Annotated in this window: 43 protein-coding genes, 4 tRNA genes, 3 rRNA genes and 1 riboswitch (2 of these 51 cut by a window edge); of the genes, 19 read left to right on the top strand and 31 right to left on the bottom strand. The window is 55.9% G+C overall.

Annotated elements, in window-relative coordinates; translation table 11 throughout:
* Both mqo and ACX8ZY_RS01055 read left to right on the top strand, forming a co-directional pair.
* Window positions 1–430, top strand: partial view of a malate dehydrogenase (quinone) gene (gene mqo, locus ACX8ZY_RS01060; protein WP_031593772.1) — the end only. Its footprint begins 1,187 nt before the window's first position; the window shows 430 of its 1,617 coding nt (coding positions 1,188–1,617); the start codon falls outside the window, past its left edge; the stop codon is at window positions 428–430.
* Window positions 431–555: 125 nt separating this feature from the next.
* Window positions 556–2,940 carry a phosphoketolase family protein gene (locus ACX8ZY_RS01055; protein ID WP_320503849.1) on the top strand — a complete coding sequence of 795 codons (2,385 nt, stop codon included), beginning with the start codon at window positions 556–558 and terminating at the stop codon, window positions 2,938–2,940.
* On the opposite strand, the gene ACX8ZY_RS01050 is transcribed toward ACX8ZY_RS01055, so the two are convergent.
* Complete coding sequence (locus ACX8ZY_RS01050; protein ID WP_031593770.1) at window positions 2,937–3,524, bottom strand: LysE family translocator; 588 nt, start codon at window positions 3,522–3,524, stop codon at window positions 2,937–2,939. The genes ACX8ZY_RS01055 and ACX8ZY_RS01050 overlap by 4 nt on opposite strands.
* A gap of 134 nt (window positions 3,525–3,658) precedes the next feature.
* On the opposite strand from ACX8ZY_RS01050, the gene ACX8ZY_RS01045 reads away from it, so the two are divergent.
* Window positions 3,659–5,146, top strand: coding sequence for an aminotransferase-like domain-containing protein (locus ACX8ZY_RS01045; protein WP_320503850.1), 1,488 nt, complete (start codon window positions 3,659–3,661; stop codon window positions 5,144–5,146).
* Here the strand turns inward: ACX8ZY_RS01045 and ACX8ZY_RS01040 are convergent.
* Entirely contained in the window at window positions 5,113–5,736 is a 624-nt protein-coding gene (locus ACX8ZY_RS01040; RefSeq protein WP_010253536.1) for a glutathione S-transferase family protein, read from the bottom strand. The two genes, ACX8ZY_RS01045 and ACX8ZY_RS01040, sit on opposite strands and share 34 nt — an antisense overlap.
* A gap of 107 nt (window positions 5,737–5,843) precedes the next feature.
* Here ACX8ZY_RS01040 and ACX8ZY_RS01035 point away from each other — a divergent pair, with 107 nt between their 5' ends.
* Window positions 5,844–6,692 (top strand): PhzF family phenazine biosynthesis protein, encoded by an 849-nt coding sequence (locus ACX8ZY_RS01035; RefSeq protein ID WP_010253539.1) that lies wholly within the window; start codon window positions 5,844–5,846, stop codon window positions 6,690–6,692.
* 44 nt (window positions 6,693–6,736) lie between these two features.
* Here the strand turns inward: ACX8ZY_RS01035 and ACX8ZY_RS01030 are convergent, their stop codons facing one another.
* Window positions 6,737–7,495: an SDR family NAD(P)-dependent oxidoreductase gene (locus ACX8ZY_RS01030; protein ID WP_010671464.1), complete on the bottom strand. Its 759-nt coding sequence runs from the start codon at window positions 7,493–7,495 to the stop codon at window positions 6,737–6,739.
* Window positions 7,496–7,610: 115 nt separating this feature from the next.
* Between ACX8ZY_RS01030 and ACX8ZY_RS01025 the strand changes: the two genes are divergently transcribed.
* The 3 genes from ACX8ZY_RS01025 (at window position 7,611) to ACX8ZY_RS01015 (ending at window position 11,179) form a co-directional block, all read left to right on the top strand.
* The gene (locus ACX8ZY_RS01025; RefSeq protein ID WP_010253546.1) at window positions 7,611–8,510 is read left to right on the top strand and encodes a LysR family transcriptional regulator; all 900 of its coding nucleotides are present in this window, start codon (window positions 7,611–7,613) and stop codon (window positions 8,508–8,510) included.
* Between the two features lie 45 nt (window positions 8,511–8,555).
* Window positions 8,556–9,575, top strand: coding sequence for an inner membrane protein YhjD (yhjD, locus tag ACX8ZY_RS01020; protein WP_010671463.1), 1,020 nt, complete (start codon window positions 8,556–8,558; stop codon window positions 9,573–9,575).
* 272 nt (window positions 9,576–9,847) lie between these two features.
* A complete protein-coding gene (locus ACX8ZY_RS01015) occupies window positions 9,848–11,179 on the top strand; it encodes an MFS transporter (protein WP_010671462.1) in 1,332 nt (443 codons plus the stop codon).
* 517 nt (window positions 11,180–11,696) lie between these two features.
* Here the strand turns inward: ACX8ZY_RS01015 and ilvC are convergent.
* Window positions 11,697–13,172 (bottom strand): ketol-acid reductoisomerase, encoded by a 1,476-nt coding sequence (ilvC, locus tag ACX8ZY_RS01010; protein ID WP_010253551.1) that lies wholly within the window; start codon window positions 13,170–13,172, stop codon window positions 11,697–11,699.
* A gap of 162 nt (window positions 13,173–13,334) precedes the next feature.
* On the opposite strand from ilvC, the gene ilvY reads away from it, so the two are divergent.
* Window positions 13,335–14,216 carry an HTH-type transcriptional activator IlvY gene (gene ilvY / locus ACX8ZY_RS01005; protein ID WP_010671461.1) on the top strand — a complete coding sequence of 294 codons (882 nt, stop codon included), beginning with the start codon at window positions 13,335–13,337 and terminating at the stop codon, window positions 14,214–14,216.
* Here ilvY and ilvA read toward each other — a convergent pair whose 3' ends face one another.
* From ilvA to ilvL, 6 genes are all read right to left on the bottom strand, one after another.
* Window positions 14,217–15,764: a threonine ammonia-lyase, biosynthetic gene (ilvA, locus tag ACX8ZY_RS01000; RefSeq protein ID WP_010253553.1), complete on the bottom strand. Its 1,548-nt coding sequence runs from the start codon at window positions 15,762–15,764 to the stop codon at window positions 14,217–14,219.
* A 2-nt stretch (window positions 15,765–15,766) separates the two neighbouring features.
* Window positions 15,767–17,617: a dihydroxy-acid dehydratase gene (gene ilvD / locus ACX8ZY_RS00995; protein WP_010253556.1), complete on the bottom strand. Its 1,851-nt coding sequence runs from the start codon at window positions 17,615–17,617 to the stop codon at window positions 15,767–15,769.
* Window positions 17,618–17,679: 62 nt separating this feature from the next.
* A complete protein-coding gene (locus tag ACX8ZY_RS00990; protein ID WP_010253558.1) occupies window positions 17,680–18,609 on the bottom strand; it encodes a branched-chain amino acid transaminase in 930 nt (309 codons plus the stop codon).
* Between the two features lie 18 nt (window positions 18,610–18,627).
* Complete coding sequence (gene ilvM, locus ACX8ZY_RS00985; protein ID WP_008926359.1) at window positions 18,628–18,885, bottom strand: acetolactate synthase 2 small subunit; 258 nt, start codon at window positions 18,883–18,885, stop codon at window positions 18,628–18,630.
* Window positions 18,882–20,528 carry an acetolactate synthase 2 catalytic subunit gene (gene ilvG, locus ACX8ZY_RS00980; protein ID WP_158131295.1) on the bottom strand — a complete coding sequence of 549 codons (1,647 nt, stop codon included), beginning with the start codon at window positions 20,526–20,528 and terminating at the stop codon, window positions 18,882–18,884. The genes ilvM and ilvG overlap by 4 nt, the downstream gene beginning before the upstream one ends.
* 150 nt (window positions 20,529–20,678) lie before the next feature.
* A complete protein-coding gene (gene ilvL / locus ACX8ZY_RS00975) occupies window positions 20,679–20,777 on the bottom strand; it encodes an ilv operon leader peptide (RefSeq protein ID WP_072101316.1) in 99 nt (32 codons plus the stop codon).
* Between the two features lie 330 nt (window positions 20,778–21,107).
* On the opposite strand from ilvL, the gene ACX8ZY_RS00970 reads away from it, so the two are divergent.
* Window positions 21,108–22,628 carry a YifB family Mg chelatase-like AAA ATPase gene (locus tag ACX8ZY_RS00970; protein WP_033785741.1) on the top strand — a complete coding sequence of 507 codons (1,521 nt, stop codon included), beginning with the start codon at window positions 21,108–21,110 and terminating at the stop codon, window positions 22,626–22,628.
* A gap of 25 nt (window positions 22,629–22,653) precedes the next feature.
* Here the strand turns inward: ACX8ZY_RS00970 and ACX8ZY_RS00965 are convergent, their stop codons facing one another.
* Window positions 22,654–22,992, bottom strand: a complete 339-nt coding sequence (locus tag ACX8ZY_RS00965) for a MaoP family protein (RefSeq protein ID WP_010253568.1) — start codon at window positions 22,990–22,992, stop codon at window positions 22,654–22,656.
* A 120-nt stretch (window positions 22,993–23,112) separates the two neighbouring features.
* On the opposite strand from ACX8ZY_RS00965, the gene hdfR reads away from it, so the two are divergent.
* On the top strand, window positions 23,113–23,946 hold the full coding sequence (gene hdfR / locus ACX8ZY_RS00960) for an HTH-type transcriptional regulator HdfR (protein ID WP_010253571.1): 834 nt from the start codon (window positions 23,113–23,115) through the stop codon (window positions 23,944–23,946).
* 118 nt (window positions 23,947–24,064) lie between these two features.
* Here the strand turns inward: hdfR and ACX8ZY_RS00955 are convergent.
* The 9 genes from ACX8ZY_RS00955 to btuB all read right to left on the bottom strand — a co-directional run bounded on the left by ACX8ZY_RS00955 (window position 24,065) and on the right by btuB (window position 32,734).
* Window positions 24,065–24,140: transfer RNA gene (locus ACX8ZY_RS00955), tRNA-Trp, on the bottom strand.
* 7 nt (window positions 24,141–24,147) lie between these two features.
* Window positions 24,148–24,224: transfer RNA gene (locus ACX8ZY_RS00950), tRNA-Asp, on the bottom strand.
* Window positions 24,225–24,311: 87 nt separating this feature from the next.
* Window positions 24,312–24,427 (bottom strand): 5S ribosomal RNA (rrf, locus tag ACX8ZY_RS00945).
* A 211-nt stretch (window positions 24,428–24,638) separates the two neighbouring features.
* Window positions 24,639–27,546, bottom strand: a 23S ribosomal RNA gene (locus ACX8ZY_RS00940).
* A gap of 210 nt (window positions 27,547–27,756) precedes the next feature.
* Window positions 27,757–27,832 (bottom strand) — tRNA-Ala (locus ACX8ZY_RS00935).
* 142 nt (window positions 27,833–27,974) lie between these two features.
* Window positions 27,975–28,051: transfer RNA gene (locus ACX8ZY_RS00930), tRNA-Ile, on the bottom strand.
* A gap of 74 nt (window positions 28,052–28,125) precedes the next feature.
* Window positions 28,126–29,665: ribosomal RNA gene (locus ACX8ZY_RS00925) — 16S ribosomal RNA — on the bottom strand.
* Together the 16S, 23S and 5S rRNA genes with 4 tRNA genes alongside form the textbook arrangement of a ribosomal RNA operon.
* A 395-nt stretch (window positions 29,666–30,060) precedes the next feature.
* A complete protein-coding gene (gene murI / locus ACX8ZY_RS00920; protein WP_045139516.1) occupies window positions 30,061–30,912 on the bottom strand; it encodes a glutamate racemase in 852 nt (283 codons plus the stop codon).
* Complete coding sequence (gene btuB / locus ACX8ZY_RS00915; protein ID WP_158131294.1) at window positions 30,857–32,734, bottom strand: TonB-dependent vitamin B12 receptor BtuB; 1,878 nt, start codon at window positions 32,732–32,734, stop codon at window positions 30,857–30,859. Before btuB ends, murI begins: the two co-directional genes overlap by 56 nt.
* A gap of 69 nt (window positions 32,735–32,803) precedes the next feature.
* Window positions 32,804–32,986, bottom strand: a riboswitch (cobalamin riboswitch).
* Window positions 32,987–33,096: 110 nt separating this feature from the next.
* On the opposite strand from btuB, the gene trmA reads away from it, so the two are divergent.
* Window positions 33,097–34,200, top strand: a complete 1,104-nt coding sequence (trmA, locus tag ACX8ZY_RS00910) for a tRNA (uridine(54)-C5)-methyltransferase TrmA (protein ID WP_158131293.1) — start codon at window positions 33,097–33,099, stop codon at window positions 34,198–34,200.
* A gap of 39 nt (window positions 34,201–34,239) precedes the next feature.
* Here the strand turns inward: trmA and ACX8ZY_RS00905 are convergent, their stop codons facing one another.
* Complete coding sequence (locus tag ACX8ZY_RS00905; protein WP_010258126.1) at window positions 34,240–34,593, bottom strand: YijD family membrane protein; 354 nt, start codon at window positions 34,591–34,593, stop codon at window positions 34,240–34,242.
* 14 nt (window positions 34,594–34,607) lie between these two features.
* Window positions 34,608–35,255, bottom strand: coding sequence for an HTH-type transcriptional repressor FabR (fabR, locus tag ACX8ZY_RS00900; RefSeq protein ID WP_010258128.1), 648 nt, complete (start codon window positions 35,253–35,255; stop codon window positions 34,608–34,610).
* Between the two features lie 192 nt (window positions 35,256–35,447).
* On the opposite strand from fabR, the gene sthA reads away from it, so the two are divergent.
* Window positions 35,448–36,848: a Si-specific NAD(P)(+) transhydrogenase gene (gene sthA / locus ACX8ZY_RS00895; RefSeq protein WP_010258130.1), complete on the top strand. Its 1,401-nt coding sequence runs from the start codon at window positions 35,448–35,450 to the stop codon at window positions 36,846–36,848.
* Here sthA and oxyR read toward each other — a convergent pair.
* Entirely contained in the window at window positions 36,831–37,748 is a 918-nt protein-coding gene (gene oxyR, locus ACX8ZY_RS00890; RefSeq protein ID WP_010258132.1) for a DNA-binding transcriptional regulator OxyR, read from the bottom strand. The two genes, sthA and oxyR, sit on opposite strands and share 18 nt — an antisense overlap.
* Before the next feature lie 124 nt (window positions 37,749–37,872).
* Between oxyR and ACX8ZY_RS00885 the strand changes: the two genes are divergently transcribed.
* On the top strand, window positions 37,873–38,607 hold the full coding sequence (locus ACX8ZY_RS00885; RefSeq protein WP_010672060.1) for a glutathione peroxidase: 735 nt from the start codon (window positions 37,873–37,875) through the stop codon (window positions 38,605–38,607).
* 118 nt (window positions 38,608–38,725) lie between these two features.
* Here ACX8ZY_RS00885 and argH read toward each other — a convergent pair whose 3' ends face one another.
* From argH to argC, 4 genes are all read right to left on the bottom strand, one after another.
* Window positions 38,726–40,099 (bottom strand): argininosuccinate lyase, encoded by a 1,374-nt coding sequence (gene argH / locus ACX8ZY_RS00880; RefSeq protein WP_010672061.1) that lies wholly within the window; start codon window positions 40,097–40,099, stop codon window positions 38,726–38,728.
* 90 nt (window positions 40,100–40,189) lie between these two features.
* Entirely contained in the window at window positions 40,190–41,407 is a 1,218-nt protein-coding gene (locus ACX8ZY_RS00875) for an argininosuccinate synthase (RefSeq protein WP_022624925.1), read from the bottom strand.
* Window positions 41,408–41,431: 24 nt separating this feature from the next.
* Window positions 41,432–42,208: an acetylglutamate kinase gene (gene argB / locus ACX8ZY_RS00870; protein ID WP_122889931.1), complete on the bottom strand. Its 777-nt coding sequence runs from the start codon at window positions 42,206–42,208 to the stop codon at window positions 41,432–41,434.
* A gap of 14 nt (window positions 42,209–42,222) precedes the next feature.
* Window positions 42,223–43,227: an N-acetyl-gamma-glutamyl-phosphate reductase gene (argC, locus tag ACX8ZY_RS00865; protein ID WP_010672063.1), complete on the bottom strand. Its 1,005-nt coding sequence runs from the start codon at window positions 43,225–43,227 to the stop codon at window positions 42,223–42,225.
* A gap of 167 nt (window positions 43,228–43,394) precedes the next feature.
* Between argC and argE the strand changes: the two genes are divergently transcribed.
* The gene (gene argE, locus ACX8ZY_RS00860) at window positions 43,395–44,543 is read left to right on the top strand and encodes an acetylornithine deacetylase (RefSeq protein ID WP_158131291.1); all 1,149 of its coding nucleotides are present in this window, start codon (window positions 43,395–43,397) and stop codon (window positions 44,541–44,543) included.
* A gap of 353 nt (window positions 44,544–44,896) precedes the next feature.
* Entirely contained in the window at window positions 44,897–47,548 is a 2,652-nt protein-coding gene (ppc, locus tag ACX8ZY_RS00855; RefSeq protein WP_022624923.1) for a phosphoenolpyruvate carboxylase, read from the top strand.
* 67 nt (window positions 47,549–47,615) lie between these two features.
* On the opposite strand, the gene metF is transcribed toward ppc, so the two are convergent.
* The 3 genes from metF to metB all read right to left on the bottom strand — a co-directional run bounded on the left by metF (window position 47,616) and on the right by metB (window position 52,316).
* Window positions 47,616–48,515 carry a methylenetetrahydrofolate reductase gene (metF, locus tag ACX8ZY_RS00850; protein ID WP_010258148.1) on the bottom strand — a complete coding sequence of 300 codons (900 nt, stop codon included), beginning with the start codon at window positions 48,513–48,515 and terminating at the stop codon, window positions 47,616–47,618.
* A gap of 202 nt (window positions 48,516–48,717) precedes the next feature.
* Window positions 48,718–51,153, bottom strand: a complete 2,436-nt coding sequence (locus ACX8ZY_RS00845) for a bifunctional aspartate kinase/homoserine dehydrogenase II (protein WP_010672066.1) — start codon at window positions 51,151–51,153, stop codon at window positions 48,718–48,720.
* Between the two features lie 2 nt (window positions 51,154–51,155).
* Window positions 51,156–52,316, bottom strand: coding sequence for a cystathionine gamma-synthase (gene metB / locus ACX8ZY_RS00840; protein WP_022624922.1), 1,161 nt, complete (start codon window positions 52,314–52,316; stop codon window positions 51,156–51,158).
* Window positions 52,317–52,589: 273 nt separating this feature from the next.
* On the opposite strand from metB, the gene metJ reads away from it, so the two are divergent.
* The gene (gene metJ / locus ACX8ZY_RS00835; RefSeq protein ID WP_009088019.1) at window positions 52,590–52,907 is read left to right on the top strand and encodes a met regulon transcriptional regulator MetJ; all 318 of its coding nucleotides are present in this window, start codon (window positions 52,590–52,592) and stop codon (window positions 52,905–52,907) included.
* Window positions 52,908–52,986: 79 nt separating this feature from the next.
* Here metJ and rpmE read toward each other — a convergent pair whose 3' ends face one another.
* Window positions 52,987–53,202: a 50S ribosomal protein L31 gene (rpmE, locus tag ACX8ZY_RS00830; protein WP_003851227.1), complete on the bottom strand. Its 216-nt coding sequence runs from the start codon at window positions 53,200–53,202 to the stop codon at window positions 52,987–52,989.
* A 225-nt stretch (window positions 53,203–53,427) separates the two neighbouring features.
* Here rpmE and priA point away from each other — a divergent pair, with 225 nt between their 5' ends.
* From priA to ftsN, 3 genes are all read left to right on the top strand, one after another.
* On the top strand, window positions 53,428–55,623 hold the full coding sequence (gene priA / locus ACX8ZY_RS00825) for a primosomal protein N' (RefSeq protein ID WP_010258167.1): 2,196 nt from the start codon (window positions 53,428–53,430) through the stop codon (window positions 55,621–55,623).
* A 164-nt stretch (window positions 55,624–55,787) separates the two neighbouring features.
* Window positions 55,788–56,825, top strand: a complete 1,038-nt coding sequence (gene cytR, locus ACX8ZY_RS00820) for a DNA-binding transcriptional regulator CytR (RefSeq protein ID WP_187506081.1) — start codon at window positions 55,788–55,790, stop codon at window positions 56,823–56,825.
* A 152-nt stretch (window positions 56,826–56,977) separates the two neighbouring features.
* Window positions 56,978–57,671 carry the 5' portion of a cell division protein FtsN gene (gene ftsN / locus ACX8ZY_RS00815; protein WP_425021213.1) on the top strand. Its footprint extends 308 nt past the window's final position, so the window shows 694 of its 1,002 coding nt (coding positions 1–694); the start codon lies at window positions 56,978–56,980; its stop codon lies beyond the right edge, outside the window.

Raw genomic sequence — 57,671 nt, 5'->3', positions numbered from 1 at the left:
CGCCCTGCGTGCCTATGTGCCGCAGGCGAAGCAGGAGGACTGGCGCTTAGTGACTGCCGGTCAGCGTGTGCAGATCATCAAGAAAGATGAGAAAGAGGGCGCCGTGTTACGTCTGGGCACCGAAGTGGTCGCCTCACAGGATGGCTCGATTTCAGCACTGCTGGGTGCATCGCCTGGCGCCTCTACGGCGGCACCGATCATGCTGGAGCTGCTGCACAAGGTCTGTCCTGAGCAGATGGCTTCGCCGGAATGGCAGAACAAAATCCGTGCGGTGATCCCATCCTGGGGACGTAAGCTGAACGGCGACGTAGCGCTGACAGAGAAAGTGTTAGCCGAAACCAGCCGGATTCTGCAGCTCGACTATTCGCCGGTTACCCCGATGGCGGCAAACGATGAAGGACGGGAAACCGCGTTCGTCGTCGGCAAATAATTCAGCGCCATTGATAAAAAGCTCCGCACTGCGGGGCCTTTTTTATTGGCCGGTTACCTGGTCGATCCGGGCATTCTCTATTAGGGTTAAGGCATCTTTTAGCTGCACGATCAGGAGGAAACTGCATGTCTTACTCCCCTGCTTCACCGGAATTCACGCTGCTCGACCGCTACTGGCGGGCCGCGAACTACCTCTCCGTCGGACAAATTTACCTGATGGATAACCCGCTGTTGCGTGAGCCACTCAGGCCTGAACACATTAAACCGCGTCTGCTGGGTCACTGGGGCACTACGCCAGGCCTGAATTTTATCTATGCCCACCTCAACCGCGTTATCCGGAAGCAAAACCTGGATATGATCTACATCTGCGGACCAGGACATGGCGGCCCCGGCATGGTGGCGAATACCTGGCTTGAGGGCAGCTACAGCGAGATTTATCCGCACATCACGCAGGATGCGGCGGGCATGCAGCGTCTGTTCAAACAGTTCTCCTTTCCGGGGGGCATTCCCAGTCACGCGGCACCGGAAACGCCTGGCTCGATTAATGAAGGCGGTGAACTGGGCTATTCGCTCTCCCATGCGTTTGGCGCGGCCTTCGATAATCCCGAACTGGTTGTACCCTGCGTGATTGGCGACGGCGAAGCGGAGACCGGTCCACTGGCCTCCAGCTGGCACGGCATCAAATTCCTGAATCCTGAACGTGACGGCGCGGTCCTGCCGATTCTGCATCTCAATGGCTACAAAATCGCCAACCCGACGCTGCTGGGTCGCAGCAGCGATGAAGATTTGCACCAGTTGTTCAGTGGCTACGGCTATGAGCCGCTGTTCGTCTGCGGGCATGAGCCTGAAAAAATGCATCCGCTGATGGCGGAGGCGCTGGATAGTGCCTTCAGTAAAATCGCCGCTTATCAGCGCGAGGCGCGCCAGGGCAAAGCCACCACCGGGGTGCCGCGCTGGCCGATGATTATTCTTCGCAGTCCCAAAGGCTGGACCGGCCCCAAAACGGTCGACGGCAAGAAAGTGGAAGATTTCTGGCGGGCGCATCAGGTGCCGGTCGCGGCCTGTCGTGAAGATGAAGGACATCGCCAGATCCTTGAGACGTGGATGCGGAGTTATCAGCCAGACGACCTGTTTGATGAACAGGGTCGCTTAAAGCCGGAACTGCAGGCGCTGGCACCGGAAGGTGATAAACGCATGGGGTCTTCGCCTTATGCCAATGGCGGCCTGTTGCGCCGTGAGCTGGATGCGCCTGAACTCGCGGAGTTTGCCTGCGATGTCAGCGAGCCAGGCGCACAGATGGCGCAGGCCACTGAGCATCTGGGCCGCTATCTCAGCGTGCTGTTCCAGCGCAACCGCGATAATTTCCGCCTGTTTGGCCCGGATGAAACCGCCTCTAACCGCCTGACGCCGGTCTTCGACGTGACCAGCCGTACCTGGCTGGAACGTACTGAGCCTTACGATGAGCAGCTGGCGCGTGATGGCCGGGTGATAGAAATTCTCAGTGAGCATCAGTGTCAGGGCTGGCTTGAGGGCTATCTGCTGACCGGCCGCCACGGGCTGTTTAACTGTTATGAAGCTTTTATCCACATCGTCGATTCGATGTTTAACCAGCACGCTAAGTGGCTGAAAGTCTCGCGTAAACTGGGCTGGCGTAAGCCGATCTCGTCGCTGAACTATCTGCTCTCTTCGCACGTCTGGCGACAGGATCACAATGGCTATAGCCATCAGGATCCGGGCTTTATCGATCACGTTGCCAATAAAAAAGCGGACATTGTGCGCATCTATCTGCCGCCCGATGCCAATACGCTGCTGTGGGTTGGCGATCACTGCCTGCGCACCTGGGACCGCATCAATGTGATTGTGGCGGGCAAGCAGCCTGCGCCGCAGTGGCTGGATATGGCGAGTGCGGTAACCCATTGTGAAGCGGGCATGGGCGAGTGGCGCTGGGCGGGCACCACGCCAGAGCATGCGGAGCCGGATGTGGTGATGGCCTGTGCCGGTGATGTGCCCACCATGGAGACGATGGCGGCGGTGGATTTGCTGCGCGGTATGCTGCCCGAACTGCGTATCCGCGTGGTGAACGTGGTCGATCTGCTGGCGCTGCAGCCGCAGGATCAGCATCCGCATGGTAAGTCTGATGCGGAATTCGACGCGCTGTTTACCCAGGATAAACCGGTGATTTTCGCCTTCCACGGTTATCCAACGCTGATACATCGCCTGACCTATTCGCGAACCAACCACCGCAACTTCCATGTTCGCGGCTTCAATGAAGAGGGAACCACCACCACGCCATTTGATATGACGGTGCTGAACGAGCTTGACCGCTATCATCTGGCGCAGGAGGCGATTCTGCGCGTGCCGGGCCTGGCCGATGCGCACCCTGAGCTGCTGGACGATCTGCAGGAGCGCATCGCTGAACATCATCGCTATGTGCGAGAACACGGTGAAGATGTGCCGGAGGTGCAGAACTGGAAATGGCCGTCGGCCACAGCACCTGGTGCACCCGATTAAGCAGCCAGCAAGGCGTCGGTCAGCATCCAGATGGTAGTCGCCACCAGCGACAGCGCCATCAGGCTGTTGAATAACTGACGCTTCCAGGCAATCTGCAGATGGCTGCGCAGGCGATCGCCCAGCGCAGCCCAGATCAGAATGCAGGGCAGGTTCAGCAGCATAAAGCCGATCATCACCGTCAGCACGCCGCTGCTGGCGCTGTACAACAGCGCCACATTGGTCGCCATCAGCCAGGCTTTGGGATTGATCGCCTGGAAACAGGCACCGCCCAGCAGCGTCATGGGCTGCGGCTTGCTGCGCACTTCAGGCGCAGCCGCACGGAAAATCTTCCACGAGAGCCACAACAGATAGGCACAGCCTGCCAGCGTCAGCGGCAGGCGAATCGCCGCCATCCAGTGCAGTAAGACCTCCAGTGCGACGCCGGCGATCACCGTTTGCAGCGCACAACCTACCAGTATGCCAAACACCATCGGCAGCGTGCGGCGCATGCCGAAATTGACGCCTGAGGTCGCCAGCAGCAGATTGTTCGGGCCTGGCGTAATCGACATGACGGTAACGTAACTGAAGAAAGAGGGATCGAGCATGGTGACTCTCCTGAAAACAGACAGAGTTCTATGCTACGGCGGGAAAAGGGATGGTAACAGTGACACAAAATCACTATTGTTATGGTTACAGTTCCCGTTAACAGCAATTGTACCCATCCAATCCGGAGGCTACTGTGTCCCTTGCTCCCACTTCCGATCAGCCGCTCTATCAGCAGCTGGCAGACAGCTTCGCTGAGGCTATCCATCAGGGCACGCTGAAACCTGGCAAACGCCTGCCGGCGATCCGCCGCGTCGCCCAGTCACATCAGGTCAGCGTCAATACGGTACTGAATGCCTGGCAGTTACTGGAAGATCGCGGGCTGATTGAGGCGCGTCCCCAGTCGGGCTATTACGTGCGCGGCGTGTTGCCCGCCGTGACCCGCCATGGTCAGCATAAAACCCGGGTACGCGACCCCAGCAGCAGCAAGCTCGACCTGATCGATAAGGTATTTGCGGCGCAGAACCATCCCGACTACATCAATATTTCCCTGGCCTGCCCCCAGGATAGCGAGCTGTTTCCTGCGGCGCGTATTGCCCGGATTACTGCCTCACTGCTGCGCCGTAATCCGAACATGATTGGGCGCTATGCGCTTCCGCCCGGTAGTGAGCGCTTACGGGAGGAGATTGCGCGACGGGCGCTGCACGCCGGACAGACGCTCACCGCCGATGAGATCACCCTGACCCACGGCTGCATGGAGGCGCTTCAGCTGGCGCTGCGGGCGGTCACGCAGCCCGGCGACTGCGTCGGACTGGAGTCGCCGACCTACTTTTTCCTCTTCCCGCTGCTGGCTTCACTGGGCCTTAAGGCGCTGGAAATCCCCACCGACCCGCAGCATGGGCTGTCGCTGGATGCGCTGGAGATGCTGCTTCAGGAGCAGCGAATTAAGGCGCTGATTGCGATGCCGAGCGCGCAGAACCCGCTGGGCTGCGGCATGTCGCTGGAGAACAAGAAGCGGCTGGCGAAGTTAGTGAATACTTACCACGTTCCGCTGATAGAAGATGGGCTGTATGACGAGTTACAGTTCGACTGGCCGCTCTCGCCCGCGGTAAAAGCCTTTGATCGCGACGGCTGGGTGATCTACTGCACCAGCTTCACCAAAACCGTGGCGCCCGATTTCCGTATTGGCTGGACCGCCGCTGGCCGTTTTCATGATGCGATTGCCCGACTGAAAGCGGTGTCGTCGATGGCAGAATCCGCCCTGCTCTCTGAAACGCTGGCGGAGTTTCTTGCTTCCGGCGGTTATGACCACCATCTGCGCACGCTGCGCCGTCGCTACGCGGCCAATCTGGATGAGGCGCGGGGACTGATCGCCCGCTACTTCCCGGAGGGCACCCGCGCGACGCTGCCGCGCGGTGGCTTCGTCTTCTGGGTCGAGTTACCGGGCGGCGTAAATACCACCGAGATGTTTGATCGGCTGCTGCAGGAGCAGATTTGCGTCACGCCCGGCGCGCTCTATTCACTGAGCGAGCGCTACAACCATGCACTGCGCCTCTCCTGCTGCTATCCGTTTGATGCGCGCTATAGCTGGGCGATCAGACGCGCGGGCGAAATCGCCTGTGAACTGGCGGGAATCGCGTGCGGCGAGGCTCAGGGTGTGCCGTTGCGGCCCCAGACGGTATAGCCGTGGCGTTCAGTCAGGCGTTCGTAATAGGTGCGTACCGCCGGATAATCAGGGTGTTCGAGCGGCGTTTCAAACCAGCGGTTCACCGCCAGACCAATCGGAATGTCTGCCAGCGTGAAATTACGTCCGGCAACGTAACGACCGGTTTTTTCCAGCTGCTGATTGAGAATGCTCATGGTGTGTGCCCAGCCTTTGCTGGCCGCGGCCAGCAGACGTGGATCCTGATGAGCCGGTGAATTTCGCACCAGCGACATAAATGCGTAGCGCCATGAGGTGTTGAGTTCAGTGGACTGCCAGTCCATCCACTGATCGACAGGCGCACGCGTTTGAGGATGATGAGGATAGAGCCACTCGCCGCCATAGGCATTCGCCAGATAGCGCAGGATGGCGTTGGATTCCCACATCACAAAGTCATCATCTTTCAGTACCGGCACCATCGCATTGGGGTTGAGTGCCATGAATTCGGGCAGGTGCGTTGAGCGGAATCCGTCGCCCCACTCTTCGCGCTGATAATCAAGGTCAAGCTCGTCACACAGCCATAATACTTTGCGCACGTTGATTGAGGAGGCGCGTCCCAGGATCGTTAGCATTCACAGTCTCCGGTAAAATCTTTAACTTATTGATAACGCTGTTAGCTGTTATAAGCAATCATCCGGCAGAGAAAAGGCCGCACTGAACCCAATCGCAAGGAGTCACCATGAAGGTCGCGTTTAAGCAAGTCGATGTGTTTACCTCAGCAGCCTTTAATGGCAATCCGCTGGCGGTGATTATGGATGCTCAGGGGTTAAGCGACAGCCAGCTGGCGGCGATTGCCCGCTGGACTAACCTGTCGGAAACCACCTTTGTGCTGCCGCCACAACATGAAGAGGCGGACTACCGGGTGCGTATTTTTACCGTTGAAGGCGAACTGCCGTTTGCCGGTCACCCAACGCTGGGCACCGCACACGCGCTGCTGGAGGCGGGCTGGCCAACCCGTACGCCGGGTGAAATCGTGCAGGAGTGCGGCGTCGGTAACGTGACGGTGAAGATTAATGAGACGGGCGGACTGGCCTTTGCCGCGCCAGCTGCCACCCTGATGCCATGGCAGGATGCGCTGATGGGTAACGCCTTAAACAGCGATGCATTCGATCTGACGCAAAGCCCGACCGTGGTGGATATGGGTATCCGCTGGCTGCTGGTGCCGATGGTCAGCGCCGAGGCCGTGCTGGCGCTGCAGCCCAATGTCAGCGATTTGCAGCGCCTGATTAAACATGCGGGTGTCTCGGGCGTGATGCCCTTTGGCCGTTTGCCCTCGGGCGAGCATGAACAGTATGAAGTGCGTGGCCTGCTGGTGGAAAATGGCAGCCTGACCGAAGATCCGGTGACCGGCAGCGCCAACGCCTGTCTGGCGCGTTACTTTGCAGCCGCAGGCCATACCACCTCCTATCGCGTGCGTCAGGGTACTGCCCTGCAGCGTGCCGGTCGGGTGAACGTAACCTTTAATGGTGAAACCATCTGGATTGGCGGTAATACCGTTACCGTTATCGATGGCACCATTACGCTGTAAAAGGCGGCGACGTCGCGGGGTGCTTTCCGCGACGCCACCAGCGGTTAAATCCCCTGCCCGCCTGAGGCTTCAATACGCTGAGCGGTGATCCAGCCGGTTTCGTCACTGAGGATCGCGCTGATGGCGTCGCCGATATCATCCGGCAGTCCGACCCGGCCCAGCGCCGTCAGCCCGGCAATCTGATGGTTAATCTCGGGGGTATCGCGTACCCGGCCACCGCCAAAGTCAGTCTCTATCGCGCCAGGTGCCAGGATATTAACGCGAATGCGCCGTTCGCCCAGCTCCTTCGCCTGATAGCGCGTCAGTACCTCCATCGCCCCTTTCATTGACGCATAGGTCGAGGAGCCAGGATAGATCAGCCGGGTCAGACCGCTGGAGATATTCAGGATGCGGCCACCGTCGTTGATCAGCGGCAGCAGCTTCTGGGTCAGGAAGTAAGGCCCTTTGAAATGCACATTAACCAGCGCATCAAATTCCGCCTCGGTGGTGTCGGTAAACGGCTTGTAGTGTCCGTGTCCGGCGTTGTTCACTAAATAGTCAAAGCGCTCACGCTGCCATTGCTGTTGCAATGCCTCTTTCACCTGGCCGACAAAACGATCGAACTGACCGGTTTCACCGACGTCCAGCGCCAGTGCCACTGCACGTCGTCCCAGCGCCTCGATCTCCTTCACCACCGTCTGTGCCTCATCGGCATGGCTGCGGTAAGTCAGGATAATGTCTGTCCCCCTGGCTGCCAGTTTTAACGCGCCATTACGGCCTAAACCGCGGTTTGCACCGGTAATTAACGCCACTTTCTGATTCATCTCTCGCACCTGTTGAAAAATTGAACACAGGTTAAGGATATTCGCGAATTATTGATCTATAAACAGTGTTAAATGCGCATCACTGTTTCAATAAAAACAACAATCGGTGAACAACATGGACAAAATTCACGCAATGCAGGTGTTTGTGCGGGTGGCCGAAATGGGCAGTTTTACCCGCGCGGCAGAGAGTTTAGGTGTCCCCAAAGGCAGCGTTTCGCGGCAGATACAGGCGCTGGAGAATCAAATGGCAACACGTTTGCTGCATCGCACCACGCGCCGGGTGCAACTAACCCAGGACGGGTTGGTCTATTACGATCGCTGTCTGGATTTATTGTCAATGATTGACGATATGGACAGCCTGTTCCAGCACGAGCCTGCCTCGCTCAGCGGTAAACTCCGGATTGATATGTCTGTGGCCATGGCCACCAGTTTTATCCTGCCACGGCTGCCGGAATTTTTGCAGCACTACCCCGGCGTAGAGATTGAGCTGAGCAGCAGCGACCGTCAGGTGGATGTGATCCGGGAAGGGTTTGACTGCGTAATCCGCGTCGGTGAGCTCAAAGATTCTGGCCTGATTGCGCGAAAAATTGGTACCCATACCTTGATCAACTGTGCCAGCCCTGGCTACCTTTCGCGTTTCGGCATGCCGATCCGGCTGGAAGAGCTGTCGCAGCATGCGATGGTGCATTACAGCCAGCAACTGGGTCAGGCCTCACCGGGTTTTGAATATTTTGATGGCAGGCAGTGTCACTATGTTCACACCGGCGGTGTGGTCACCGTGAACAGCACCGAAACCTATCGCGCCGCCTGTCTGGCGGGGTTAGGCATTATTCAGGTGCCTGCCGCCGGGATTCAGACATTACTGGAAAGAGGCGAGCTGGTAGAAGTGCTGCATCGCTTTCCCGCCAGACCGATGCCGATCCACCTGCTCTATCCGCACCGGCGCAATGTGGCGCGTCGCGTGCGGGTTTTTATGGAGTGGCTGAGTCAGGTGTTACAGGAGTACGTCACCTGAGCGGCTATACTTTGATTTTAATGATAAACAGGACAGTGAAGGTCTATGACAGACAAGCAGGAAAACCCACAGGATACGCAGCCGCAAAAGCCACTTATCGATATTAAAACCGGCAACGAGACGGTTGATCATTCGATAGTGCGCGTGTCGCGTTTTGCCGCCTGGTTTCAGGCGATCCCGGCAGTGGCGCATTTTATTCGCGCCCTTGACCGCTTTAACGATCGGCTCGGCAGCCAGTTTGGCGCGGCCATTACCTATTTCTCTTTTTTATCGCTGATCCCCATTCTGATGGTGTCGTTTGCCGCCGTGGGTTTTGTGCTGGCATCGAACCAGGATCTGCTGACCGATATCATCAACAAAATCGTCAGCAGCATCAGCGACCCGACGCTGGCAACCACGCTGAAGAATACGGTAAATACCGCCATTCAGCAGCGTGCCACCGTGGGTATTACCGGTTTACTGCTGGCGCTCTACTCCGGTCTTAACTGGATGGGTAACCTGCGCGAAGCGATTCGTGCCCAGTCGCGCGATGTGTGGGAACGCAAACCGGATGACAAAGAGAAGATCTGGAAGCGTTATATTCGCGATTTCCTGTCGCTGACCGGTCTGATGCTGGCGCTGGTGATTACGCTGTCGCTGACCTCGGTAGCCGGTTCGGCGCAGGCAATGATCGTCAGCGCACTGGGGCTGGATGGCATCGACTGGTTACGGCCCGCCCTGACCATTATCGCCACCTCGATTTCCGTTATGGCTAACTACCTGCTGTTCCTGTGGATTTTCTGGATCCTGCCGCGTCACAAGCCGCGTAAGAAAGCACTGTTCCGCGGCACGCTGCTGGCGGCAATCGGTTTTGAGGTGATCAAGTTTGTGATGACGCTGACGCTGCCGAAGCTGGCGACCTCGCCTTCCGGTGCGGCCTTTGGTTCCGTGCTCGGCCTGATGGCGTTTTTCTACTTCTTCGCCCGTCTGACGCTGTTCTGTGCGGCGTGGATCGCCACCGCCAAATATAAAGACGACCCACAAATGCCTGAAGCGGGCAGCGCGTCACGACACAAATCATCGTAATCCGTTAACAACAGCGGAAAATATCACCCCTCGGCTATTTTTTAACCAGATAACAGGATGAATAGCTGAGGGGTCACTTTTATTTAGCCCTTTCGTAGAGTATCCCGCCAGATATCGTCCGGATTACCCCGGTATCACCCGACATTCGTCGCACCTCAGAAATTATCCTCTTTTTGCCCGCTGAAGCCAGACGCGGCGCGGGTTTTCTTCATTGAATGCGCTCTGGCAGATGCGTAAGATTCTTTGTCTGTATTTACAAATAAGAAACAGTTATGCAAGCCTCCCTCACAGACACGCTCGACAAACAGCAGGATCCCACGCCGGTTAACTCACGCAGTAAAGTGGTGATTGCCTCGCTGGTCGGAACGGCCATCGAGTTCTTCGACTTTTATATTTATGCCACTGCTGCGGTGATTGTTTTCCCGCACATTTTCTTCCCGCAGGGTGATGCCACGGTCGCGACGCTACAGTCGCTGGCCACCTTTGCTATCGCCTTTATCGCGCGTCCGATTGGCTCCGCCGTGTTTGGTCACTTTGGCGATCGCGTGGGTCGCAAAGCCACGCTGGTTGCCTCGCTGTTGACCATGGGAATCTCTACCGTGGTGATTGGTTTGCTGCCCGGCTATGAAACCATCGGCGTGATGGCTCCGCTGCTGCTGGCGCTGGCGCGTTTTGGTCAGGGACTGGGACTGGGTGGTGAATGGGGTGGCGCGGCGCTGCTGGCGACGGAAAATGCCCCGGCGAAGAAGCGTGCGCTTTACGGTTCCTTCCCTCAGCTGGGTGCGCCGATTGGCTTTTTCTTCGCTAACGGCACTTTTCTGCTGCTTTCGTGGCTGCTGACCGACGAGCAGTTTATGCAGTGGGGCTGGCGCGTGCCGTTTATTCTCTCCGCCGTGCTGGTGCTGATTGGCCTGTATGTGCGCGTTTCGCTGCATGAGAGTCCGGTGTTTGCCAAAGTACAGAAAGAGAAGAAGCAGGTTCGGGTGCCCATTGCGGCGCTGCTGAGTAAGCATCTGACTGCCACCATTCTCGGCACCTTTATCATGCTGGCGACCTATACGCTGTTCTATATCATGACCGTCTATTCGATGAGCTACGGCACCACGGCAGCACCGGCCGGTCTGGGTATTCCGCGTAATAGTATGTTGTGGATGCTGATGCTGGCGGTGATTGGCTTTGGAGTGATGGTGCCGATTGCCGGTTTGCTGGCTGACCGTTTTGGTCGCCGCAAGACGATGATTACCATTACGCTGATGATTATCGCGTTTTCGTTCCTGTTCCCGGCGATGCTCGGTTCCGGATCGCAGGCGCTGGTGATGGCATTTCTGTTGCTGGGTCTGAGCATTATGGGCCTGACCTTTGGTCCGATGGGCGCCCTTCTGCCGGAGCTGTTTCCGACCGAAGTGCGTTATACCGGCGCATCGTTCTCTTATAACCTCTCATCGATTCTGGGTGCCTCTGTTGCGCCTTATATCGCGACCTGGCTGAATGCGCATTATGGTTTGCAGGCGGTGGGACTTTATCTGGCGTCGATGGCCGTGCTGACGCTGATTGCATTGCTCGCCTGTAAAGAGACGCGTAATCAGACGCTGTATGACGTTTAATCCGGCTGGATGAAGGTCAGTGAAAACCCGGCGGCTGCCGGGTTTTTTTATGGAGCAGGCTCACAGAGTACAACCGCTCTGAAGGGCTAAACAATATCAGGCGACAGGCTCAGGGAGCATACGCCTTAAGCGGGTTAGCTTTCTGTTTGAAAAAACCGGACCTCGCTGAAAGGCGTATTGATATTGGCAGCAATAAAGAAGCTTAAGGGCACAGGGAATACGGTCAGAAGAGGAAAGCGTCCCGCCGCCCGGATAAAAACGCCGGGAGCGTTTTTGAACAACGCAAAGCGTTGGCCCGGAAACGGGCGCACCTCAGGGATGAGGTGCGTAATCGCTCGGGCCGAGCATGCCATGGATGGCGGTTTTGCGTCTTTCCGATCTGACCGTATTCCATGTGCCTGCACTGTCTCACAGCAGTGCAGGCACTAACTTACAATCGGCCTTGCCTGGTATGGTTCATCAACAAAAAACCCCGGCAAGCCGGGGTTTGTTTTGCTGAAAACTGTGATGACGATAATTAGCCCGCGACAGCGATACGCTTCATGTCGGTCATGTAGCCACGCAGCTTACGGCCAACGGTTTCAATCGGATGCTGGCGAACCGCTTCGTTAACGTCACGCAGCTGCGCGTTATCAACCTGCGTGCCTTCAACCGCTTTACCCAGATCGCCTGGCTGCAGCGTGGTCATGAACTCTTTCAGCAGCGGCACCGCGGCGAAGGAGAACAGGTAGTTACCATATTCGGCGGTATCGGAGATCACCACGTTCATTTCATACAGGCGCTTACGGGCGATGGTGTTCGCGATCAGCGGCAGCTCATGCAGTGATTCGTAGTAAGCAGACTCTTCAATGATGCCGGCGTCCACCATGGTTTCAAACGCCAGCTCAACGCCCGCTTTAACCATCGCAACCATCACCACACCTTTGTCGTAGTACTCCTGCTCTTCGATTTTGCCTTCATACTGTGAAGCGGTTTCGAACGCGGTCTGGCCGGTCTCTTCACGCCAGGTCAGCAGGTTTTTATCATCGTTAGCCCAGTCCGCCATCATGCCAGAAGAGAATTCGCCGGAGATGATGTCATCCATATGTTTCTGGAACAGCGGTGCCATGATGGTTTTCAGCTGCTCTGACAGCGCATAAGCGCGCAGTTTAGCCGGGTTAGAGAGGCGATCCATCATCAGTGTGATGCCGCCAAACTTCAGTGATTCGGTGATGGTTTCCCAGCCGAACTGGATCAGTTTTTCTGCGTAAGCCGGGTCAGTGCCTTCAGCCACCAGCTTGTCGAAGCAGAGCAGTGAACCAGCCTGCAACATGCCGCACAGGATAGTCTGTTCACCCATCAGGTCAGATTTCACTTCTGCAACGAAAGAGGACTCCAGCACGCCAGCACGATCGCCGCCAGTTGCTGCTGCCCAGGCTTTGGCAATCGCCATGCCTTCGCCTTTTGGATCGTTTTCCGGGTGAACCGCGATCAGCGTCGGTACACCAAAGCCACGTTTGTACTCTTCACGAACTTCTGTACCCGGACACTTCGGTGCCACCATGACCACGGTGATGTCTTTACGGATGCTTTCGCCCACTTCAACGATGTTGAAACCGTGCGAGTAGCCCAGCGCAGCGCCATCTTTCATCAGCGGCTGAACAGCCTGAACTACAGCGGAGTGCTGCTTGTCTGGCGTCAGGTTAACCACCAGATCAGCCTGCGGGATCAGTTCTTCGTAGGTGCCCACTTTGAAACCGTTATCGGTCGCTTTGCGCCATGAAGGGCGTTTTTCCGCAATTGCTTCAGCACGCAGTGCATAGGCCACATCCAGACCGGAATCACGCATGTTCAGACCCTGATTCAGGCCCTGCGCACCACAGCCAACGATAACGACTTTTTTGCCTTTCAGGAAACTGGCACCATCCGCGAATTCATCGCGCGCCATGAAACGGCACTTGCCTAATTGCGCCAGCTGGTTGCGCAGGTTCAATGTGTTGAAATAGTTAGCCATGGGTACTCCGGTAAGGTTGTGTTTGCTTTTTTTGTTCAGGAACGGCGTGTCATGCAGCGCCGCGAATGACCCCATCATATGACAGGAATTCTGTTGCTTAAATTGATATATTAACAACGTCACATTGCAATAAATGCAACACCACCCAGAGGCGACACGCACATGGATTTACGGGATCTGAAACTGTTTCTTCATCTGGCAGAAAGCTGCCACTTCGGGCGCACTGCGCGTGCTATGCACGTCAGCCCTTCCACGCTGTCACGCCAGATCCAGCGGCTTGAAGAAGATGTCGGCCATGCGCTGTTTCTGCGCGATAACCGCACCGTGACGCTGACAGAAGCGGGCGAACGCCTGCGCCAGTTTGCCCAGCAGACGCTGTTGCAGTATCAGCAACTGCGCCATGTGATGGATCTTAACGGTCCGTCGCTCAGCGGCGAGCTGCGCCTGTTCTGCTCAGTGACGGCGGCCTACAGTCATCTGCCGCCCATCCTCGACCGCTTTCGCGCTGAACATCCGCAGGTCGAAATCAAACTGGATACCGGCGATGCCGCGGATGCGGTGGAAAAAGTGCACTCCGGCGATGCCGATCTGGCCATTGCCGGCCGTCCTGAAACGCTGCCCGCCAGCATTGATTTTATGCCACTGGGGCTGATCCCGCTGGTGCTGATCGCGCCTGCACTGCCCTGTGCCGTTCGTACCCAGGCAACACAGCCGCAGCCCGACTGGTCAAAAATTCCGTTTATCCTGCCGGTGCAGGGACCGGCACGGCGACGTATCGATCTCTGGTTCCGCCGCCAGCGCATCCCGAATCCGGTGATTTACGCCACGGTCTCGGGGCATGAGGCGATTGTTTCGATGGTGGCGCTGGGCTGCGGTATTGCACTTTTGCCGGATGTGGTGCTGGAAAACAGCCCGGAGCCGGTGCGTAACCGCGTGCTGCTACTGGAGAATATTGACTCGGTTGCGCCGTTCGAACTCGGCATCTGCGTGCAAAAAAAGCGGCTCGGAGAGCCGCTGATCAGTGCTTTCTGGAGCCAGCTGTAATCAGTTGCCTGACAGGAAGAAGCGGAATGCCGGGTTCTGGCTTTCGTCATGAAAGTCGTAACCCAGATCGGTGAGATGCTCTTCGAAGCGTGGCTCATCGCTGCCAAGTTCAAAAGCGGCCAGCACACGGCCATAATCGGTGCCGTGGCTGCGATAATGAAACAGCGAGATATTCCAGTGGGTGCCCAGCGTTTGCAGGAACTTCAGCAACGCGCCGGGTGCCTCCGGGAATTCAAAGCTGAAGAGGCGTTCACGCAGTGGTTTAGAAGGACGTCCGCCCACCATGTAACGCACGTGCAGTTTCGCCATCTCATCATCCGAGAGATCGACCACCTGATAACCGCCGCTGGTGAGCTCGCTGATGATCTCGCTGCGCTCTTCCACGCCGCGCGTCAGTCGTACGCCAACAAAGATGCAGGCTTTGTCCGCATCGGCGTAGCGGTAGTTGAACTCGGTAATCGACCGTCCACCCAGCGTCTGGCAGAAACGCAGGAAACTGCCCTGCTGTTCCGGGATCGTTACGGCCAGCAGCGCTTCACGCTGTTCGCCCAGCTCGCAGCGCTCAGAAACGTAGCGCAGGCCGTGGAAATTGACGTTGGCCCCGGATAACACATGCGCCAGCCGCTCGCCTTTGATCCCGTGCTGCTGGATATACTTTTTCATGCCCGCCAGCGCCAGCGCGCCAGAGGGCTCCGCCACAGCACGGACATCTTCAAACAGATCTTTCATCGCGGCACAAATCGCATCGCTGTCGACGGTGATGATGTCATCGATGTATTCCTGACAGAGCCGGAAGGTTTCGCTGCCAATCCGTTTCACCGCGACCCCTTCGGCAAACAGCCCGACGCGCGGCAGATCGACCGGATGACCCGCCTCCAGCGCTGCTTTCAGGCAGGCTGAATCTTCTGACTCCACCGCAATCACTTTGATTTGCGGCATCAGCTGCTTGATCAGCACCGCGACGCCGGCTGCCAGACCTCCACCGCCAACCGGGACAAAGACCCGGTCGAGATGCGCATCCTGCTGCAGCAGCTCCATCGCCAGCGTGCCCTGTCCGGCAATGACGGCCGGATGGTCAAACGGCGGCACGAAGGTGTAACCGCGCTGTTCAGAGAGTTCTATCGCTTTGGCTTTCGCCTCGTCAAAGTTGGCCCCGAACAGGAAAGCCTCACCGCCAAATGCGCGCACCGCATCAACCTTGATGTCTGCCGTCGCCAGCGGCATCACAATCAGTGACTTGATGCCCAGCTTAGTGGCAGAAAGCGCCACGCCCTGCGCATGGTTACCGGCTGATGCCGTCACCACACCGCGCGCTTTCTGCTCTTCGTTCAGACCGGCAATCATCGCGTAGGCACCGCGCACCTTAAAACTGTGCACCGGCTGGCGATCTTCCCGCTTCACCAGAATGGTGTTGCCGAGACGCGATGAGATTTTTTCCATAACCTGCAGCGGCGTCACCTGTGCCACTTCATACACCGGTGAACGCAACACTGCGCGCAAATACTCGGCGCCACAAGGCGCCTCGGGTAGCGGTTGAGACTCGGCCATTGTTAGCCTCCCAGCTTGCTCTTATCGCGGACGGCGCCTTTGTCAGCACTGGTCGCGAGTAATGCGTAGGCACGCAGCGCAAAGGAGACTTCACGCTGACGATTGACCGGCGTATACGCCGCATCGCCACGTGCCTGCTGCTCTTCACGACGGGCGTGCAGTTCGTTATCCGGTACGGCGAGTTTGATACCGCGGTTAGGGATATCGATTTCGATGGTGTCGCCATCTTTGACCAGCGCAATGGTGCCGCCGTTGGCTGCTTCAGGCGAAGCGTGACCGATAGAGAGGCCCGACGTACCGCCAGAGAAACGGCCATCAGTGATCAGCGCGCAGCTTTTGCCCAGCCCCATCGATTTCAGATAAGTGGTCGGATAGAGCATCTCCTGCATGCCTGGCCCGCCTTTTGGACCTTCGTAGCGAATGACGACCACATCGCCCGCAACGACTTTGCCGCCCAGAATCGCTTCAACGGCGTCATCCTGGCTTTCATAGACTTTGGCCGGACCGGTGAAGGTCAGGATCTCTTTGTCTACGCCTGCGGTTTTTACGATACAGCCATCTTCTGCGATGTTGCCGTAGAGCACGGCCAGACCGCCATCCTGCGAGTAAGCATTTTCACGGGTACGGATACAGCCTTCGGCACGGTCATCATCCAGCGTGTCCCAGCGGCAGTTCTGTGAGAACGCCTGGGTGGTACGAATACCCGCCGGACCCGCGCGGAACATATCTTTTACCGCCTGATCTTTGGTCAGCATGATGTCGTACTGATCCAGCGTTTCACGCATGGTCTGCTGCAGGATATTACGGGCGCTGCTGTCGAACAGGCCGGCACGATCCAGCTCGCCGAGAATGGCGAACACGCCACCCGCGCGATGCACATCTTCCATATGGTATTTCGGAGTGCTTGGCGCCACTTTACAGAGCTGAGGCACTTTGCGTGACAGGCGATCGATGTCGGAGATATTAAAGTCGATATCGCCTTCCTGTGCGGCTGCCAGCAGGTGGAGCACGGTGTTGGTGGAACCGCCCATGGCGATATCCAGCATCATGGCGTTCTCAAAAGCGGCCTTGTTCGCGATGTTACGCGGCAGCATGTTGACATCATCCTGCTCGTAATAGCGCTTGGTCAGGCTTACGATGCGCTTACCGGCATTGATGAACAGCTCTTTGCGATCGGCATGCGTAGCCAGCAGTGAACCGTTGCCAGGCTGCGACAGACCGAGTGCTTCAGTCAGGCAGTTCATCGAGTTGGCGGTGAACATACCGGAGCAGGAGCCGCAGGTCGGACAGGCAGAGCGTTCGATCTGCTCACTGTCGGCATCGCTGACGTTCGGGTTGGCACCCTGAATCATCGCATCTACCAGATCCAGCTTGATGATCTGGTCAGAAAGCTTGGTTTTACCCGCTTCCATCGGTCCGCCTGAAACGAAGATCACCGGAATATTGAGGCGCAATGACGCCATCAGCATACCCGGGGTGATTTTGTCGCAGTTAGAGATGCAGACCATGGCGTCAGCACAGTGGGCGTTGACCATGTACTCGACCGAGTCAGCAATCAGCTCACGCGACGGCAGTGAATACAGCATGCCGCCATGACCCATGGCAATACCGTCATCCACCGCAATGGTGTTGAACTCTTTAGCCACACCGCCTGCCGCTTCGATCTGCTCGGCGACAAGTTTACCAAGATCACGCAGGTGAACGTGGCCCGGCACAAATTGGGTGAATGAGTTAACCACAGCGATAATCGGCTTGCCGAAATCGTCGTCGGTCATTCCTGTCGCGCGCCATAAGGCACGGGCACCCGCCATATTGCGGCCGTGGGTGGTGGTGGCGGAACGGTACTTAGGCATACTCTATTTACTCCAGTAAGAATAAGCTCGCGGACGTCAGATGACGCCCGCGCTGTATCTGATTATGGGTTAACCGGATCTAACCAGCCCCATTTGTCTTCGGTTTCGCCGGTGAACAGGCCAAAGAAGGCCTCCTGGATGCGTTTGGTCACCGGGCCACGTTTGCCTTCGCCGACCTGAATGCGGTCAACGCTGCGCACCGGTGTAATTTCTGCCGCGGTGCCAGACATAAAGACTTCGTCAGCCAGATAGAGAGATTCACGCGACAGGGTCTGCTCACGCACTTCAATGCCCATATCACGCGCCAGCGTGATGATGGCATCGCGGGTGATGCCCGGCAGTGCTGAAGAGGTAAATGGCGGGGTAAAGAGCACGCCATCTTTAACTTCAAACAGGTTTTCGCCTGCACCTTCGGAGATCAGGCCATTGGTATCCAGCGCAATCCCTTCCTGATAGCCGTGACGACGGGCTTCGCTGCCCACCAGCAGTGAGGAGAGGTAGTTACCGCCCGCTTTAGCGGCGGTTGGCAGGGTGTTCGGTGCTACGCGGTTCCATGAGGAGACCATGGCATCGATGCCGTTCTCAAGGGCTTCAGCGCCCAGGTATGCGCCCCACGGGAACGCCGCAATGATCACATCGGTGGTGAAGCCGTCTGGCGGGTTCACGCCCAGGCCCACATCGCCGACAAAGGCCAGCGGACGGATATAAGCACTTTTCAGTTTGTTCACGCGGATGACTTCGCGGCACGCTTCCATCAGCTCATCAACGCTGCTTTTAATCGGGAAGCGGTAGATTTTGGCGGAGTCGTGCAGACGTTGCATGTGTTCGCGATGGCGGAACACAACCGGTCCTTTGTGAGAGTCGTAGCAGCGCACGCCTTCAAATACCGACGTACCGTAGTGCAACGCGTGGGACATGACGCTGACCTTCGCCTCTTCCCACTTAACCATCTCGCCATTGAACCAAATAAAGTCTGCTTTCTTCGTGCTCATTGTTATTCCCTCTCGCGGCTAAGCGCGGATTTGTTGTGTTGTCTGTTGTTGAATCTGAACGCATGCAACGTCGATCAATTTGCTTAACTGCGAAGACAGTAAATCGACGGAACGCTGACTGGCAACGGTCATTTCAATATTAATGTTTTCTGCGTTGGCGACTGAGGCCATGTTCATAGAACAGACCTGAAAACCGCGGTGACGCACTACGCGTAAAATGCGCTCCAATATTTCAGGGCGGAAACGGGCTTCGATAGACAATTGATGCTGGTTCATACAGTTTTCTCCATCATGTTTGCATTGCTGGCACCCGGCGGTACCAGTGGCCAGACGTTTTCATGCTCATCAATTGCAACATGCAGGAAGTAAGGACCTTCGCTGTTCAGCAGAGCATCAAGGGCGGCGTCGACCTGATCTTTACGGGTAATGCGCTGGCCGGGAATATTGAAAGCGCTGGCCAGCGTGAGGAAGTCGGGGTTGTCGGACAGATTGGTTTCACTGTAGCGGCCATCGAAAAACAGCTGCTGCCACTGACGCACCATGCCCAGACGCTGGTTATCCAGCAGCACGATTTTGACCGGCAGCTTGCCGCGCTTGATGGTGCCCAGCTCCTGGATGTTCATCATGATGGAGCCATCGCCCGAGACACAGATAACCGTATCTTCCGGGCGTGCAACCTGCGCACCGATGGCGGCGGGTAAACCAAAGCCCATGGTGCCTAAGCCGCTGGAGGTGATGAAGTTCTCCGGCGCGCTGAATGCCATGTGTTGCGCCGTCCACATCTGGTGCTGACCGACGTCGGTGGTCACTACGGTATTGGCTGGTTTGCGATCGGAAAGCTGCTTCAGCAACAGCGGTGCATAGATCGCTTCGCCCGGATGGTCGTAGCGCCATGGGTGACTGGCCTTAAGCACTTTCATCTCATCGCGCCAGGCGTTGATATGCAGAGGCTGACTCAGGGCGGGCAGCAGTTCGTTGAGATCACCCTGCAGAGAGACGTGTGCACGACGTAATTTGTTTAACTCAGCGGGATCGATATCGAGATGAATCACGCTGGCATGGGGGGCAAAGGTGTCCAGCTTGCCGGTCACGCGGTCATCGAAACGGGCACCGACCGCAATCAGTAAGTCACAACTCTGCACCGCCAGGTTGGCAGCTTTAGTACCGTGCATCCCCAGCATGCCGAGATACACCTCGCTGTGGGGGTCTACGCTGCCCAGCCCCTTTAAGGTGGCCACTGCCGGGATGCCGGTCTCTTCTGCCAGCGCGCGCAGTGCCGGAACAGCCTGTGCCAGGCCAACGCCTCCACCAACATAGAGCATTGGTTTTCTGGCCTGCGCCATCAGTGCGCGTGCTTCCTGAATCGCCTGATGCGGCAGCGCGCTTCCCTCTTCTACCGGAACCAGATGCGGGGCAGGTTCTCCCTGCGCAATCTGAATATCTTTAGGAATGTCCACCAGTACCGGACCCGGACGGCCCGACTGCGCCAGCGCAAAGGCTTCTGCCATGATGGCGGGCAGCTCATCCAGCGATTCAACCAGGAAGCTGTGTTTGGTGCAGGCCAGCGATAAGCCCAGTACGTCGATTTCCTGAAAGGCGTCGGTACCAATAAAAGCGGAAGAGACCTGACCCGTTACGGCAACCACCGGAACCGAATCCATCATGGCATCTGCCAGGCCGGTAATCAGGTTGGTCGCGCCAGGGCCAGAGGTGGCGATACAGACGCCGGTTTTGCCGGTTGAGCGCGCATAACCGATCGCCGCCATCACAGCGCCCTGCTCGTGGCGACACAGTAGGTGTTCCACGCCGCCGTCGTAGAGCGCGTCGTATACCGGCATGATTGCGCCGCCAGGGTAACCGAATACGGTATTAACACCCTGCGCGCGTAAAGCCTGAACTACCCACTGTGCACCTGTCATCGCTATTCTCCTGTGTCCTGACCGGAACAACAGAATTTTATGCTACTGTTCATTGTTTGTTCCTTGTGGATTTACTGATATTTCCTCTGGTCGAAAAAAAACCCCCGGACCTTTCGGTGCGGGGGTTTTTTCGGATTCGAGGCTTGATTTTTAAGCCTTTCTTTCTCCAAGCGTTGCCCCGCACGGTAGGTTAATAACCACCACCACGCTAATCACGACCAGGCTAATCACTTGTAGAAGGGCTTTCATGTGTTGTTCAATTCTTTCGCTTGTTCGAAGTAATGCCTACAGAGTTATCATAGTCAGGGGGCATGACACAACTTTTTTTACAGAGTTTTTTTAGCGCCTGGCGCTAAATCGCAGTCTATCAATTTGTAATACAAGAAATAATTACATGATGATAATTATTCATCACTTTACTGACGTAATAATGTTTTGGTGAATTTGCGCGCAGACACGCAGCATTTTAACAGGTTGTGAAAAAACTTCTGATAGGTTGTGCAATGACCCGAATAGTGCTGATGATGCCCTGGCTTTCCTTTGATGCTGTCACCAGACTGACGGTAACAAGGAGCGAGTATGTCATTGTCAAAAGTTCTGACCCGGGCAGCGCTGGGAGTGGAAGCCCCGCTGGTGACCATCGAGGCACACATCAGTAACGGACTGCCTGCGTTAACGCTGGTGGGGCTGCCTGAAACCACGGTGAAAGAGGCGCGTGAGCGGGTACGCAGCGCCATTATCAACAGCGGTTTTGCCTTCCCGGCAAAACGTGTCACCATCAATCTGGCACCCGCAGATTTACCCAAAGAGGGCGGGCGGTATGACTTACCCATGGCGATTGCCATTCTGGTCGCCTCTGAGCAGCTTCCTGCCGACAAACTGACACACTATGAGTTTCTGGGTGAGCTGGCACTCGACGGCGCACTGTGCGGTGTACAGGGCGCGATTCCAGCGGCCATGGTAGCCATTCAGGCTGGACGACAGCTGGTCCTCTCCACCGAGAATCAGTGTGATGCCGGGCTAATCCGTCAGGGCTCGTCGCTGGTTGCCTCTCACCTCAGCGAAGTGTGCGCCTTTCTGCGCAATGAACTCACACTACCGACAGCCCAGTATCCTGAGCATCAGGGCGATGCACCTGCTGACGATCTCGCTGATATCATTGGTCAGGAACAGGGACGCAGAGCACTGGAGATCACTGCGGCTGGCGGGCACAACCTGTTGCTTATCGGGCCCCCTGGCACCGGTAAAACCATGCTCGCTACCCGGTTGCCCGGCATCATGCCCTCCTTAAGCGATCAGGAAGCACTGGAGTGTGCGGCAATCGCCAGCCTGGTGAACAGCAAGACCCTGCATCGACAGTGGCGCACCCGGCCTTTCAGGTCACCTCACCACAGCGCCTCTCTCTATGCTCTGATTGGCGGCGGCTCACTGCCACGGCCCGGTGAGATCTCCCTGGCGCATAACGGCGTGCTGTTTCTGGATGAATTACCGGAATTTGATCGCAAGGTGCTGGACTCCCTGCGCGAACCATTAGAATCGGGCATCATCGCTATTTCACGCGCACGGGCAAAAGTTACCTACCCGGCCCGGTTTCAGCTGATTGCTGCGATGAATCCAAGTCCAACCGGACACTATCAGGGACAGCATAACCGCTGCTCACCCCAGCAGGTGCTGCGTTATCTCAGTAAGCTATCCGGCCCATTTCTTGATCGTTTTGATCTTTCGCTGGAGGTGCCGCTACTCCCCAGCGGCATGCTCAGCGGTCAGCGCGCCAGGGCGGAAGCATCTGAGCAGGTTCGTCATCGGGTGGTCGCAGCGCGTGACATTCAGCTGGCTCGTGCAGGAAAAATAAATGCGCATTTAAACAATGCAGAGATTATGCGCTGGTGTCAGCCTGCTAAAGAGGATGCGGAGTGGCTGGAGTCAGTGCTGGAGAAGCTGGGTTTATCTGTACGGGCATGGCAGCGGATTTTAAAAGTGGCGCGTACCCTGGCCGATCTGGCTGGGGAAACAGACATCACCCGGCATCATCTGCAGGAAGCGGTCAGCTATCGCACGATAGATCGATTAATGATCCATCTGCATAACAGCCTGCAATAAAAAAGGGGCTTTCGCCCCTTCTCTGTTAATCGTCGCTGTCGGTGAAGTCTTCAACGGTGTCCATCTGCGGTTTACCGCCAGACAGCGTATGAAAACGTTTAGGACGCTTAATGCGGGTCATATACTTAGACCATACACGTTCAGCTTCCGTTTGCGGCTCACGCACGCCACGACACACTTCAATAAACAAACGTTCTTCTTCGGTTGCAGGCTCACGCTTTGATAAATCCAGCTCATTAAAGGCAAAACCGTGGCGTTCAAGAAGCTGAGCTTCTTTAATAGTAAAGTCACCGTGGCGTGAGAAACCACGCGGGTAATGTTTGTTATCAAAGAAACGATTCTCTGTTGAGAAGCTTTCCGCCATGTTACACGCTCCTGATTTTCTAATGCCGTGCTGTTAATGGCGCGGAGTATTAGATAGGCTTGACAGAGTGTAAAACAAAACATTTAAATCTATACGACAAACATTTTTTGGGAGAACGCTGTGGATACGGAATTACTGAAAACTTTCCTGGAAGTGAGCAGAACTCGCCATTTCGGGCGTGCTGCAGAAGCACTTTACCTCACGCAATCTGCTGTCAGTTTTCGCATCCGTCAGTTAGAGAATCAGCTTGGCGTTAACCTTTTTACACGGCATCGCAATAACATACGTCTGACGGCGGCCGGAGAGCGACTGCTCCCCTATGCTGAAAGCCTGATGAGCACCTGGATGATGGCGAAGAAGGAGGTCTCTCACACTCAGCAGCATCATGAGCTTTCAATAGGTGCCAGTGCATCACTATGGGAGGCTTATCTGACGCCATGGCTACAGACGCTCTACGAGAATCGGGAGAGCCTGCACTTAGAAGCGCGCGTGGCACAACGACATCTGCTGGTTAAGCAACTCCATGAGCGCCAGCTGGATCTGTTGATTACCACTGAAGCACCTAAGATGGATGAGTTAACCAGTCAGCAGATTGGTCATATTTCACTGGCGCTTTTCTGCGCCCGGCAGAGCGAGAAGCGTGAAAAATATGATTATATCAAGCTGGAATGGGGAGCAGATTTTCATCAGCATCAGAGCTATCTCTCCGGAGCTGATGATGTACCGGTACTGACCACCACGTCGGCACATGTCACCCGTGAACTGCTGCATACCACCGGAGCGTGCGCATTTCTGCCGGACTTTTGGCAGAGTGTGTACAGTGAGTTGATGGTGATTCCGGATACGCCCGTCGCCGTGCGTCCGCTCTATGCTGTCTGGTTGCAGAACAGCGATCAGCAGGCACATATCCGTCAGTTGCTTAAATTCCCGATTCTGGTCAGGCAAAATAGCTGAATTTGCAGGCAGGACAGTAGGCAGGGAAGATCAGAGGCCAGTTAGATTTAGCTGGTTTTTCTTTTTTGCTTTTTTAAAGGCAAAAAAAAATCCTTTGCCGAAGCAAAGGATCGTTTTCTGGCAGGGGCGGAGGGACTCGAACCCCCAACACCCGGTTTTGGAGACCGGTGCTCTACCAATTGAACTACGCCCCTAATAGGGTGGCGGAACGGACGGGGCTCGAACCCGCGACCCCCTGCGTGACAGGCAGGTATTCTAACCAACTGAACTACCGCTCCACCGATTCTTTCACAGCTGTCAGCAACTGGCTGATGGCCGTCTGTTCCTGTCATTTTCCTTGTCAGGGGAAAAGGAACGAATTTGATGCCTGGCAGTTCCCTACTCTCGCATGGGGAGACCCCACACTACCATCGGCGCTACGGCGTTTCACTTCTGAGTTCGGCATGGGGTCAGGTGGGACCACCGCGCTAAAGCCGCCAGGCAAATTCTTTGTGCTCTGTCCTGTGTCTTTTGTGCTGATGCTGCGTTGGCCGCCCTCGCGCTACTCCGTCACATACTTCAGTATGCTCCTTCGTATCGCCCGGTTGCCGCCTTGCCTCAGCGCAAAATCCTTCGGACTTCAGTCCGCAGGACACAACTGTATCCGGTAACAAGCTGAAAATCGTGTCTCTCAAAAACGCCTCTGGCGTTGTAAGGTTAAGCCTCACGGGTCATTAGTACCGGTTAGCTCAACGCATCGCTGCGCTTACACACCCGGCCTATCAACGTCGTAGTCTTCAACGTCCCTTCAGGACTCTCAAGGAGTCAGGGAGAACTCATCTCGGGGCAAGTTTCGTGCTTAGATGCTTTCAGCACTTATCTTTTCCGCACTTAGCTACCGGGCAATGCCATTGGCATGACAACCCGAACACCAGTGGTGCGTTCACTCCGGTCCTCTCGTACTAGGAGCAACCCCCCTCAATTCTCCAGCGCCCACGGCAGATAGGGACCGAACTGTCTCACGACGTTCTAAACCCAGCTCGCGTACCACTTTAAACGGCGAACAGCCGTACCCTTGGGACCTACTTCAGCCCCAGGATGTGATGAGCCGACATCGAGGTGCCAAACACCGCCGTCGATATGAACTCTTGGGCGGTATCAGCCTGTTATCCCCGGAGTACCTTTTATCCGTTGAGCGATGGCCCTTCCATTCAGAACCACCGGATCACTATGACCTGCTTTCGCACCTGCTCGAGCCGTCACTCTCGCAGTCAAGCCAGCTTATGCCATTGCACTAACCTCACGATGTCCGACCGTGATTAGCTGACCTTCGTGCTCCTCCGTTACTCTTTAGGAGGAGACCGCCCCAGTCAAACTACCCACCAGACACTGTCCGCAGCCCGGATCACGGGCCTACGTTAGAACATCAAACATTAAAGGGTGGTATTTCAAGGTTGGCTCCACGCAGACTGGCGTCCGCGCTTCAAAGCCTCCCACCTATCCTACACATCAAGGCTCAATGTTCAGTGTCAAGCTGTAGTAAAGGTTCACGGGGTCTTTCCGTCTTGCCGCGGGTACACTGCATCTTCACAGCGAGTTCAATTTCACTGAGTCTCGGGTGGAGACAGCCTGGCCATCATTACGCCATTCGTGCAGGTCGGAACTTACCCGACAAGGAATTTCGCTACCTTAGGACCGTTATAGTTACGGCCGCCGTTTACCGGGGCTTCGATCAAGAGCTTCTCCTTGCGGATAACCCCATCAATTAACCTTCCGGCACCGGGCAGGCGTCACACCGTATACGTCCACTTTCGTGTTTGCACAGTGCTGTGTTTTTAATAAACAGTTGCAGCCAGCTGGTATCTTCGACTGGCTTCGGCTCGGGGAGCTAGTCCCTCCACCTACGCGCCAGCGTGCCTTCTCCCGAAGTTACGGCACCATTTTGCCTAGTTCCTTCACCCGAGTTCTCTCAAGCGCCTTGGTATTCTCTACCTGACCACCTGTGTCGGTTTGGGGTACGATTCTGTGTTACCTGATGCTTAGAGGCTTTTCCTGGAAGCTGGGCATTTATCACTTCAGCACCGTAGTGCCTCGTCGTCACGCCTCAGCGTTAACAAGCGTCCGGATTTACCTGGACACTCCGCCTACACGCTTAAACCGGGACAACCGTCGCCCGGCTGATATAGCCTTCTCCGTCCCCCCTTCGCAGTAACACCGAGTACAGGAATATTAACCTGTTTCCCATCGACTACGCCTTTCGGCCTCGCCTTAGGGGTCGACTCACCCTGCTCCGATTAACGTTGAACAGGAACCCTTGGTCTTCCGGCGAGCGGGCTTTTCACCCGCTTTATCGTTACTTATGTCAGCATTCGCACTTCTGATACCTCCAGCATGCCTCACAGCACACCTTCGACGGCTTACAGAACGCTCCCCTACCCAACAACACATAGTGTCGCTGCCGCAGCTTCGGTGCATGGTTTAGCCCCGTTACATCTTCCGCGCAGGCCGACTCGACCAGTGAGCTATTACGCTTTCTTTAAATGATGGCTGCTTCTAAGCCAACATCCTGGCTGTCTGTGCCTTCCCACATCGTTTCCCACTTAACCATGACTTTGGGACCTTAGCTGGCGGTCTGGGTTGTTTCCCTCTTCACGACGGACGTTAGCACCCGCCGTGTGTCTCCCGTGATAACATTCTTCGGTATTCGCAGTTTGCATCGGGTTGGTAAGCCGGGATGGCCCCCTAGCCGAAACAGTGCTCTACCCCCGAAGATGAGTTCACGAGGCGCTACCTAAATAGCTTTCGGGGAGAACCAGCTATCTCCCGGTTTGATTGGCCTTTCACCCCCAGCCACAGGTCATCCGCTAATTTTTCAACATTAGTCGGTTCGGTCCTCCAGTTAGTGTTACCCAACCTTCAACCTGCCCATGGCTAGATCACCGGGTTTCGGGTCTATACCCTGCAACTTAACGCCCAGTTAAGACTCGGTTTCCCTGCGGCTCCCCTATACGGTTAACCTTGCTACAGAATATAAGTCGCTGACCCATTATACAAAAGGTACGCAGTCACCCCCATAAAGAAGGCTCCCACTGCTTGTACGTACACGGTTTCAGGTTCTGTTTCACTCCCCTCGCCGGGGTTCTTTTCGCCTTTCCCTCACGGTACTGGTTCACTATCGGTCAGTCAGGAGTATTTAGCCTTGGAGGATGGTCCCCCCATATTCAGACAGGATACCACGTGTCCCGCCTTACTCATCGAGCTCACAGCATGTGTGCTTTTGTGTACGGGAGTATCACCCTGTACCCTGCGACTTTCCAGACGCTTCCACTAACACACAAACTGATTCAGGCTCTGGGCTGCTCCCCGTTCGCTCGCCGCTACTGGGGGAATCTCGGTTGATTTCTTTTCCTCGGGGTACTTAGATGTTTCAGTTCCCCCGGTTCGCCTTGCAGCACTATGTATTCATGCTGCAATGATGCACAGAGTGCACCGGGTTTCCCCATTCGGACATCGACGGCTGTAGCGGTTCATATCACCTTACCGTCGCTTTACGCAGATTAGCACGTCCTTCATCGCCTCTGACTGCCTGGGCATCCACCGTGTACGCTTAGTCGCTTAACCTCACAACCCACAGGCGTTTTACAACGCTGCGAATTGCAAGCATTTGAGAGACTCGAACGCATCGCTTTGTCATCCCTTAATTACGGAGGAATGACGCGCTGCGTCGTTTCAATTTTCAGCTTGTTCCGGATTGTTAAAGAGCATAATACGTCGCAGCACACCGTCGCCGGTATGCTCTGAGGTATTTCAGAAAAAAACAGATAAACGGTATGGTGGAGCTAAGCGGGATCGAACCGCTGACCTCCTGCGTGCAAGGCAGGCGCTCTCCCAGCTGAGCTATAGCCCCATACAGTTACTGCAGAGACCACTACTACCACTCAACCGAGTACACTTCGTGAGAAATGTAATTCGTGCTCAGGCAAGGCATGTTTCCGCGAAGCATAGTGAACTATGCGAGCCGGAGACATAACGCAGCGTGAGTGCGAATTTGGTAGGCCTGAGTGGACTTGAACCACCGACCTCACCCTTATCAGGGGTGCGCTCTAACCACCTGAGCTACAAGCCTGTAGAGGTTTTTTCTGCTCGTTACTTTTTTATCAGACAATCTGTGTGGACACTGCGCGGGAAGGTATCTTCAGGTAAGGAGGTGATCCAACCGCAGGTTCCCCTACGGTTACCTTGTTACGACTTCACCCCAGTCATGAATCACAAAGTGGTAAGCGCCCTCCCGAAGGTTAAGCTACCTACTTCTTTTGCAACCCACTCCCATGGTGTGACGGGCGGTGTGTACAAGGCCCGGGAACGTATTCACCGTGGCATTCTGATCCACGATTACTAGCGATTCCGACTTCACGGAGTCGAGTTGCAGACTCCGATCCGGACTACGACGCACTTTGTGAGGTCCGCTTGCTCTCGCGAGGTCGCTTCTCTTTGTATGCGCCATTGTAGCACGTGTGTAGCCCTACTCGTAAGGGCCATGATGACTTGACGTCATCCCCACCTTCCTCCGGTTTATCACCGGCAGTCTCCTTTGAGTTCCCGACCGAATCGCTGGCAACAAAGGATAAGGGTTGCGCTCGTTGCGGGACTTAACCCAACATTTCACAACACGAGCTGACGACAGCCATGCAGCACCTGTCTCACGGTTCCCGAAGGCACTAAGGCATCTCTGCCAAATTCCGTGGATGTCAAGAGTAGGTAAGGTTCTTCGCGTTGCATCGAATTAAACCACATGCTCCACCGCTTGTGCGGGCCCCCGTCAATTCATTTGAGTTTTAACCTTGCGGCCGTACTCCCCAGGCGGTCGACTTAACGCGTTAGCTCCGGAAGCCACTCCTCAAGGGAACAACCTCCAAGTCGACATCGTTTACGGCGTGGACTACCAGGGTATCTAATCCTGTTTGCTCCCCACGCTTTCGCACCTGAGCGTCAGTCTTTGTCCAGGGGGCCGCCTTCGCCACCGGTATTCCTCCAGATCTCTACGCATTTCACCGCTACACCTGGAATTCTACCCCCCTCTACAAGACTCAAGCCTGCCAGTTTCAAATGCAGTTCCCAGGTTAAGCCCGGGGATTTCACATCTGACTTAACAGACCGCCTGCGTGCGCTTTACGCCCAGTAATTCCGATTAACGCTTGCACCCTCCGTATTACCGCGGCTGCTGGCACGGAGTTAGCCGGTGCTTCTTCTGCGGGTAACGTCAATCGACAGGGTTATTAACCCCATCGCCTTCCTCCCCGCTGAAAGTACTTTACAACCCGAAGGCCTTCTTCATACACGCGGCATGGCTGCATCAGGCTTGCGCCCATTGTGCAATATTCCCCACTGCTGCCTCCCGTAGGAGTCTGGACCGTGTCTCAGTTCCAGTGTGGCTGGTCATCCTCTCAGACCAGCTAGGGATCGTCGCCTAGGTGGGCCATTACCCCGCCTACTAGCTAATCCCATCTGGGTTCATCCGATAGTGAGAGGCCCGAAGGTCCCCCTCTTTGGTCTTGCGACGTTATGCGGTATTAGCCACCGTTTCCAGTGGTTATCCCCCTCTATCGGGCAGATCCCCAGACATTACTCACCCGTCCGCCACTCGTCACCCAAGAGCAAGCTCTCTGTGCTACCGTCCGACTTGCATGTGTTAGGCCTGCCGCCAGCGTTCAATCTGAGCCATGATCAAACTCTTCAATTTAAGTTTGATTTGCTTAAACAAGTTAAGCGGTGCTCATCTGTAAAACGTCATAATGAATTTCATTATGTGTTCACTCGTGAGGCTTGATATTTTTTTACGTCCGGAGACGCTGATATCAATCCTGCGAGTGCCCACACAGATTGTCTGATAAATTGTTAAAGAGCATGCCGCGATTTACTGCGGCGCGGGCTGCGTATATTACGCTTTCCGCATTGTCAGTCAAGCATTTATTTTCGCTTAACTCACTGGTTCGTATGATTTCGAACCTACTCAACCCGGCGCTTCGTAAGCCGTTGTGCCGTGTCAGTGGAGGCGCATTATAGGGAGTTCTCGGAGGGTGACAAGTGCTAATTTCAAATAAAATTCCGAGTGCTGATTTTTTCAGCTAAAAGCCGCTAAAGCGCCAGTTTTTCCAGCAACAGGAAGCCATAACGCCGTAAAACGGGTGATAATTGTACCGCTTCGCCATCCAGCTCCGTACAAAATGCAACGTTCTGCTGCGATGAATGCACTTCAGGTGCTTCATGCTCCAGCAGCCAGGCTGTGCGTCGTGCAATTGCCGCACCGGAATCAATCAGACGCGTCCCTTCCGGTAACACCTGCTGCAACTCTTCGCGCAGTAAAGGAAAGTGCGTACAGCCTAAAACGACCGTGTCCGGTGGTTCCGCCATCCGCAGCCACGGCTGAACAATACGGCGCACCTCATTCAGAGCCACCTCCGCACCATGGAGCTTCGCTTCTGCCAGTTCAACCAGCTCCGCTGATCCCAGCATCTCTATCTTGCAGGAACCGGCAAACTGCGACACCAGCTCATGGGTATAAGGACGGCGCACCGTGGCACGCGTCGCCAGCAAGCCCACTACACCATTTCGCGTCAGGCGCGCGGCCGGTTTAATCGCCGGAACCACCCCCACGACAGGAAAGGCAAAACGTTCACGTAAAGCGGGCAATGAAACGGTGCTGGCCGTATTACAGGCGATGATCACTAACGAGAGAGGATAGCTGCGGGTAATGGCCTCAACGATAGCGACCACCCGATCCACAATGAAAGTCTCGCTTTTCTCACCGTAAGGGAAGCCAGCGTTATCGAAGGCGTAGAGATAATGAAGATCCGGCAACAGCTGACGGACCTCATCATAGACAGAAAGCCCACCGACGCCGGAATCAAACACCAGCACGGTGGGACGCAAATCAGAAGTTATAGCTGCCGCTGAGGTAATACTCTCGTCCTGGTGTCTGATAGCCATACACTGTCTCGTAATCTTTATCGAACAGGTTGGCAATTCTACCACGAACCGTGAGTTGTGAAGTGACAGGATATGAGACGGCGAGATCCCACAGGCTGACGCCACCTAACTTCACGCGACGGCTGGGAGAGCTGTTAAAGTCCGTATCATAACGGTCACCCAGATAATGGTAGGTAACTGACCAGTCAAACTCATACAGCGTCCAGTCGAGCTGATATTTCACCTGCTGCTTAGCCCGGCGTACGAGCGGCTGATCGGTGCTGCCATCCCGCGCGTCGACATAATCATAAGAGAGCTGATGCGCCAGCGGCCCGGTGTCGAATCCTGCGGTCGCTTCAACGCCTTTAATGCGAGCCTGCTTAATGTTGTAGTAACGGAAAGTCGCCGGGTCATTATCAATCAGATTATCGATGTCGTTGCGATAGCCCGACACACGCCAGTTCACCGGTCCGCTCAGCCCTTCAAAACCGCCTTCCCACTGCTTACTTTTTTCAGGATCGAGGTCGCGATTGCCATAAACCGGGCTGTAAACCTGCGACAGATTAGGTGCTTTAAAAGCGGTGCCATAAGAGGCGAACGCGCGGTAGCCGGAGATAAACTCCCATGAGGCCGCCGTCTGCCAGGTGTTATGCCAGCCAAACTGATTGTTGTCGTCACCGCGTACCGCACCTTCAAGGGTGACGCTGCCAAACTGCTGCTGGCCGGTCAGGTAGAGACCGGTATTACGCTGCTCATAGCCATCTGACAAATAGTTCGTGCCCGGCTCGGTCGTCTCTTTCTGCCAGTCGACACCCGCGCTGATCGCCCCCTGCCCCACCTGCACGGTGTTGCCCCACTGCAGATTGTACTGGGTGACATCATCAAAGGTGGACGCGGCACCGTAGCGACCATTGCGCGGATCGTAGTTGATGTCTTTGGTATGGCCATAACTGGCGATGAGCTGGGTAGAGTAGAAGTCACGATTGAAGCGTAACCCGGTGTCCCAGGTCTGGCTGTAGAGCTGGCGGGTATCCGCCAGCCCAATAATATTGAAATTATTATCGTAGGTATATGAACCGTCGTAGGCGGTGCGGTTATCAAACCCGTAGCCGCGCACAAAACCACTGAGCTCATCGCTGAACTGATGCTCAAGGTTGCCATACAGGGTTTTGCTCATGAAGCCGTCGCGATCGTGCTGCGCCGGGCCATAGTCATTGGGATAACCCGCCACCACGTCATACCCTTTGGTATAGGTGTAGTTGCCTGCCAGGGTGAGCTTTGTCGCATCGCCCAGCATCTGCTGGGTTGAGCCGTCGTAGGATTGATAGCCGTTGGACCCGACGCCCGCCGTCAGCGTGGTGCCGGGTTGCGATCGGCCCGTAATGATATTCACCACGCCGCCAATCGCATCGGAACCGTAGACTGCAGAACGCGCACCGCGAATATATTCGATGCGCTGCACCAGTGACAGCGGGATCTGGCTGAGGTCAGACGAACCGGTGATGCCCGCCTGATTAAGCCGGATACCATCAATCAGGATCAGTACATGTCTCGATTCGGTGCCCCGAATAAACAGCGAACTCTGCTGCCCTAACCCGCCACTTTGCGCGACATCGACACCCGGCAGGCGGCGCATCACATCCGTCAGGCTTTTGGCCTGCCAGCGATCAATCTCATCACGTGTAACAACGGCGGTGGGTGCCAGCACACCTGAAACAGGTTCAGCAAAACGGTTGGCGGTGACTATTTGCGTATCATCATTCCCCTGAGCAAAACCGTATTGCGCCCAGAGAGAAATCGCCGTTGCGCTCAGAGCGAACAGCGAAGCAGTTTTTTTTGTCATTTTTATCGCATCCATAAGACGAAGCAGGATGCCGCAGGCCGACAATCAATAGCACGCGATGATTGTACGAGTAGCGACGTTACACCGGCAGGTCTTCGGGCTGGGAACCATAAGTGATGATGACTTCCCATCCCACAGGACAGTGTCTGCAATTGCACTCATCACGACATTCCTTACCGCTGCGCGTCAGCTCCAGATTCACACTGGATTCCCTATTAACTCGGGCTTGAGGCCGGCGTCTGCAGTCTACGGAGTGGAGATACGGAAGTCCAGACTGCCAAACATCTTCTCGCCGCAGGACTGGACATCAGCAAGTGAATGCCTACAATCGCCCGCTGGTAAGCTATTAATCAGGATTGCTCATGACACCCGAACATCTCCCCATTGAAGACTATGACGCACAGCTGGCGGAAAAAGTCAGTCGTTTAGAGACGATGATGACACCGTTTGCTGCGCCCGACGTGGAGGTGTTCCGTTCACCGGTCAGCCACTATCGGATGCGCGCCGAATTCCGCCTGTGGCACGACGGCGATGATATCTATCACATCATCTTTGATCAGCAGACACGCGAGCGGATCCGTGTTGATCAGTTCCCGGCGGCCAGCCAGCTGATCAATCAGCTGATGCCAAAGATGATCGCCGCGATCCGTGATAACCGTACCCTGCGTCATAAACTGTTCCAGATCGACTATCTGTCGACCCTGAGCAATCAGATTGTGATTTCGCTGCTCTATCACCGCAAACTGGATGATGAGTGGCAGCAGGCAGCCGTGGCGCTGCGTGACCAGCTTCGCGCGGAAGGGCTGGATGTGCAGTTGATTGGTCGCGCCACCAAAACCAAAATCTGTCTGGATCGCGACTACGTTGATGAGTGTCTGCCGGTAGCGGGTCGCGAGATTATCTATCGTCAGGTCGAAAACAGTTTTACCCAGCCTAATGCGGCGATGAATATTCAGATGCTGGAGTGGGCGCTGGATGTGACGCAGGATTCACAGGGCGACCTGCTGGAACTCTACTGCGGTAATGGCAACTTCTCGCTGGCGCTGGCACGCAATTTCCGCCGCGTTCTGGCGACTGAGATCGCCAAGCCCTCTGTTGCGTCAGCACAATACAATATTACCGTGAACCAGATTGATAACGTGCAGATCATTCGTATGGCGGCGGAAGAGTTTACCCAGGCGATGAATGGCGTGCGCAGCTTTAATCGTCTGGAAGGAATTGACCTGACCAGCTACGAATGCGAGACGATTTTTGTCGATCCGCCGCGCAGCGGACTGGATGAAGAGACGGTGAAAATGGTGCAGGCGTATCCGCGCATCCTTTATATCTCCTGCAATCCGCAGACCCTCAGCGACAATCTGCAGACGCTGGCGGAAACGCACGATGTGACGCGGCTGGCGCTGTTTGATCAGTTCCCCTATACCCACCACATGGAATGCGGTGTCCTGCTGACACGTAAAGCGTAAACAAAAACGGGAACCCTGAGGTTCCCGTTTTTTTTATCACTACTGATTACGCTTGCGCTTAAAACGCGTCGCAATCCAGAACACCAGCGCTACCATCAGAACGGTGGGAACGAAGTTGGAGCCAATATCCGGGTATTCTGCCCGCACCAGCGCGCTATAAACCAGAATCCCCAGCAGGAAAAACGCCGCTGCCAGTCCTGGCATGCCGTCCGGCATATTGGTGTTGAGGTAACGCTGATGCAGACACCAGGCCGCCAGACCCAGCGCAATCAGCGGAAAAATCGAAAATGGAACAAAGGCGCTGAACAGCACAGAAAACGAGCCGTTAATTGCTAAGCCGGTAATAAAAGCCAGTACCAGTGTGCTTTTATCGCGAGTACCTGGGTGGGTCATGGACTGATCCTTACTCATTGCTCTTCGGGTTTTTCCAGGGTGGCCGCCAGTCGCTCTTGCTCCCGGCGGTACCAGTAATAAGCGCCTTTGGCGATCATACGCAGCTGTAACACCAGCCGATCCTCAAGCTTACGTCGCTGCTCAGCATCAACATCCAGTGCTTCTGCACCGGCGCTGAAAACAATGGTCACCATCGCTTCAGCCTGCGCTTCGGTAAAACTGCGCGGCATGCGATTTTCGACCTCAAGATAATCGGCCAGTTCAGCGATAAAGTGCTGAATTTCACGCGCCACGGCGGCACGAAAAGCGGCAGAGGTGCCGGAACGTTCACGCAGTAACAGGCGGAAAGCGTTGGGATTGTTGCCGATAAACTCCATAAAGGTCGACACCGACGTTTTAATGATGCTGCCGCCTTTGGCAATACGCTGGCGCGCCTGGCGCATCAGCTGTCGCAACATCAGCCCGCTTTCATCTACCATCGTCAGGCCAAGCTCATCAACATCCTTGAAATGACGATAAAAGGAGGTAGGTGCAATCCCTGCTTCACGGGCAACCTCCCGCAAACTCAGACTGGCAAAACTGCGCTCGGCGCTGAGCTGACTGAACGCTGCTTCAATCAGTGTACGTCGTGTACGTTCTTTTTGTTGCGCTCTGACGCCCATTCTCTCTGCCTTTAGCGGTGTTAAGCAGGCACTATAACAAAATTTTCAGCGTACAGATTGGCAATCTTTGTCACCGCCTGTGAACCTCACTCTTTGTCAAAATGTGATGAAAATCGCTGATAGAATTCAGAAATGCGCGACGAGATGTTAGAATCTCGTTGTAAAAATGTATAAATAATAGGACGTATCGGTATGCAAAAGTCTTACGATTACGATGCCATTGTGATTGGCTCAGGGCCCGGCGGTGAAGGGGCGGCGATGGGGCTGGTAAAACAGGGAGCGCGCATCGCCGTGATTGAACGCTACCACAACATCGGCGGCGGTTGTACGCACTGGGGCACCATCCCTTCTAAAGCCCTTCGCCACGCCGTCAGTCGCATTATTGAATTCAACCAAAATCCGCTCTACAGCGATCATACCCGACTGCTTCGCTCCTCTTTTGCCGACATTCTCAATCACACTGAAAACGTGATCAGCCAGCAGACAGCCATGCGTCAGGGCTTCTACGAGCGTAACCGTTGTGAACTTTATCAGGGCGATGCGCATTTCGTTGATGCCAATACCATTGAGATTGAGCAACCGGATGGCACGCGTGAGACGCTGACGGCAGAGAAGTTTGTTATCGCCTGTGGTTCACGACCTTACCATCCTGACAATGTCGACTTTACCCATCCACGCGTTTATGACTCCGACTCTATTCTCAATCTGCACCACGAACCAGGCCACGTCATAATTTATGGCGCGGGCGTGATTGGCTGTGAATATGCGTCGATTTTCCGTGGACTGAACGTCAAAGTTGACCTGATTAACACCCGCGATCGCCTGCTGGCGTTTCTTGATCAGGAGATGTCTGACTCTCTCTCTTACCACTTCTGGAACAGCGGCGTGGTGATTCGTCACAACGAAGAGTTTGAGAAGATCGAAGGGGTGGAAGATGGCGTCATCATGCATCTGAAGTCGGGTAAGAAAGTAAAAGCCGACTGTCTGCTTTACGCCAACGGCCGTACCGGCAACACCGATTCGCTGTCGCTGGAAAATGTGGGCCTGGAAGCGGATGGTCGTGGCCTGCTGAAAGTGAACAGCATGTATCAGACGGCTCAGCCGCACATTTATGCCGTCGGAGACGTCATTGGCTATCCAAGCCTGGCCTCAGCCGCCTACGATCAGGGCCGTATTGCCGCTCAGGCGATTATCAAAGGGGAAGCGTCAGCGCACCTGATTGAAGATATCCCAACCGGGATTTACACCATTCCGGAAATCAGCTCCGTGGGTAAAACCGAGCAGCAGCTGACGGCAATGAAGGTGCCTTACGAGGTAGGCCGCGCGCAGTTCAAACATCTGGCGCGAGCGCAGATCGTTGGCATGAACGTTGGCAGCCTGAAGATTCTGTTCCATCGGGAAACCAAAGAGATTCTGGGAATTCACTGCTTTGGTGAACGTGCCGCCGAGATTATTCACATCGGTCAGGCGATCATGGAGCAGAAAAACGGTGGCAACACGATTGAGTACTTCGTGAATACCACCTTTAACTATCCGACCATGGCCGAAGCCTATCGCGTTGCGGCGTTAAACGGCTTAAACCGCCTGTTTTAACGCGGCGTCGAAATAGTGCTGCATGTGGGTTTTAATCGCCTCTGCCAGCTGTTCATAACGGCTGCGCAGAGGTGAACCCGGTCGATAGACCAGCGCAATTGTACGCTGTGGCACCGGTTTGTAGCAGGTGAGATAGCAGACGCCATCGCGGATACGCTCCGGTGGGACTGCCAGCGCCGGTAGCAACGTAATCCCGCTGCCTGCCGCCACCATATTGCGCAGCGTCTCAAGACTGGTCGCGCGGAAATGGGTATCTTCATCGGCGCCCGCCTCAAAGCAGAACCCCATCGCCTGGTCACGCAGACAGTGCCCATCTTCCAGCATAAGCAATTTCTCGCCTGCCAGATCGGACATAGGTACCCGGTCGCGATCGCACCAGGGATGATCGGCATAGACTGCCAGCTTCATCGGCTCATCAAACAACGGCACTTCGATAAAGGCCTGGCTCTCTTTGACCAGCGCGATAATCGCGCAGTCCAGCTTGCCGCTATCGAGCTGTGCCAGCAGTTGCTGCGTCTGCGCTTCGTGCAGATACATCTCCAGTTTCGGGAATGTCTGGTGCAGCGTCGGGATAATCTGTGGCAATAAGTAGGGCGCGGTAGTCGGGATGAGGCCGATATGCAGCGGACCTGACATCGCTTCCCCTTGCTGACTGGCCATCTCTTTCAGCACTTTCACTTCACGCAGCACCGTACGCGCCTGATCCACCAGCAGCAAACCTGCCTGGGTGAACAGCACTTTACGGCTGGTGCGCTCCAGCAGCATCACACCCAGCTCATCTTCCAGCTTACGGATCTGCCCGCTTAACGTCGGCTGACTGACATGACACGCATCCGCAGCACGGCGGAAATGACGGTGTTCAGCAAGCGAAACCAGATATTCAAGATCACGAATATTCATTATTACCCTCCAAGCCACGATAGACCGTGGCGATAGATAGAATAGCAATGAACGATTGGCCCTATCAAGGGTGGTTGGGAATAATGCGCACATCAAATGGAACGCGGTATGTCAGGAGAAAAAAATGTTTGCAAGTCAGGAAGGTAAAGCTATTCCGTCAGTGACTTTTCACACACGTCAGGGCGATCGCTGGGTCGATGTCACCACTGAAGCGCTGTTTAAAGACAAAACGGTCATCGTTTTTTCACTGCCGGGTGCATTCACACCGACCTGCTCCTCCAGCCATCTGCCGCGTTACAACGAATTAGCGGGTCTGTTTGCCCAGCAGGGTGTGGACAGCATTCTGTGCGTCTCGGTGAATGACACGTTTGTGATGAACGCCTGGAAAGCAGAACAGCGCGCAGACAACATTACCTTTATCCCTGATGGCAACGGCGAGTTTACCCGCGGCATGGAGATGCTGGTTGAGAAAGCCGATCTCGGCTTTGGCCCACGTTCATGGCGCTACTCGATGCTGGTGCGTAACGGCGTGGTAGAGAAAATGTTTGTTGAGCCCAACAAGCCGGGCGACCCATTTGAGGTCTCTGATGCCGACACCATGCTGCGCTATCTGGCGCCCGAGTGTAAAGCTCAGGAGTCGGTCTCAATCTTCACTAAACCTGGCTGCACCTTCTGCACCCAGGCAAAACAGATGCTGATGGATCATGGTATTCAGTACGAAGAGATCGTGCTGGGACAGGATGCAACAACCGTGAGTCTGCGCGCCGTTTCAGGCCGGGCGACGGTACCGCAGATCTTCATGGGAGGTCGTCACATTGGCGGCAGTGAGGATCTGCAGCAATATTTGCTGTCAGCGTAAGAGAATCTGAGCGTCGGCCGGGAGAGCAGGCGCTTTGATGATGTGCCTATAAAAATGAGTAATTCTGAAGCTAGAGGTTGGCGGGCATTTAATGTGCCCGCTTTTTTTTACCTGTTAATTACGCCAGACGCTGCTTTGCGTCACCGATGGCACGCGCAACCTGCTGTGGCGAGACGCCGCCCTGCGCATTACGCTTATCCAGACAGGATTGCAGCGCCAGAATCGGATAGACATCCTCGCCAATCACCGCACTGAACTGCTGCAGCTGTGCCAGCGACAGCGCTTCCAGCGCCACGCCCTGCCCGATGGCGGCCACCACCACTTCCCCGACGATATGGTGCGCTTCACGGAACGGCACGCCTTTGGCGACCAGATAGTCAGCCAGTTCAGTGGAGTTTGCGTAACCCTGTTCAGCCGCTTCCTGGCAGCGCGGGCGTTTAACCTGCAGGCCATCCAGCACCAGAACTGACATGTGCAGACAGTCGAGCCAGGTGTCGAGCGCGTCAAACAGCCCCTCTTTGTCTTCCTGCATATCTTTGTTGTACGCCAGCGGCAGACCTTTCAGCGTCATCATCATGCCGGTCAGCGCGCCCTGCACCCGGCCACACTTGCCGCGAATCAGCTCCAGCGCATCCGGGTTTTTCTTCTGCGGCATCAGCGATGAGCCGGAGGTCACTTTATCTGACAGTTCGATAAAGCCCGCTTCACCGGTGTTGAAGAAGATCATATCTTCGGCGAAGCGCGACAGATGCACCATGCCGATGGCAGCGTCAGAAAGCAGCTCCAGCACGTGATCGCGGTCTGATACGGTATCCAGACTGTTGCGCGTGGCAGAAGCAAAGCCCAGCCAGCCTGCCAGCTGCTGACGATCGATCTCATACGCGGTACCGGCCAGTGCGCCACAGCCCAGCGGGCTGACATCGAGCCGCTTCAGCGTATCCTGCAGACGGCTCTCGTCACGCGCCAGCATTTCAACGTAGGCCAGGCACCAGTGCGCAAACGTCACCGGCTGCGCACGCTGCAGATGCGTGTAGCCCGGCATCACCGCATCCTGATTGGCTTCAGCGGTGACCACCAGCGCCTGCTGCAGATCACGGGTGGCACCCAGCAGCGCCTCAATCTGCACCTTGCACCACAGCTTGAGATCGGTCGCGACCTGATCGTTACGGCTACGTCCGGTGTGCAGTTTTTTGCCCAGCGCGCCCACCTTGTCGATCAGCTGGCCTTCAACCCAGCTGTGGATATCTTCGGCGTCGCTCTGCAGAATCTGCTCAGGATCCTCACGGACTTCATCCAGTAACGTATTCAGGGCCGCTTCCAGCTGCTGCTGCTCATCCTGAGTCAGGACATTTACCGTCACCAGCGCTTTGGACCAGGCAACAGAGCCAATGATGTCCTGCTCTGCCAGGCGGTAATCGAAGCGCAGCGAGTCATTGAACTGTTTAAAACGTTGATCTGCTGCCTGAGTAAACCGTCCACCCCAAAGTGCCATGTGAAAACTCCTCTGAATCGTTAAACAAGGGGCGGCATAAATGCCGCCCCTGAAATGAAACTGTGAGGCGAGGCGCACCTCGCCTGAAAATTACTTCTTCTGCTCGTTCAGGGCGCGGATACGCGAAGAGAGCGAGAACAGACGGATAAAGCCGCCCGCATGACGGTGATCGTACACTTCATCTTCACCGAAGGTGGCGAACTCTTCCGAGTAGAGGCTGTTCGCGGAACGCTTCTGGGTGGCTGTCGCCTGGCCTTTGTAGAGCTGCAGCACCACTTCACCGTTAACCTCTTCCGCCAGCGATTCGGCAGCGGCCTGAATCGACTTACGCAGCGGGGCGAACCAGCGGCCGTCATAAACCACATAGGACATCTCGTGGCCGAGCTGCTCACGCCATTTGAAGCTATCGCGATCCAGCACCAGCTGCTCAACCGCACGCAGCGCATTGACCATGATGGTGCCGCCAGGGGTTTCGTAGCAGCCGCGGGATTTAATCCCTACCAGACGGTTTTCAACGATATCAATACGGCCGACGCCATGTTTTGCGCCCAGCACGTTAAGTTTTTCCAGGCACTGGAACGGACTCAGTTTTTCGCCGTTAACCGCCACGACCCGACCTTTTTCAACGGTTACAGTCACTTCTTCAGGCTGGTCAGGCGCTTCAAGCGGATCGACAGTCCAGACCCAGCAATCTTTATTCGGTGCATTGGCCGGGCTTTCCAGCACGCCACCTTCGGTAGAGATGTGCCAGGCGTTTTCGTCGCGGCTGTAGATTTTCTCCAGTGACGCGGTGGTCGGAATGTTGCGCTCTTTCAGGTAGTCCAGCAGCGCTTCACGTGAACGCAGGTTCCATTCACGCCACGGTGCCACCACTTTCAGCTGCGGTGCCAGCGCGGTGTAGGTGGTTTCGAAACGCACCTGGTCATTCCCTTTACCGGTAGCGCCGTGACACAGCGCATCCGCACCCACTTTCAGCGCCAGCTCAACCTGTGCTTTAGCGATGATAGGACGTGCCATTGAAGTGCCCAGCAGATAAGTGCCTTCATAGAGGGCGCCAGTCTGCAGCACCGGATAGACATAGTCGCTGATGAACTCTTCACGCAGGTCAACCACGTGGCATTCAGATGCGCCGGACTGCAGGGCTTTCTTCTCTACACCTTCCAGATCGCCGCGCTCCTGACCGATATCTGCGACAAAAGCGACGACTTCACAGCCGCCGTAGTTCTCTTTCAGCCATGGAATGATGGCCGAAGTATCAAGACCACCGGAGTAAGCCAGAACGATTTTTTTGATGTTTTGCGTTTGCATTTCGTAATCCTTGAATCAGAGTCGTTAAGCGAGAATCCGGGTGCCAATCGACACGCCGTTAAACAGGTCAGGCAGCCGCTCAGCGTGACGCCAGCTGGCAATATCCACCGGGCGGCCCAGGGTACGCGCTGCATCAAGCGCAGCGTGCACTTTCACAATCATGCCGTCGGTAATAATGCCCTGGGTAATCAGCTGCTCAGCTTTGTCGGCGGTCATCTCTTCGATGCGCTGACCTTTGCCGTCGAGAATACCACTGACGTCTGACAACAGGACCAGATCAGCGCCCAGCGTCGAGGCCAGTGCGGTCGCCGCCTGGTCAGCGTTGACGTTCATCAGGTCGCCGCTGTCAGTTATACCAATTGAGCTCACCACCGGCATATAGCCGGCCGCCAGCAGGATGTTCAGCAATGCCGGATCGCCCGGCATTGCGTGGCCAACGTGGCCGAGTTCTTCATCAAACGGTGTGACATTCACGATGCCCGCATCGCCCAGGCAGAGGCCTACCGCGTTGATGCCCGATTTTTTTGCCCAGGCCAGCAGCGTTTTATTCGCGGTTCCCGCCAGCGCACCGGTAATAATGTCGATCTGATCGGCTGGCGTGACACGCAGGCCATTTTTCTTCTTCACCGGCAGCGCCAGCTTTTTCATCAGTTCATCCACCAGGCAACCGCCGCCGTGGACAATAATCAGCGGACGCTGATGGGCGCTGCGGTAGGTCAGCAGCGCTTCAAACAGGCGGGCCAGCGCTTCTTCGCTGTCTAACAACACACCGCCCAGCTTGATAATCAATGGATTGGTCATGGTATATTTGTCCGTTAAATCAGTGACTGCGTTTCAGGGAAGCCGAACCGGATGTTCAGGCACTGTACCGCCTGCGATGCCGCGCCTTTCAGCAGATTATCTTCGGCTGCCACGACAATCAGATGCTCGCCCTGCACTTCAAAACCGATATCGCAGTAAGGCAGACCCACAACGGCTTTCAGCGCCGGTACGCCCTGCTCGTAGAGCCGCACCAGTGGCTTGTTGTCATAGGCGCGATGGAAAACTGCGGCGATATCTTCACGGCTGACACCTGCTTTCAGACGGCAGGTAATCGTCGCCAGGATACCGCGCGGGAAGTTACCCAGATGCGGAGTGAAGATCACCGGCGTACCAAGGTGCGCGACGATTTCCGGGTGATGACGATGATTGAACAGGCCGTAAGGCTGCAGGCTCACTTCGCAGAAGCTGGTGCCGACATTGGCTTTACGTCCGGCACCGCTCACGCCGCTGGTGGCGTTGATTACCGGCCACTGCGCCTCGTTTAACAGTCCGGCATCCACAAGGGGCTTCAGCGCCAGCTGCGCAGCGGTCGGATAGCAACCTGGCACAGCCACCAGCTGCGCCTGCTGGATTTTCTCATGCTGATATTCGGCAAGGCCGTAAACGGCTTTGTCCAGCCAGTCGCCATGCTGATGGGTGAAGCCATAAAAGCGGGTATAAAAATCAGCGTCATTCACGCGGAACGCACCCGACAGGTCGAACACCACACAGCCAGCCTTGAGAAATTCCGGCGCCAGATCGTGGCTGACTTCGTGGGCCGTCGCCAGGAACACCACATCCACCTTGTCTGCCCACTCGGCCGCGCTGCTCAGCGGCTGCAGCGGCAAATCCACCACACCTTTCAGCTGCGGATGGAGATCGGAGAGGCGCTTGCCGGCATCAGGGCTTTGCGCCGAAACCGCCAAAGCGGTTATGTTGATATGTGGATGGCGATTCAGGAAGGTGGCAAGCTCTGTACCAGCATAACCACTGGCACCAACGATCAGCGTATTCAACATCAGGCTGTAACCCTTTTTACAGTCGCACGTTCCGGGTCGCGGCCTTGCCCCGTTACCCGCCCTGTCATCTGCAGTGATTTAAGGTTCCCTTGCAGAGGACGTTAATGTATTTTTATTCACTATTACTGCATGAATATGGATACATCCTAACCCAAGGACCGCCAACAGTGAAGACAAAATTACCGCCTTTTATTGAACTGTACCGCCAGTTAATCGCCACACCGTCGATCAGCGCAACCGATGCCGCACTGGATCAGAGTAATGAAACTTTAATCAATTTGCTGGCCGGCTGGTTCCGCGACCTCGGCTTCAGCGTTGAAGTGCAGCCGGTGCCCGGCACCCGCAATAAATTTAATATGCTGGCGCGTACCGGAAGCGGTGCGGGCGGCCTGCTGCTAGCAGGTCATACCGATACCGTTCCTTTTGACGATGGCCGCTGGACACGCGATCCCTTTACCCTGACCGAGCACGACAATAAGCTCTATGGCCTGGGCACGGCAGACATGAAAGGCTTCTTCGCCTTTATTCTCGATACACTGCGCGATGTGGATGTCAGCACGCTGAGCAAGCCGCTCTATATCCTCGCTACGGCCGATGAAGAGACCACCATGGCTGGCGCCAAATATTTTTCTGAGTCGACGCAGCTGCGTCCTGACTGCGCCATCATCGGTGAACCAACCTCGCTTAAACCGGTGCGTGCGCACAAAGGTCACCTGTCGAATGTGATCCGTATTGAGGGGAAATCGGGCCATTCCAGCGATCCCGCGCGAGGCGTTAACGCCATTGAACTGATGCATGAGTCGATCACCCATCTGATGCAACTGCGCAATACGCTGCAGCAGCGTTATCACCATGACGGCTTTGCCATCCCCTATCCCACCATGAACTTCGGCCATATTCATGGCGGTGACGCCGCTAACCGTATCTGTGCCTGCTGTGAACTGCATATGGATATCCGTCCGCTGCCGGGCCTGTCGCTGAACGATCTCGATGGGCTATTGAACGAGGCGCTGGCACCGGTCAGTGCGCGCTGGCCGGGCCGTGTCACGGTTGCCGAGTTGCATCCGCCGATTCCTGGCTACGAGTGTCCGGCAGATCATGAACTGGTTAGTGTGGTCGAGAAATTGCTGGGTATACCCACTGAGGTGGTGAACTACTGCACCGAAGCGCCTTTTATTCAGCAGCTCTGCCCAACGCTGGTACTGGGCCCGGGGTCGATTGAGCAGGCACATCAGCCAGACGAATTTATTGATACTGCATTTATTAAGCCGACAAGGGCGCTTATCACTCAGGTTGTGCAGCATTTTTGCCACTGATTAACAGCAAATGGGGCATTTCACTGCATTAACAGTAAAATGCCCCTTCATTCTGCGGGATTTAGCAATAAGAATAACTTATCCCGCTTTGTTCCCGATAAATTCTACGAATTTCCGTTATTTAGCCACACCTTCAGCGCACTTTAACGCATTTGACGAACGCAACATTACGTGGCTAGATAAAAGACGATGTTATGCCCACCGGGTGATTATCCAGAGCGTTTCAGAATGTGGACAGGCGGCAACGGAGCCGGTTCCCTGTAGATTAGGGGGAACATGGCGTTGCTGATTTTTCTGCTGCCTGAAAGGTCGGGTGTAGAAGTTTTTCAAGACGATAAGGGTGTCAGGGTCCAATGAACGAACAATATTCCGCAATGCGAAGTAATGTCAGTATGCTCGGCAAACTGCTCGGGGATACGATTAAGGATGCACTGGGAGAGAACATCCTCGACCAGGTGGAAACCATCCGTAAGCTCTCCAAGTCATCCCGTGCAGGAAATGACACTCATCGTAAAGAACTGCTCAATACGCTGCAGAACCTCTCCAACGAGGAGCTTCTGCCGGTTGCACGCGCTTTTAGCCAGTTTCTGAACCTCACCAACGTGGCTGAGCAGTATCAGACCATCTCGCAAAGTGGCGAGGGTGAGAACCATCCCGAACTGCTGAAAAAGACCTTTGATACCCTGAAGCAGCAGAAAGATATCAGCGAAAGCGACATCCTTGCGGCCATTGAGTCGCTGTCGCTGGAACTGGTGCTGACGGCTCACCCGACTGAAATCACCCGCCGTACGCTGATTCACAAGCTGGTCGAAGTTAACAGCTGCCTGAAACAGCTCGATCACAGCGACGTCTCCGACTACGAACGCAACCAGATTATGCGCCGTCTGCGTCAGCTGGTGGCACAGGCGTGGCACACCGATGAGATCCGCAAATATCGTCCGACCCCTATCGACGAAGCCAAATGGGGCTTTGCCGTGGTGGAAAACAGCCTGTGGGAAGGCGTACCCGCTTTCCTGCGTGAGCTGAACGAGCAGGTAGAAGAGGCGTTCGGCATTAAGCTGCCGGTCGATTTCGTGCCGGTTCAGTTCACCTCATGGATGGGTGGCGACCGCGACGGTAACCCTAACGTTACGGCGGCGATTACCCGCCACGTTATGCAGCTGAGTCGCTGGAAAGCCACTGACCTGTTCCTGCGCGATATCGGCGTACTGATCTCTGAGTTGTCGATGTCAGAGTGCACTGAAGAGATCCGGGAACTCAGCGGCGATCCGGAAGCACTTGAACCTTATCGTATGATCCTGAAACGCCTGCGCAGCCAGTTAATGACTACCCAGTCATTCCTGGAACGCCGCCTGAAAGGTGAACGTCTGCCGCGCCCGGCCGATCTGCTGGTCTCCAACGATCAGCTGTGGGATCCGCTGTTTACCATCTATCAGTCACTGCAAAAGTGCGGCATGGGCATTATCGCCAACGGTCAGTTGCTTGATACGCTGCGCCGCGTGAAATGTTTCGGCGTGCCGCTGGTGCGTATCGATCTGCGTCAGGAGAGTACCCGTCACACCGAAGCGATTGCTGAAGTGACCCGCTATCTGGGCCTCGGCGATTATGAAAGCTGGTCCGAAGCGGACAAGCAGGCCTTCCTGATCCGTGAACTGAACTCCAAGCGTCCGCTGCTTCCTCGCAGCTGGGAACCCAGCGATGAAACGCGTGAAGTGCTGGAGACTTGTCGCGTCGCGGCTGAAGCGCCACAGGGTTCTATCGCCGCCTATGTTATCTCCATGGCGAAAACCCCTTCTGACGTGCTGGCCGTGCATCTGCTGCTGAAAGAAGCAGGCATCGGCTATGCCATGCCGGTTGCACCGCTGTTTGAAACGCTTGATGACCTGAATAATGCCAATGACGTAATGAGCCAGCTGCTGAGCATCGACTGGTATCGCGGCTTAATTCAGGGCAAACAGATGGTGATGATTGGCTATTCTGACTCGGCGAAAGACGCCGGTGTGATGGCCGCCAGCTGGGCGCAATATCAGGCACAGGATGCCCTGATTAAAACCTGTGAGAAGGCCGGGATTTCACTGACGCTGTTCCACGGACGCGGCGGCAGCATTGGCCGTGGCGGCGCACCCGCCCATGCAGCGCTGCTGTCGCAACCACCAGGCAGCCTGCGCGGCGGTCTGCGCGTGACCGAACAGGGCGAGATGATCCGCTTTAAATATGGTTTACCCGCCGTCACCATCGCCAGCCTGTCGCTCTACACCGGCGCAATTCTGGAAGCGAACCTGATGCCGCCGCCGGAGCCAAAACGCGAATGGCGCGACATTATGGATCAGCTCTCCGCCGACTCCTGTGCGATGTATCGCGGTTATGTGCGTGAAAATGCTGACTTCGTGCCCTATTTCCGCTCAGCGACGCCAGAGCAGGAGCTGGGTAAATTACCGCTGGGCTCACGTCCCGCCAAGCGCCGACCTACCGGCGGCGTAGAGTCGCTGCGTGCGATTCCATGGATTTTCGCCTGGACGCAGAACCGTCTGATGCTGCCTGCGTGGCTGGGTGCCGGTGCGGCCCTGCAACAGGCGATGGCCGCCGGTCATCAGGATCAGCTGGAAGCGATGTGCCGCGACTGGCCATTCTTCTCTACCCGTCTGGGTATGCTGGAGATGGTATTCTCAAAAGCGGACCTGTGGCTGGCGGAATATTACGATCAGCGTCTGGTCGAGAAATCACTCTGGCCGCTGGGCAAACAGCTGCGCGATCAGCTTGATGCGGATATCAAAGCGGTACTGACCATTGCCAATGACTCACACCTGATGGCCGATCAGCCGTGGATTGCCGAGTCAATTGCACTGCGTAACGTCTATACCGATCCGCTCAACGTACTCCAGGCCGAACTGCTGCATCGTTCGCGCGCGCGGGAAGCGAATGGCGATGAACCGGATGCCCGCGTTGAGCAGGCGCTGATGGTGACCATTGCCGGTGTCGCGGCAGGCATGCGCAATACCGGTTAATGGTGGTGCAGTAAAAACAAAAAAAGTCGGGACTCTCCCGACTTTTTTATTGGCTGAAGCAGAGCGGTTAAGCCGCAGCAGCAGCAGGACGCACGCCCAGGGTGTGACAAATGGCGTAACTCATTTCGGCACGGTTCAGCGTGTAGAAATGGAAATCCTTCACCCCTTCGCGTGACAGGATTTTCACCATATCCATCGCGATATTGGCTCCCACCATTTTCCGCGTTTCCGGATCATCATCCAGACCGGCGAACATCGCGCTCATCCAGCCCGGCACACGCACATTGGTCAGCGTGGCAAAGCGTTGCAGCTGTTTAAAGTTAGAGACCGGCAGAATGCCCGGCACAATTTCCACGTCAATGCCGGTCGCGACACAGCGATCGCGGAAACGCAGATAACTTTCAACGTCGAAGAAAAACTGGGTAATAGCCCGGTTGGCACCTGCATCGATTTTTCGCTTCAGGTTAATCAGATCGGCCTGGGCGCTTTTCGCTTCGGGATGGACTTCCGGATAGGCCGCAACCGAAATATCAAAATCACCCACCTCTTTCAGCAGCGAAACCAGATCGCTGCCGTACATTTCTGGCTTACCGCTGCCAGGAGGCAGATCGCCGCGCAGCGCCACAATGTGACGGATGCCGTTGTTCCAGTAATCCTGAGCGATGGTGCGCAGTTCATCGCGCGTGGCATCGACACAGGTCAGATGGGGTGCGGCTTCCAGACCGGTGCGATCTTTAATGCCTTTGATAATGCTATGGGTGCGATCACGCTCACCTGAGTTCGCACCGTAGGTCACAGAAACGAATTTCGGTTTCAGACTGCTCAGGCGATCGATAGAGGTCCACAGGGTCTCTTCCATGTCGCTGGTACGAGGCGGGAAGAACTCAAATGAAACATTAATTTGCCCGTTCAGCTCAGCCAGGCTCTGGTTTAGCGCTTCGCGCTGATTGGCATGAAAGAAACTCATCCTGCACCCTCATCGATTAACAATCGGCCTGCGAACATCTACACGTTTAGACGTCCAGATGTTCAAAATGACGTAATCTGACTGTGCCGTCAACTTAAAAATGGTCAACAGTCGTGATCAATTTTCAATCAACATGAAGGCGATTCAACAGGGGAGCGATAACGCATTGAAAACAGGCGCCGAAGCGCCTGAGGAGGAGGAGTTACAGCAGTTGTGCGAGGCGATTAATATCTGACTGGATAGCGCCTGCGGTGACATCCCGGCCTGCGCCCGGTCCGCGGATCACCAGCGGATTATCGCGGTACCAGCGGCTCTCAATCGCAAAGACGTTGTCGCACGGCAGCAGTGAGGCCAGCGGATGTTCCGGACGCACCGCTTCAACACCCACGCGCGCCTTGCCGTTAGCATCAAACCGGGCAACGTAACGCAGCACCAGGTCCATCTCCTGCGCCGCTTCGAGCCGCTGCAGCATCTGCTCATTCAGCTCTTCGCCATTTTCAAAGAAGTGGTCGACAGATCCCTGCTGACAGTTACTGGGCACCAGCGATTCCACCCGCACCTGATCCGGCTCGATGTTGTAGCCTGCCTCACGCGCCAGGATAACCAGCTTGCGCATCACATCCTGACCCGAGAGATCGGCGCGCGGGTCGGGCTCGGTTAAACCCTGCTGCCAGGCCTGATCCACCAGCTCGGTAAAGGGCACCGTGCCATCAAACTGCAGGAACAGCCACGACAGCGTGCCGGAGAAGATCCCGCTGATCGCCAGGATGGTATCCCCGCTGTCGCGCAGATCGCGCACCGTGTAGTTGATCGGCAAACCTGCGCCAACGGTGGCGTTATAGAGCCAGTGACGTCCGGTTTTGGTAAAGGCATCGCGGATCTGGCGCCAGGTCTGACTGTCAGACGCTCCCGCGACTTTATTGGCGCTGATAACGTGAAAACCGTGACTGGCGAAGTCGAGATACTGCTGCGCCAGCGGTGTGCTGGCAGTGACATCCAGCACCACCAGGTCATCAAACGGGTGAGCACGCATCCACAGGAACAGCGACTCTTCATCGCGCTCTACCGCTTCATCATCAAAGAAGGCGAGTGCCCGGCTGGCTTCCAGCCCGTCATAGCTCAGCAGGCTGCGACGGCTGTCCGCGACGCCCGCCAGCACAAATTCAAAGCCGGTACGCGCTGACAGCGTTTCCTGATCGCGGGCAAACAGCTCCAGCCAGCGTGAACCGATATTGCCTTTGCCAAACAGCATCAGACCGATGCGCTTTTCTGCCCGGAACAGCGACTGATGCAATCCCTGAATCAGATGCTGAGTCGGGCCGACGCGCAGCACTGCGACCACGCTGATGTGCTCTTCTGACTGCCAGATGAATTCAATTGGCTGATCCTTTAACTGCTGCCAGAAGCGATGGGTATGCAGCGGATTGCGGGTAACGCCTGCGCCAACCAGCGCCACCAGCGCCAGGCCGTCGCGCAACTGCAGATGGCCCGGTAAACCGGCATCCTGTAGCAGCGTAAAGGCGCTGTTTACCACTTCGGCGGTGTAACAGAGCTGCAGCAGTTGACGATCGGGATGAACGCCAAACGCCAGCGGACGCAGCTGCGCACGCTTCAGCAACAGGTCGATCTCTTTGTGCAGGATGGCGAAGTCATGCTGCTCTGGCAGCTGAATCTCAATCAGGCAAACATCATCATGGCTGGTGACGATACGCGCGCCCGTCCCGGAGGCCAGCACGCGCTCAATGCGGGTTGAGCCCTGCTCCGGCTGATAACTGCAGCGCAGTTGCAGGTCGATATCGCTGCCTGAAACCGGCTGCAGAGTCCGGGTGTGGAGAACCGGTGCAGCCAGGCGCGCCAGCTCGCTGGCTTCATCCAGCCTTAACAGCGGCAGCAGACAGGCATCAGAGACTTTGCGGGGATCGGCACTGTAGACACCCGCCACATCGCTCCAGATGGTCACCCGCCCCACACCCGCCAGTGCGCCAATCTGCGTAGCAGAATAGTCGGAGCCGTTGCGGCCAAGCAGGACGGTTTCACCGGCGTCGTTGCGGCTGATAAATCCGGTCACCACAATGCGCTTGTGCGGATGTTGCGCCAGTAGAGTCTGTAGCAGTGGCCAGGACTTCCCTTCATCTACCTGCGGTTGTGCGGCACGTTCAGCGCGCAAAAACTCACGCGCATCCAGCCAGCAGGCCTGAAGGTCACGCTGGCTCAGTACCGCTGACATCAGGCGTGCCGACCAGACTTCACCGTGACCGACCACTTCGGCATAGACCGCATCGGTGATCGGCGCATCCAGCAGTGCGGCGAGCTTTTCCAGATCACGGATAAACGCGGTGATTAAAGGTTCTGCGACCTCAGCAGGCAGCAGCGCACTGATCAGTTCGCTCTGGTAGCGCCGTAAAGCCTGTTGCACCTGATGCGCAGAGAGCCGATCGCTCTGGCTCAGCTTCAGCCAGCTAATCAGCTGGTTGGTAGTTGAGCCTGCCGCAGAGACCACCATCAGGTCGCCCGGCTGGCTGTAGTCCGCCATAATACCGGCAACGCGCTGATAGCAGCGCGCATCGGCCAGGCTGCTGCCGCCAAACTTATGCAACTGCCTGATGTTCGGCGTTCCCGCGCCTGCTGAAATCGTCATGCTTAACCCTCGGCTGCGACCCGGAATGCATTATCCAGATCGGCAATTAAATCTTCGTGATCTTCAATACCGACAGAAACCCGTAGCAGCGTATCGGAAATGCCCGCTGCCGCGCGTGCTTCTGCCGACATCCCCGCGTGCGTCATGGTGGCGGTATGGGAGATCAGACTCTCTACTCCGCCCAGCGATTCCGCCAGCGTAAATAGCTGCAGTGCTTTCAGGAAGCGACGCAGCAGCGCCTCATCACCGTCGACCTCGAAACTCAGCATGGCGCCAAAGCCGCGCTGCTGACGTACGGCATGTTCGTGTCCGGCGTTTTCCGGCAGCGAAGGATGATACAACTTTTTCACCAGTTTCTGCTGCTTTAGATACTCTACAATCGCGAGTGCGTTGCGTTGTGCGGCTGCAATCCGCGGTGAAAGCGTACGAATCCCGCGCAGCAGCAGATAACTGTCAAACGCTGCACCGGTCACACCAATGTTATTTGCCCACCAGGCCAGGTCGGTAGCGAGTTGCGGATCTTTGGCGATGACCGCGCCCGCCACGACATCGGAGTGGCCATTAAGGTATTTGGTACAGGAGTGGATCACCAGGTCCGCACCCAGCGCCAGAGGATTCTGCAGCGCCGGACTCATAAAGGTGTTGTCCACCACGCTGATGGCACCCGCAGCACGCGCAGCGGCGCAAATCGCGCTGATATCTACCACGCGCAGCAGCGGATTGCTGGGGCTTTCAATCAGCACCAGTTTTGGGTTTTCATCCAGAGCGGCCTGCAGCGCTACCGGATCACCCTGATCGACAAATTTCACCCGATAGGCGCCGCGCTTGCTCAGGCTGTCAAACAGCCGATAGCTACCGCCATAACAGTCATGTGGCGCGACCAGCAGATCGCCAGGCTTCAGAAACACCGTCGTGACCAGGTGAATCGCCGACATCCCGGTATTGGTTAATACCGCGCCCGCTCCCCCTTCCAGTTCTGCCAGCGTACGCTGTACGACATCACGAGTGGGGTTGCCACGACGGGAGTAGTCATGCGCACGAGGCTCATTGAAATCCAGGAAGTTATAGGTGGTAGAGAGGTGGATTGGCGGGACAACGCAGCCATATTGCTCGTCATCATTCAAACCGCTGCGCACTGCGATGGTTGCCGGTTTACGCGTCATGAGCGAATTGTTCCTGAAGAGTGAATAAAATGTAGGCCACAGGATATCACCCTCTAATTAGACGTCAATACATCTGGACATCTAAATGTCTTTGCGTATAGATTGAGCAAAACCGCAATAACCGCTAAAATTATGCGTCATCGCCTGGCGTTCCCCTCTGTCAGACAGAGGCAGTGAGCGAAGAAAACCCGCCATATCAGGGGTCAGGCAGGAAAAAATCAGGCATAATCCGCTGATTTCCTAACATTTAACGTTTATTAATTAAGGTAACCCATGGCTGAATGGAACGGCGAATATATCAGCCCGTACGCTGAGCACGGTAAGAAGAGCGAGCAGGTCAAGAAGATCACAGTATCAATCCCATTGAGCGTGCTGAAGATTTTAACGGATGAGCGTACCCGTCGTCAGGTGAACAACCTGCGTCACGCCACCAACAGCGAGCTGCTTTGCGAAGCCTTTTTACATGCCTTTACGGGCCAACCGCTGCCGGATGACGTCGACCTGCGCAAAGAGCGTAGTGATGAGATTCCGGAAGAAGCAAAAGCAATCATGCGCCAGATGGGTGTCGATCCGGATACCTGGGAGTATTGATCTTTCAGCCATAAAAAAACCCAGCCGAAGCTGGGTTTTTTCTTGCCGCCGAACCCGCAGGTTCAGGTGCCTTTTAATCTTATTTTTTAGCGCCTGGCACGCTGAAACGCTTGTTAAAGCGGTCAACACGGCCACCAGTTGCCACTTCACGCTGCTTACCGGTATAGAACGGGTGGCATTTGCCACAAACGTCCAGGTTCAGTTCGTGAGTCAGTGTTGAACGGGTGTGGATCTCGTTGCCGCAGGTACATTTGATAGTAACTGCTTCGTATTTCGGGTGAATACCTTGTTTCATGGGAAACCTCATTGAAGGCCGTGTCGCTCTCCGTGCCAGGCTTTAACCTGCACAGCACCACACGCGATTGAACATTATAGGGTGTACTCCGGCCAGATATTTCTCACCGAAGGCGGCATATTATACAGGTAAGTTTCGATTGCTGCAAATATCTGCTGAGATACCCGCCATCAGGGTCAGCGTGTACACTAGCTTCCCCGATCATTGAGCCGGAAAGAGAGAGTTATGCCCGTAGTCCAGGTCGCCCTGCCCGTCCCCTTGCCCCGCCTGTTTGATTATCTGCCGCCACAGGGCGCGCAGCCGGTCATTGGTGGTCGCGTGAGTGTGCCCTTTGGCAATCGCAGGATGATCGGGATTGTGGTCGCCTTTCGTGAGAGCAGCGATCTGCCGGAAGCACAACTCAAGCGCGTGATCGAGGTACTGGATAGTGAATCTCTCTATCCAGCGTCGCTGTGGCGCATCCTTAACTGGGCCGCCAGTTACTATCATTCGCCGCAGGGAGAGGTACTGAGCCATGCTATTCCGGTACTGCTGCGTCAGGGCAAAGCGGCGCAGGACAATCCCTTATGGCGCTGGGAAATCACCGAGCAGGGTCGGGCGACTGCGCCGGAAAGTTTAAAGCGGGCACCGAAACAGCAGCAGGCGCTGGCTGCACTGCGTCAGCAACCGCTCTATCGTCATCAGGTCAGTGAACATGACCTCACGGATGCGACGCTGCAGGCGCTGCGCGCTAAAGGGTTATGCGAACTGCATGAGCATCAGCCGCAGATGCACGACTGGCGTACCACTTATGCCGTAAAAGGCGAACGTCTGCGGCTGAATACCGATCAGGCGATGGCCGTAGGTGCGATTCGGGCAGATGATGAACATTACGCAGCCTGGCTGCTGGCGGGCATCACGGGTTCAGGCAAAACCGAGGTTTACCTCAGCGTGCTGGAAAATGTGCTGGCACGCGGTAAACAGGCGCTGGTGCTGGTGCCGGAGATTGGCCTGACCCCGCAAACTATCGCCCGTTTTCGCGAACGTTTTGATGCGCCCATTGATGTGCTGCACTCCGCATTAAATGACAGTGAGCGGCTGGCGGTCTGGTTACGTGCGCGGCGCGGCGAAACGGCGATTGTGATTGGCACCCGATCGGCGCTGTTTACGCCGCTGGCCCGTCCTGGCGTAATTATTATCGATGAAGAGCATGACAGCTCCTATAAACAGCAGGAAGGCTGGCGCTATCAGGCGCGCGATCTGGCCGTCTTCCGCGCACATGAAGAGGATATCCCGATTGTTATGGGATCGGCGACCCCTGCTCTGGAGACACTGCACAATGTCCGCAGCGGCAAGTATCGCCAGCTCGACCTGACAAAACGCGCCGGCAATGCCAGACCGGCACTGCAACAGCTTATCGACTTAAAAGGCGTGCAGTTGATCGGCGGTCTGGCACCGGGCCTGATTGGTAAAATGCGCCAGCATCTGCAGGCCGATAATCAGGTGCTGCTGTTTCTTAACCGCCGCGGCTTTTCGCCCGCCCTGCTCTGTCATGATTGCGGCTGGATTGCTGAGTGTACCCGCTGTGACCGCTACTACACGCTGCATCAGCACCATCGCCAGCTACGCTGCCACCATTGCGACAGCCAGCGTCCGCTGCCTAACCAATGCCCGCAGTGTGGTTCAACCCATTTGCTACCGGTAGGCGTCGGGACTGAGCAGCTGGAGCAGCAGCTCGGCACACTTTTCCCTGGCGTGCCGGTGTCGCGAATCGATCGTGATACCACCAGCCGCAAAGGTGCGCTGGAGCAGCATCTGGCTGACGTTCATCGCGGCGGTGCACGAATCCTTGTCGGCACCCAGATGCTGGCCAAAGGCCACCACTTCCCCGATGTTACGCTGGTGTCGCTGCTGGATGTCGATGGTGCGCTGTTCTCAGCCGATTTTCGTGCGGCGGAACGCTTTGCTCAGCTCTACACCCAGGTCGCCGGTCGTGCTGGCCGTGCCGGCAAACAGGGCGAGGTGTTGCTGCAGACTCACCATCCGGAACATCCGCTGCTGCAGACGCTGTTGCACCAGGGCTATTCGGCGTTCGCCCAGCAGGCCTTGCTGGAGCGACAGGCAGTCCATCTGCCGCCCTGGAGCCGCCATGCGCTGTTCCGCGCTGAAGATATGGATAACCAGCAGGCAGCGGAATTCCTGCAACAACTCCGTAATTTGCTGGAGGCAAGCCCGCTGAACGATAAGGCGATGTGGTTTATGGGTCCGTTGCCTGCACTGCAGCCAAAACGCAGTGGACGCTGGCGCTGGCAACTGCTGCTGCAGCATCCCTCCCGGCAGCGTCTGCAACAGTTGCTGAGCAGTTCGTTGCCGTTGGTTTCAACCCTGCCCGCGGCGCGCAAAGTGAAATGGACGCTGGATATCGACCCTACCGAGAGCTGATTTAAGCTGACACTGCGAGCCAGATCGAAAAATGTCGCATAAGTCACAATTTTTATGCAAATTAAGTAACAACCAGCCGGGCAATCGTTAACAATGTTGCCCGGTTTGCCTTCAGGTCAGGCAGAAACAGAATTGAACGCGCCATAACGCGTCAGGAGCATGTGTTGGAGCAGAATCAACAACCGCCCGCCGCCACGATGAAAGATGTTGCGGAACATGCGGGCGTCTCAACCGCCACCGTATCGCGTGCGCTGATGAATCCGGAGAAGGTTTCTGCGGCCACCCGCCAGAAAGTCGAGCAGGCGGTTGCCGCCGTCGGCTACACGGCACATGGCCCCACGCGCAACGCCCGTCGTAATGAGACGCGTACCATCCTGGTCATTGTCCCTGACATCTGCGACCCCTTCTTTAGTGAAATCATCCGAGGCGTTGAAGTTACGGCAGCCGAAGAGGGCTATCTGGTGCTGATTGGTGACTGCGCGCATCAGAATCAGCAGGAGAGAACTTTTCTCAACCTGATGGTGACGCGACAGATCGATGGCATGGTGCTGCTCGGCTCAAAGTTGCCTTTTGATGCCAGCATTGATGAGCAACGCAACTTGCCGCCTATGGTAATGGCGAATGAGTTTGCGCCGGAAATGTCACTGCCCACTGTCCACATCGATAACCTGACCGCCGCATTTGAAGCGGTAAATCATTTACTGCAGTTGGGTCACAAACATATCGCCTGTATCGCCGGGCCGGAAGAGATGCCGCTCTGCCAGTATCGTTTGCAGGGGTATGTCCAGGCGATGCGTCGCAGCGGGCTGACGGTCGATCCCACCTATATTGTGCGCGGTGACTTCACATTTGAAGCGGGCGTTGCCGCCATGAATCAGCTGATGACCCTGCCGCAACCGCCGCGCGCGCTCTTCTGCCACAGCGATATTATGGCACTTGGGGCGATGAATCAGGCCCGGCGCTGCGGACTGCGGATACCGGAGGATCTCTCTGTGGTCGGATTCGATGACATTGAGCTATCACGTTACTGCGAGCCGCCGCTGACCACGGTCACGCAGCCACGTTACCAGATAGGCCGGGAAGCGATGCTTCTGCTACTGGATGAGTTAAATGGCAAACGGGTCATTAGCGGATCGCGGCTGCTGGATGCCGGTTTAACCATTCGTGGCAGCACGGCGCGAGCAAAAAAGCGTGAAAAATAAGCGTATTTGTCTGATTTTTTCAGTAGATTCTTAAGGCGAACACTGCTGGTCAAAGTTCCGACCCTTAAGTAACATGGCGGACTCCTTGCCGGGCGCGTAAAAATCATCATTTCGCCCATCTGGCACTATTTTTGAAGGGTATAAGAACGAGAGTGGCACAAAAAGATTACGTAGGCCGCGGGCGTTCAACAGGGACGCGTCGCAAAAAAAGCCCCAGCCGTGGCAAGAAGAGCAAAGGCGGTTCGGGAACATCTAAATTGATGATTGTACTGGCGGTCGCAGTGTTGGTGACCTTTGCCGGTGGTTTATGGTTCCTGGCGCATCACAAAAAAGAGGACGTGCCGGTCATTACGGATCATAAAGCCAACGGCAATGGCCTGCCGCCGAAGCCAGAAGAGCGCTGGAAATATATTAAAGAGCTGGAGAACCGTCAGGTCACTGTGCCGACACCTATCGAACCCTCTTCGGGTGGCGAAGTGAAGTCGCAGACACAGCTGACCGACGAGCAGCGCCAGTTGCTGGAGCAGATGCAGGCGGATATGCGTCAGCAGCCGACGCAGCTCAACGAAGTGCCGTGGAACGAACAGACGCCGGCGCAACGTCAGCAGACACTGCAGCATCAGCAGCAGTTGCAACAACTGCAACGTCAGCAGCAGCAGGTTCAGCAACAACAGCAGCAGCAACAGGTTCAGCAGCAACGTCAGCAGTTGCAGGCTCAGCAGCAACAGCAACGCCAGCAGCAGTTGCAGCAACAACAACAGCGCCAGCAACAGCAGCAATTACAGCAACGTCAGCAGCAGCAGCAGCAGCAGCAGCAGCAGCAAAACGTACAGCGCCAGACGCAGC

This window comes from Pantoea sp. XAF26B01_ASV70, from assembly GCF_054512635.1.
The sequence above is the reverse complement of the archived record's forward strand: the minus strand, read 5'-3'. Positions and strand labels throughout refer to the sequence as shown.

Excerpts from the sequence above, each read along its gene's own strand:
- ACX8ZY_RS00885 (WP_010672060.1), top strand. The coding sequence starts at position 37,873 with ATGTTTGCAAGTCAGGAAGGTAAAGCTATTCCGTCAGTGACTTTTCAC.
- ACX8ZY_RS00875 (WP_022624925.1), bottom strand. The coding sequence starts at position 41,407 with ATGCAAACGCAAAACATCAAAAAAATCGTTCTGGCTTACTCCGGTGGT.
- ppc (WP_022624923.1), top strand. The coding sequence starts at position 44,897 with ATGAACGAACAATATTCCGCAATGCGAAGTAATGTCAGTATGCTCGGC.
- ACX8ZY_RS00970 (WP_033785741.1), top strand. The coding sequence starts at position 21,108 with ATGTCATTGTCAAAAGTTCTGACCCGGGCAGCGCTGGGAGTGGAAGCC.
- metJ (WP_009088019.1), top strand. The coding sequence starts at position 52,590 with ATGGCTGAATGGAACGGCGAATATATCAGCCCGTACGCTGAGCACGGT.
- ilvM (WP_008926359.1), bottom strand. The coding sequence starts at position 18,885 with ATGAACCAGCATCAATTGTCTATCGAAGCCCGTTTCCGCCCTGAAATA.
- ACX8ZY_RS01025 (WP_010253546.1), top strand. The coding sequence starts at position 7,611 with ATGGACAAAATTCACGCAATGCAGGTGTTTGTGCGGGTGGCCGAAATG.
- yhjD (WP_010671463.1), top strand. The coding sequence starts at position 8,556 with ATGACAGACAAGCAGGAAAACCCACAGGATACGCAGCCGCAAAAGCCA.
- ilvC (WP_010253551.1), bottom strand. The coding sequence starts at position 13,172 with ATGGCTAACTATTTCAACACATTGAACCTGCGCAACCAGCTGGCGCAA.
- ACX8ZY_RS01055 (WP_320503849.1), top strand. The coding sequence starts at position 556 with ATGTCTTACTCCCCTGCTTCACCGGAATTCACGCTGCTCGACCGCTAC.
- ilvG (WP_158131295.1), bottom strand. The coding sequence starts at position 20,528 with ATGACAGGTGCACAGTGGGTAGTTCAGGCTTTACGCGCGCAGGGTGTT.
- ilvL (WP_072101316.1), bottom strand. The coding sequence starts at position 20,777 with ATGAAAGCCCTTCTACAAGTGATTAGCCTGGTCGTGATTAGCGTGGTG.
- murI (WP_045139516.1), bottom strand. The coding sequence starts at position 30,912 with ATGGCTATCAGACACCAGGACGAGAGTATTACCTCAGCGGCAGCTATA.
- argB (WP_122889931.1), bottom strand. The coding sequence starts at position 42,208 with ATGACCAATCCATTGATTATCAAGCTGGGCGGTGTGTTGTTAGACAGC.
- metF (WP_010258148.1), bottom strand. The coding sequence starts at position 48,515 with ATGAGTTTCTTTCATGCCAATCAGCGCGAAGCGCTAAACCAGAGCCTG.
- ACX8ZY_RS00905 (WP_010258126.1), bottom strand. The coding sequence starts at position 34,593 with ATGACCCACCCAGGTACTCGCGATAAAAGCACACTGGTACTGGCTTTT.
- ilvD (WP_010253556.1), bottom strand. The coding sequence starts at position 17,617 with ATGCCTAAGTACCGTTCCGCCACCACCACCCACGGCCGCAATATGGCG.
- argC (WP_010672063.1), bottom strand. The coding sequence starts at position 43,227 with ATGTTGAATACGCTGATCGTTGGTGCCAGTGGTTATGCTGGTACAGAG.
- fabR (WP_010258128.1), bottom strand. The coding sequence starts at position 35,255 with ATGGGCGTCAGAGCGCAACAAAAAGAACGTACACGACGTACACTGATT.
- sthA (WP_010258130.1), top strand. The coding sequence starts at position 35,448 with ATGCAAAAGTCTTACGATTACGATGCCATTGTGATTGGCTCAGGGCCC.
- btuB (WP_158131294.1), bottom strand. The coding sequence starts at position 32,734 with ATGACAAAAAAAACTGCTTCGCTGTTCGCTCTGAGCGCAACGGCGATT.
- ilvY (WP_010671461.1), top strand. The coding sequence starts at position 13,335 with ATGGATTTACGGGATCTGAAACTGTTTCTTCATCTGGCAGAAAGCTGC.
- trmA (WP_158131293.1), top strand. The coding sequence starts at position 33,097 with ATGACACCCGAACATCTCCCCATTGAAGACTATGACGCACAGCTGGCG.
- ACX8ZY_RS01040 (WP_010253536.1), bottom strand. The coding sequence starts at position 5,736 with ATGCTAACGATCCTGGGACGCGCCTCCTCAATCAACGTGCGCAAAGTA.
- metB (WP_022624922.1), bottom strand. The coding sequence starts at position 52,316 with ATGACGCGTAAACCGGCAACCATCGCAGTGCGCAGCGGTTTGAATGAT.
- argH (WP_010672061.1), bottom strand. The coding sequence starts at position 40,099 with ATGGCACTTTGGGGTGGACGGTTTACTCAGGCAGCAGATCAACGTTTT.
- ACX8ZY_RS01015 (WP_010671462.1), top strand. The coding sequence starts at position 9,848 with ATGCAAGCCTCCCTCACAGACACGCTCGACAAACAGCAGGATCCCACG.
- ACX8ZY_RS00845 (WP_010672066.1), bottom strand. The coding sequence starts at position 51,153 with ATGACGATTTCAGCAGGCGCGGGAACGCCGAACATCAGGCAGTTGCAT.
- ACX8ZY_RS01035 (WP_010253539.1), top strand. The coding sequence starts at position 5,844 with ATGAAGGTCGCGTTTAAGCAAGTCGATGTGTTTACCTCAGCAGCCTTT.
- priA (WP_010258167.1), top strand. The coding sequence starts at position 53,428 with ATGCCCGTAGTCCAGGTCGCCCTGCCCGTCCCCTTGCCCCGCCTGTTT.
- ACX8ZY_RS01050 (WP_031593770.1), bottom strand. The coding sequence starts at position 3,524 with ATGCTCGATCCCTCTTTCTTCAGTTACGTTACCGTCATGTCGATTACG.
- oxyR (WP_010258132.1), bottom strand. The coding sequence starts at position 37,748 with ATGAATATTCGTGATCTTGAATATCTGGTTTCGCTTGCTGAACACCGT.
- ACX8ZY_RS00965 (WP_010253568.1), bottom strand. The coding sequence starts at position 22,992 with ATGGCGGAAAGCTTCTCAACAGAGAATCGTTTCTTTGATAACAAACAT.
- rpmE (WP_003851227.1), bottom strand. The coding sequence starts at position 53,202 with ATGAAACAAGGTATTCACCCGAAATACGAAGCAGTTACTATCAAATGT.
- ACX8ZY_RS00990 (WP_010253558.1), bottom strand. The coding sequence starts at position 18,609 with ATGAGCACGAAGAAAGCAGACTTTATTTGGTTCAATGGCGAGATGGTT.
- ACX8ZY_RS01030 (WP_010671464.1), bottom strand. The coding sequence starts at position 7,495 with ATGAATCAGAAAGTGGCGTTAATTACCGGTGCAAACCGCGGTTTAGGC.
- ilvA (WP_010253553.1), bottom strand. The coding sequence starts at position 15,764 with ATGGCCGAGTCTCAACCGCTACCCGAGGCGCCTTGTGGCGCCGAGTAT.